The sequence below is a fragment of the Burkholderia sp. BCC1993 genome (assembly GCF_905339865.1).
GTDB lineage: Bacteria > Pseudomonadota > Gammaproteobacteria > Burkholderiales > Burkholderiaceae > Burkholderia.
In genome coordinates this window covers 170,632-223,686 of the sequence record NZ_CAJPGZ010000017.1, presented here as the reverse complement: position 1 = coordinate 223,686, position 53,055 = coordinate 170,632, and the positions used below count along the sequence as shown (strand labels likewise).

The window sequence follows — 53,055 nt, the reverse complement described above, 5'->3', positions numbered from 1 at the left end:
TGAAGGGATGCAGACCCAGGCGAACGGTGCCGAGCAGATCACGCAGGCGCTGTCGCAGCTGTCGGAAGCCGCGCAGCAGACGGCCGAATCGCTGCGCCAGTCGTCGCAGGCGATCGACGACCTGACGCTCGTCGCGAATCAGTTGCGCACCAGCGTGTCGCGCTTCAAGGTCGACGCGTGACGCGCGTCGAGCCGCACGGCGCCGCGCACGCGCTGTTCCTGATGTTCGAGCTCGACGGCGAGCGCTACGCGCTCGACGCGGCCGACATCGACGAGGTGTTGCCGCTCGCGACCGCCAAGGCCGTGCCCGGCGCGCCCGAATGGATCGCCGGGCTGCTGATGCGCGGCGGCCAGCCGGTGCCCGTGATCGACGTGCCGATGCTCGCGCTCGGACGGCGCGCGCATGCGTTGCGTTCGACGCGGCTGGTGATGGTTCGCTACCGCGTCGGGCAGCTCGACCGCGAGCGCGTGATCGGCCTGATCATCGAGCGCGCGACGCAGACGCTGCGGATCGATCGCACGGCGTTTCGCGCCAGCGGCGTATCGACCGCGCGCACGCGCTGGCTCGGGCGCGTCGCGAACACGCCCGGCGGGATCGTGCAGCAGGTCTCGGTGTCCGACCTGATCGACGACGTTGCGCGCCTGTATCTGTTCGACGGCCTGCCGGGCCACGAAGGGGAGTCCGCATGAAAGAGTCCGATTCGCGATTTCGCGGCTGGCTGCTGCGCGAGACCGGCATCGACCCCGATTCGCTCGGTAACGATTTTCTGAGCCGCGCGCTGACGGAGCGCATGCAGGCGCTGCAGGGCGACGGCGAGCGGCTGCCGTTGGCGGCGCGGCCGCCCGTCACGCCGGAAGCGCTCGACGCCTACTGGCAGCACCTCAACGCGTCGGCCGACGAACGGCGCGCGCTGATCGAGCTGTTCATCGTGCCGGAGACGTGGTTCTTCCGCGATCGCGAGGCGTTCGCGACGCTCGCGCGGCTCGCGGCCGAGCGGCTCGCCGCGACGCCCGGGCGCGTGATCCGCGTGCTGAGCGCTCCGTGCTCGACCGGCGAGGAGCCGTATTCGGCGGCGATGGCGCTGCTCGACGCCGGGCTCGAGCCGGCCAGCTTCACGATTGACGCGCTCGACCTGAGCGCGCGCGCGATCGAACAGGCGCGGCTCGGCTGCTACGGGCGCAATGCATTTCGCGGCACGGCGACCGAGTTCCGCGGCCGCTACTTCACGCCGGTCGCCGACGGCTGGCTGCTCGACGAGCGCGTTCGCGCGTGCGTGCAGTTTCGCCAGGCGAACCTGGTCGAACCGGGCACCGATACGGGCATCCGCTACGATTTCGTGTTCTGCCGCAACGTGCTGATCTATTTCGACCGCGACGCGCAGGACCGTGTGATCGGTTCGCTCGAAAGCGCGCTCGCCGACGACGGCATGTTGTTCGTCGGGCCGGCCGAAACGGGCGTCGCGATGCGGCGCGGGATGCGTTCGGCACGCGTGCCGCTCGCGTTCGCGTTTCATTGCGGGCGCGATGGCGCTGCGGCGGACGCGTACGCAGCCCGCCATGCGGCACCGATGCCCGCGCTTGCGCCGTACCGGCGCGCCGAGCGCTTCGCCGTGGCGCCGCCGGCTGCGACGCGCCCGCTGCTGGCCGTCGTTCCGCCGACGTGGAGCGATGCCGCGCCAGCGCGCGCTGCCTTTGAACCGGCCGGGCGCCCGACGGCGTTCGGGCCGCGGGCCGATGCGCGCGTCGACCCGCTGACCCATGCGGCGAACGTGGCCGACACGCCCGCGCCGGCGACGGCGGCCGACGGCGCCGCGCCGACGCTCGAGGAAGCGCAGGCGCTGGCCAACGCGGGCGCATTCGACGAGGCCGAGCGCGTGCTCGCGCAGTTTTCCGCGCACGCGGGGCCGCACGCCGACGCGTTCTACCTGAACGGGCTGATCGCGGATGCGCGCGGGCGCGTCGCGGAAGCGGGCGATTTCTACCGGAAGGCGCTGTATCTGCGGCCGACGCACCACGAAGCGCTGACGCATCTCGCGACCTTGCTGGACGTCGGCGGCGACGGCGCCGGCGCGCAATGGCTGCTCGAGCGTGCGCGGCGCTCGGCCGGATAATGAGAATACGGGTTGGGAGCCGACATCGGGATGACCGAGGAAAGAATGAACCGCGACGCCGTTGCCACTGACGACACGACGATCGGCGTCGACGATTGCTGGAACCGGATCGGCACGCACGGCGACCGCTCGTGCGAGCGGCTGGCCGAGTGCCTGCGCTGCCTGAACTGCCCGGTCTATGCGTATCACGCGGCGAAACTGCTCGAACGCCCGCTCGGCGCCGCCGAACTGGCCGACGCCACGCAGCGGATCAGCGCGTTCGACGCGACCCGCGCGCACGGCGACGACGATACGCATCAGGCGGCACTGGCGTTTCGCGTCGCTGACGAATGGCTCGCGCTGCCGATCGGCGTGCTGCGCGAGATCGCCGGCACGCGTCCGATCCATTCGCTGCCGCATCGCCGCCATTCGGCCGTGCGCGGCGTGGTCAACATTCGCGGCACGCTGCGCATCGCGATCTCGATCGGCGCGCTGCTCGGCCTCGACGCGGGCAAGGGCCGCGAGGGTGGCGCGGACGGCCGTTTCACGCGGCTGCTGGTCGCCGCGCACCAGGGCGAGCCGGTGGTGTTCCCGGTCGACGAAGTCGAGGGCGTGCTGCGCTTCGGCGCATCCGAATGGGTGCCCGTGCCGGCGACGGTCGGGCGCGCGAGCGCCGGCCTGTCGCGCGGCGTGCTGTCGTGGCGCGGCAAGTCGATCGGCTTGCTCGACGACGATCGGCTGTTCGACGCCGTGACACGGAGCATGCGATGAGCGGCGATGACGATCTGAGCCAACTGTCGCTGCTCGAGCTGTATCGCGAGGAGACGCGCACGCAGACCCAGGCGCTGTCCGAGCGCCTGCTCGCGCTCGAATCGGGCGAGCCCGACTCCGTCGCGCTCGAGGCGTGCATGCGCGCCGCACATTCGTTGAAGGGCGCCGCGCGCATCGTCGGCGTGCCGCTCGGCGTCGACATCGCGGGGCGCATGGAAGAGTGCTTCGTCGCGGCGCAGGCCGGCACGATCGCGCTGACGGCCACGCATGTCGACGTGCTGCTGGCCGGCGTCGACCTGCTGGTGCGCGTCGCCGATCCGCAGGCCCAGCCCGTGTCGCCGGCGGAGATCGAGGCGTTCGCGCTGGCGCTGACGGGCGCCGACGGCGCGCACGCGATGCCGGCACCGACGTTCGCGCCGCCGCCGGCGCCGCCGTCCGTCGCGCCGTTTCGCGAGCACGACGGCGCCGCGAACGAGCCCGTGGGGGCCGGTGCCGCGGTGCCGCCGCTCGCCCTGTCGGCGGCCGTGCCCGATCCGGTCCAGGCCGGCCGCGCGGCCGGCGCGGGCGCGATGCGCCGCGTGCGGGCCGATACGCTGAACCGGCTGCTGAGCCTGTCCGGCGAATCGCTCGTCGAATCGCGCTGGCTCAAGCCGTTCGCGGAGTCGATGCTGCGCGTGAAGCGCGCGCAGCGCGACGCGGCCCGGTCGCTCGATCTGTTGTACGAACAGTTTGCCGACGATCTCGACGCGGGCGTGCTCGCGTCGGTGAACGAAGTGCGGCACATGCTCAACGACCTGCAGCGTTCGCTCGCCGAGCGCATGGACGAATTCGACCGCTTCGAGCGGCGCAGCACGCATATCGCCGAACAGCTGTACGACGAGGCGCTGCAGTGCCGGATGCGGCCGTTCGGCGACGCGACGCGCGCGTATCCGCGGATCGTCCGCGATCTCGCGCGCTCGCTCGGCAAGCAGGTGCGCTTCTCGATCGTCGGCGAAGGCACGCAGGTCGACCGCGACATCCTCGACCTGCTCGACGCGCCGCTCGGCCACCTGCTGCGCAACGCGATCGACCACGGCGTCGAATCGCCCGACGCTCGCCTCGCGCGCGGCAAGCCGGCCGAGGCGAGCGTGACGCTCGAAGCGCGGCATAGCGCCGGCTCGCTGCTCGTCAGCGTGATCGACGACGGGCCGGGCGTCGACATGGATGCGTTGCGCGCGGCGGTCGTGCGCCAGCGCCTGACCGACGACGAGACGGCCGCGCGGCTGTCCGATCCCGAACTGCTCGAATTCCTGCTGCTGCCGGGCTTCTCGATGCGCGATGCGGTGACCGACGTGTCGGGGCGCGGCGTCGGCCTCGACGCGGTGCAGGAGATGGTGCGCGGCGTGCGCGGCGCGGTGCGCATCTTCAACGAGCCCGGCGCGGGCATGCGCTTCGTGCTGCAGCTGCCGCTCACGCTATCGGTGATCCGCAGCCTGCTGGTCGAGGTCGGCGGCGAGCCGTACGCGTTCCCGCTCGCGCACGTGCGCCGCACGCTCGAACTGTCGCACGACGACATCGACGTGCTCGAAGGCCAGCCGCATTTTCCGTTCGACGGCCGGCGCGCGGGCCTCGTCGCCGCGCACCAGCTGCTCGATGCCGGCGAGCCCGGCGTCGCGCGCGCGAGCACGGCGGTCGTGGTCGTCGGCGGCGAGCCCGAACTCTACGGTGTCGCCGTCGATCGCTTCCTCGGCGAACGGATGCTCGTCGTGCAGCCGCTCGACAGCCGCCTGCACAAGATCCAGAACATCGCGGCCGGCGCGTTGCTCGAGAACGGCGACCCGGTGCTGATCGTCGATGTCGAGGACCTGATCCGCTCCGTCGACAAGCTCGTGCGCGGCGGACAGCTCGCGAAACTCACGCGCGACCGGCAGCTCGCGCTCGCCGACCGGCGCCGCCGCGTGCTCGTCGTCGACGATTCGCTGACGGTGCGCGAGCTCGAACGCAAGCTGCTGGAAAAGCGCGGCTACGACGTGACCATCGCGGTCGACGGAATGGACGGCTGGAACGCGGTGCGCAGCGACGCGTTCGACCTGGTCGTCACCGACGTCGACATGCCGCGCATGGACGGGATCGAACTCGTCACGCTGATCAAGGGCGATCCGACGCTCAAGCGCGTGCCGGTGATGATCGTGTCGTACAAGGATCGCGACGAGGATCGCCGGCGCGGGCTCGATGCCGGTGCCGACTACTACCTCGCGAAGAGCAGTTTCCACGACGAGGCGCTGCTCGACGCGGTGCACGACCTGATCGGGGACGCACGCGGATGAACATCGGCATCGTCAACGATCTGCCGCTTGCCGTCGAGGCGCTGCGCCGCGTGATCGCGCTGCGCACGGATCACCGCGTGCTGTGGGTGGCGACCGATGGCGACGAGGCAGTGGATTTCTGCGTCGCGCATCCGCCCGACCTCGTGCTGATGGATCTCGTGATGCCGAAGCTCGACGGCGTGGCCGCGACCCGGCAGATCATGGCGCGCGCGCCGTGCGCGATCCTGATCGTGACCGCGAGCGTCAGCGCGAACACGTCGTCGGTCTACGAGGCGATGGGTGCCGGCGCGCTCGACGCGGTCGACACGCCGACGCTCGCGCTCGGCCTGCCGTCGGATGCGGCGCCGCAGCCGCTGCTCGCGAAGATCGACCAGATCGGCCGGCTGCTCGAAAGCCGGACCGCGACGCCCGTGCCGCCCGGGCCCGCACCCGCGCGCGGCCAGCCGACGCTGATCGCGATCGGCGCGTCGGCGGGCGGGCCGACCGCGCTCACCGCGCTGTTGCGCGCGCTGCCGGCCGATTTTCCGGCTGCGCTCGTGATCGTCCAGCACGTCGACCAGGCGTTCGCGGTCGGCATGGCGGAGTGGCTCGACGGCTATACGCGGCTGCCCGTGCGCGTCGCGCGGCAGGGCAGCGTGCCGCAGGCGGGCGAGGTGCTGCTCGCGGCGACCAACGATCACCTGTACATGTCGCCGCGCGGCGTGCTCGGCTATACGCGGCATCCGGCCGAGACGCCGTACCGGCCGTCGATCGACGTGTTCTTCAACAGCGTCGCCGACGGCTGGGAGGGCGACGCGCTCGGCGTGCTGCTGACCGGGATGGGGCGCGATGGCGCGCTCGGGCTGAAGGCGATGCGTGCAAAGGGGTGCTACACGATCGCGCAGGACGCGGCGACGAGCGCCGTCTACGGGATGCCGAAGGCGGCCGCGGCGATCGGCGCGGCGTCGGCGATCCTGCCGCTCGACCGGATCGCGCCGCAACTGATTTCACGCGTGACGCGCATGCCGCTCGACTGACGGCGCGCCGCTGCCCCGGCGGGGCCGCATTGCGCGCGCCGCGCGGCGTCGCGTACAATTGTCGCCTGCGGAGATGGCATGCCTCCCTGCGGTCGATCCCGGCGCGTCGCGCGCGGTTCGGCCCTCAACCGCCGGCTTGCCCGGCTGATGATGCCTGCGTGTTCCTGGGTTGTCAGGAGGTCGCAGGCCGTCCATGCGGTATTCTGCCGCCCAGGTTTTGATGTCCCGTCGAATCTGGAAATCATGTTTTTCTCGACTTCTGCCGATTTTTTCGCGACCGTGCGCTACGTGTGCCGCTGGCTCGCGCTCTCTGCGTTGCTCGGCGCGCTGGCCGGCACGGCTTCCGCGTTGTTCCTGATCGCGCTCGATTGGGCGACCGGCACGCGCGTCGCGCATCCCTGGCTACTGTGGGGGCTGCCGGCCGCCGGTTTGGCGACCGGCTGGGTCTACCACCGGTTCGGCCAGTCGGTCGCGCGCGGCAACAACCTGCTGATCGACGAGATTCACGACCCGAAGGCGCTGGTGCCGAAGCGGATGGCGCCGCTCGTGCTCGTCGCGACCGTCGTCACGCACCTGTTCGGCGGGTCGGCCGGCCGCGAGGGCACGGCCGTGCAGATGGGCGGCGCGCTCGCCGATCGCATCACGCACCTGTTCCGGCTCGATCGCGAGCATCGGCGTGTGCTGTTGATGGGCGGCATCGCGGCCGGGTTCGCGTCGGTGTTCGGTACGCCGCTCGCGGGCGCCGTGTTCGGGCTCGAGGTGCTCGCGATCGGGCGCGTACGGTACGACGCGCTGCTGACCTGCGTCGCGTCGGCGATCGTCGCGGACGTCGTGTGCCGCGCGTGGGGCGTGCATCACACCGCTTATGCGATTCCGTTCGTGCCGGCCGTGTCGGCGACGGGGCTGGCCGCGACGGTCGTCGCGGGTGTCGCGTTCGGCGTCGTCGGCCGGCTGTTCGCGTTCGCGACGCATGCGCTGACCGCGTGGTTTCGCCGCGTGATCCGCTATGCGCCGCTGCAGCCGGTGCTCGGCGGCCTGCTGGTCGCGGTGGCCGCCACCGTGCTGAACGTGCCGCAGTATCTCGGGCTCGGCATTCCGACGATCGAAGCCGCGTTTCACGGGCCGCTGCCGGCTTACGATTTCGCGGGCAAGTTCGCGTTCACCGTCGTCACGCTCGCGTCGGGGTTCAAGGGCGGCGAAGTGACGCCGCTGTTCTACATCGGCGCGACGCTGGGCAACGCGCTCGGGCAGGTGCTGGCGCTGCCGGTGCCCGTGCTGGCGGGGCTCGGCTTCGTCGCGGTGTTCGCGGGCGCGGCCAACACGCCGATCGCGTCGACGATCATGGCGATCGAGCTGTTCGGCGCGGATGTCGGCGTGTATGCGATCGTCGCCTGCGTGGTCGCCTATCTGTTTTCCGGACACGCGGGGATTTATCGCGCGCAACGGGTGGCGGTGGGGAAGAGGGCGCAGGTGGAGGTGGAGTAAGGCCGCGTGCGGGGCGGCCGGCCGGGCGCATCGCGACGGAAACCGACGCCCGGTGATCCCGAGCGTCACCGGGAACGGCGGTGTTCTTTGCCGTTAGGCCTTCGGCAGCTTCGCGACGTTCCGCGCGAGCAGTTCCTCGATATCGATGCCCTTCTCCGCGAGCAACGTCGTGACGACGCCGGTCAATTCCCCGAGGGTTTCCTTGACCGACTCGCGGATCGTATCCACGACGACCTGCGTGCTGCGCTCGATCTCGATATTGACCCGGTCGTCGACGCCCTTCGCATCGAAGGTGGTCGCGCGTCGCGTTTCGGGAATCAGCCAGACGTCGAACCAGCCTTCGTCGCGATTGACGTCCGACACGGTGAGGCTGCAGCCGTTGATCGCGATATAGCCTTTCGCAAACACGTAGCGCCTGAAATCGGCCGGCACGCCGATGCGGATCATCCGGTTGTGTTCGGACGACGCGATGTTCGCGATCGTTCCCATGAAATCGACATGTCCGGACAGCGGATGTCCGCCGATTTCAGCGCCGTCCTTCGCGGCCCGCTCGACGTTGATCCGGGCGCCGGTCGTGAGGTCGGCGAGCGTGGTGATGCGCAGGCTCGGCAACATCACGTCGAAGTCGATCAGCTCGGGTGAGTGGATGGTCGTCACGGTCAGGCAGACGCCATCGACCGAGACGCTCGCGCCGATCTCGATGTCGGTGGTGAACCGCTCGGGGAATTCGATGCTGAACGTTCTCAGTTCGCCGTGATCCTTGATGGCCTTGATGACGCCAACACCCTGAACAATGCCTGTAAACATGATCTGCCTTTCGTCGCAAATTGCCTGGCCGGTATGATAAGTGATCCCGGCTCGCCTCGTTCGCCAGGGGTTTGCCGGGCAGCGCACGGCGGGTCGCGTGGCACCGTCGAATGGAATCGACGACGCGCGCAACGGCCTCGCGAATTCGTGGCGATCGCATCGACGTCCCGCGTGGCGCAACCGGGCGCGGCGGCGGTGTGCCGCGCGCCCGGTTGCGGTCGGGTTGCCATCAGGCTTCCGCCGGCTCTCCCCGCGACCCGGCATGACCGTCCGCCGTGCGCCGCGGCGGATCGATCAAGCCCTTCGCGAGTTCCAGCGCCTGCCGCTCGAACAGCCGGCGATACGTCCCGCCGTCGATGCGGATCAGCGCGTCGTGGCTGCCTTCCTCGATCACCTTGCCGCGCTCGAGCACGAGCAGACGGTCGAGCGCGCGCACCGTCGACAGCCGGTGCGCGACGACGAGCGTCGTGCGCCCGACCATCAGCCGCTCCATCGCCTGCTGGATCAGCACCTCGCTTTCGCTGTCGAGGCTCGACGTCGCTTCGTCGAGGATCAGGATCGGCGCATCCGCGAGGAACGCACGCGCGATCGCGACGCGCTGGCGTTCGCCGCCCGACAGCTTGATCCCGCGTTCGCCGACGAGCGTGTCATAGCCGTCTGGCAGCGCGACGATGAAGTCGTGCGCGCTGGCGAGACGCGCGGCGCGCTCGATCTCCGCACGGCTCGCGTCGGGGCGCGCATACGCGATGTTCTCGGCGAGCGTGCGGTGGAACAGCACGGGTTCCTGCTGGACGATCGCGATCTGGCTGCGCAGCGAATCCTGCCGCACCTGCGCGATGTCCTGGCCGTCGATCGTGATGCGGCCGCCCGACACGTCGTACAGGCGCTGGATCAGCTTGATGAACGTCGTCTTGCCCGACCCGGAATGGCCGACGAGGCCCACGCGTTCGCCGGGCGCGATGCGCATCGAGAAGTCGTCGTACAGCGGCACCGGATGGTTGCCGTAGCGGAACGTCACGTGCTCGAAGCGGATCTCGCCTTGCCCGATCCGGATCGCGGGCGCGCCGGGCCGATCGTCGATGCCGAGCGGCTGGCGCTCGAGCGCGACGAGTTCTTCCATGTCGTTGACCGAGCGTTGCAGGTTGCGAATGTGCATGCCGACGTCGCGCAGGTAGCCCTGCAGCATGAAGAACATCGTCAGCGAGAACGCGATGTCGCCGACGCTCGCTTCGTCGTTCGCCCACAGCCGCAGCGCGACGCCGATCATCGCCGCCTGCATCGCGACGAGCATCGCGCCCTGCAGCCCGCCGTTGAACGTGCCGCGCACCCACGTGCGGCGCGTGCGCTGGCGCCACTTGCCGATCACGCGATCGAGCCGCGCTTCCTCGCGCGTTTCCGCGCCGAACGCCTTGACGACCGCGTTGCAGCTCACGGCGTCGGCGAGCGCGCCGCCCATGCGCGTGTCCCACAGGTTGCCGAGCCGCGCGGCCGGCGCGACGATGCCGAGCGACACGGCGACCGTCACCGAGATGTACAGCAGCGAACCCGCACCGACGACGAGCCCCATCACCGGCCAGTGCGTGCCGAGCAGCACGGTCGCGCCGACGAGCATCGTGACCGACGGCAGCAGCGCGATCAGCACCGTGTCGTTCAGCAGGTCGAGCGCCCAGATCCCGCGCGTGATCTTGCGCACGGTCGACCCCGCGAAGCTGTTCGCGTGCCAGTCGGTCGAGAAACGCTGCACGCGGTGGAACGATGCCGCGGCGATCTCGCTCATCATCTTCAGCGTGAGCGTGATGATGCTCAGGTAGACGCCCTGCCGCAGCAGCGTCGCGCCGATGCCGAGCGCGGCCAGCGTGCCGAACGCGGTGACGGCCGCATGCCACGCGGCGGCGCGGTTGGCCAGGCCGGTCGACAGCGCATCGACGAGGCGCCCGGCGAACAGCGGCGTGAGCACGTCGGCAAGCGCGCCGAGCAGCGCCAGCGTCGTGATCGTCGCGATGCGCACCGGCTGCTTGCGCCAGTAGCGGAACGTGAAGCCGAAGACGGCCTGGAATGCCTGGCCGCCCAGATGGGTGGTTTTTCTGGTCATGTATCGTTGCCCGGCGCATCGCGCGACGGGACTTTCCGGTTCGGAGAACGTCGAAAACGCGACAGCCGGACCGCGCGCACGACGCGGGCGAAACGAAACGGGCTGTCGGGAAAATGCGCGGGCTGGCGGGCTAGCGGAGCACTCGGAAGCCGGCGCGGACGACGGGCTGGATCAGCCGCGCCGTGGGACCACGTTCGGGAAGGTTGCTGGCATTCGGAACATCTGCACCTCCCTGAAGTGAACGGTTGAAAGGACGCCGAAAAAGACGTGAAGGGATTTTATCAGCAGAGCCGGACGCGCCGCAACGTCTGACGAATGCGGCGTTGCAGCAGCGATGAGGTTAGTATTCGGGGTTTTGGCCCTCTTTCGTGCGTGTTCCGCGGTGCGGTGCCGCACGGGGCGGCGGGCGGCATCGATTACACTCTGCCGTTGCGCGCCGGCCGCTGCGGCCCCGCGGATTCACCCGATACACTCCTGAGGAAACGATGAGCGACGTTCAGCAAGGCATCCTGGCTCCGATCGACACGGCGGCCCGATACCTCACTTTCACGATTTCGAACAACGTCAATGTGGCCACGGCGCTCGCGGCATTGCGCGAACTCGTCGACGGGCGCGACACGGTCGCGGGCTTCGGGCAGGCGCTGGCCGCGCATCTCGGCCGCCCGGTTCCGGGGCTCACCGAATACCCGGCGTTCGCGGTGAACGACCGTACGCTGCCGATCACGCCGGCCGACGTCTGGGTCTGGCTGCGCGGCGACGATCGCGGCGCACTCGTGCTGCGCGCGCGGGCGATCGAGCGGGCGCTCGCGCCGGCGTTCGTGCTGCAGGACGCGGTCGACGGGTTCCGCTATTCGACCGATCGCGACCTGTCGGGTTACGAGGACGGCACCGAGAACCCGACCGGCGACGACGCGCTGGCCGCGGCGGTCGTCACGGGGCAGGGCGCGGGGCTCGACGGTTCGAGCTTCGTCGCGGTTCAGCAATGGCTGCACGACTTCGACCAGATGGAGCGCATTGCGTCGGGCGACATGGATCACATCATCGGCCGCCGCCGCTCGGACAACGAGGAGCTCGACGACGCGCCCGCGTTCGCGCACGTGAAGCGCACCGCGCAGGAGAGCTTCGAGCCGGAGGCATTCATGCTGCGCCGTTCGTCGCCGTGGTCCGATGCGCGCCGCGCGGGGCTCTACTTCGTCGCGTTCGGCTGTTCGTTCCGCGCGTTCGACGTGCAGATGCGCCGGATGAGCGGCGCGGACGACGGCATCGTCGACGGCCTGTTCCGCTTCACGCGACCGCTGACGGGCGCGTATTTCTGGTGCCCGCCGGTGAAGGACGGCAAGCTGGACCTGTCCGCGCTCGGACTCTAAGCGCCGGACGACAACCGCAAACGGGCGGGCCGCGCATCGCGCGCGGCCCGCCCGTTTTGCTTGTGACGCGGCGATCGCGTGCGGCGCGGTACGCCGCCCCGTCAGTTCAGCGTCGTTTCGATGCGCGTGCCGCGCTTGATGAACAGCGTCACCGGCGTCTTCTCGCAGATTTCCGCGAGCCGCTGGCGCTGCGCGTCGTCGAGCGGGCCGTCGAGCGTCACGACGCGGCGCACGTATTGCTGCCCGTCACGATCGGCATGCAGTTCGGTGCGCACGTCGATGCGCGCGGCCGGCCACGTCTTGCGCTGCATGTACATGCGCAGCGTCGCGGCCGTGCATTGCGCGAGGCCGGCCAGCACGAACTCGAACGGCGCCGGCCCGAGGCCCTGTCCGCCTTCGCGCGGCGCTTCGTCGCCGGTCAGCGCGTGCGTGCCGGCCTGCAGCTGGACGACGTAGTCGGGCGCGTCGGCGGCGAGGGTGGCGGCAGCGTGGATGAGCGGCATGGCAAGTCTCCGGTAAGCGGGAAAGAGGCGGCCGCGACGACGCGCGGCGTGTGAGCCGTCAGCATACCGTCTCGAGGAAAAACGCGGGCGCCACGCGCGTCGACGGGGCTCGCCGGGATCAGCCGGCGACGCCGGCACTCCGGCGCACGAGCGTGGCGACGCGTTCGCGCACCCACTGGTGCGCGCGGTCGGTCTCGCGCGATTCGTGCCAGTACGCGAGCAGCGGAAACGGCTTGAGTCGCAGCGGCAGCGGCTGCACGGCGATCGGCAGCATCGCCGCCATGCGCAGCGCATACGTGCGCGGCAGCGTCAGCAGCAGGTCGCCCGCCGCGGCGATCTGGCAGGCGGCGAAGTAATGCTGGCAGACGAGCTGGATGTGACGGAAGCGCCCGTCGTTGCCGAGCAGCACGTCGAGCGATTGCGGTTCGCCGAGCGACGACACCGCGACATGCCGCGCGGCGAAATAGTCGCCGCGCCGCAGCGGACCGCCGGTCAACGGATGATCGTGCCGCATCGCGACGACGAGCGAATCGTCGAGCAGGTGCTCGGTCACGATGCGCGGGCCGGTCTGCACGCGTCGATCGACGGCCAGATCGAGATTGCCCGACGCGAGTTCGCGTTCGATGTCGTGCACCGCGACGCGGCGGCTCACGAATCGCAGGCCCGGCGCTGCGCCGGCGAACGCGGCGACGATCTGCGGCAGCGCGATCGATTCGAGCACGTCGCGAATGCCGACCGCGATGCTCAGGTCGAGCGTCGCCGGGTCGAATGCCGCCGGGTCGCGCGCGGCGCGCTGCAGGCCGGCGAGGTGAAGCTGCACGTCCGCGATGATCGCGCGCGTGCGCTCGGTCGGCACGACGCGGTTGCCCTGGCGCACGAACAGCGGGTCGTCGAAATGCGCGCGCAGCCGGTTGAGCGCATGCGTGACGGCCGGCTGCGTCAGGTGCAGCGCACGGACGGCCGCACCGATACCGCCGTGCACGTAGACGGCATCGAGCACGCGGAACAGGTTCAGGTCGAGACGATGATCGGCGGGCACGGACGAAGGCGGCGTGGTGGGCGGTGGGGCGATTCTAATGGATGCGCGAACAACGGAACGCGGGTGCGCGTTGTGCAGGCGACCGATGCCGTTCGATGCATGTCGATGACGATCGTCACGCCACGCGAGCGTGCGTGGAGCCGATGCGCGATGCGAGGCAGCCGTCACGATGCGAGTCCGCCCATCGGCATGCGCATTTCCGCGCGGCCAAACCATCGGTCGGCGAAAGCCTGTAGAAATCCGCCATCATGCTGTCCCGGTCGGCCATTTCGTCACAAAGATACGACCCGTTCGGCTAGTTCGGCTAAGATGCCGTCGCTTCATATTTCGAGATAGCCGTCCCTGTCGCACGTGTTCAAACCAAATATAAGCCTGACAGTTCGACGGTATTAAAAAAAGAAGTCGAAACAGTCCGGGGGCTTGGCCAGTGGAAGCAGCAGATCAGAGGTGGGTCGTAATCTATTTGAGTACGGGGTTTTCCTTGGCCGAGGCCGCGCGTCTCGGCGAGGCCTTCAACCTGGCGAATCGCCTGAACGCGTTCAATGCGGATTACCAGCTGAAGTACGTATCCGAAAGCGGGGGATTGCTGCAGTCGTCGTCCGGTGTGCAGATCGCCGCCGATCCACTCGGCGACGAGCATGGCCATCGTGCACTCGCGTTCTTTCATCTTCATGGTGAGCGCGCGTCGATCAACTGGGACGATGCGTTGCGGCGCCGCCTGAGCGACATCCGCCGCCATGCGCGCTGGATCGTCGATGCGATGGACCTGTCGACGCTCGCCGCGTCGCAGCGGCAGACGGACGCCGGTCACGCGCGGACCGATCGCACCCGCGGTGCGATGGCCACGATCGAACTGCAGGCCGGCGAGGCCGACGTGTTCGCGGGCGTGCTCGACATGTTCCGCGCCGATCTCGGCGACAGCGCCGCACAGGAGATCGCCAGCAACCTGATGCAGCCGGTCGAGCAGCGCTATGCGCAGTCGATGTGGGCGTTTCGCGAACTGAGCGCGAGCCCGTCGATCCGGATGTCGGTGCAGCGGCTGCGCGCGCAGAGCGCGAACCGCATTTCGGTTGCGGAAGTCGCGCAGACGGTCGCGATGAGCGAGCGCAATTTCCTGCGGCGCTTCAAGAAGGAAATCGGCGTGACGCCGACCGAGTTCGTGCAGCACGTGCGGCTCGAGCGCGCATGCCACATGCTGGTCCACACGACGCTGCCGGCCGACAAGGTCGCGCGGCGCACGGGCTTCGGCAGCGGCGAGCGTCTGGCCAAGCTGTTTCGCCAGCGCCTCCTGGTGTCGCCGACCGAATTTCGCGTCGCCGAGCGCGAGCGGATCCTGACGAACGGTGCCGGGACGCCGGACCCGCAGGCCGATCCGCAGCCCGCGCCGCGGCTCGCGACAGCCGACGGCGAGCGGGCGAGCCGGGGTGTGCGGCGACGCGCGTGAGCAAGCGGGGCGGATGACCGTAAAATCACCGTGTCGCGATCACGATCCCCGGTTTCCATGCCCTTGCTCCCCACTACCGCCACAGCCCCCTTCTGCCCGTCGGAAGTAAAGGGCAGCATCACGATCGACGCCGGCGCGTCGCGCTGGATGAAGCTCAAGCGCTTCTTCGGCCCGGGCCTGCTGGTCGCGATCGGATATATGGATCCCGGCAACTGGGCCACCGACATCCAGGCCGGCTCGCAATTCGGCTATGCGCTGCTGTGGGTCGTCGCGTTCTCGAGCCTCGCCGCGATCTTCCTGCAGATGCTCGCCGCGCGGCTCGGCCTCGTCGCGGGCAAGGATCTCGCGCAGGCCAGCTACGACCGCTATGGCACCTTCGGCCGCATCGTGCAGTGGGTGACCGCCGAGGTGTCGATCATCGCGTGCGACATCGCCGAAGTGCTCGGCTGCGCGCTCGCGTTCAAGCTGCTGCTCGGCGTGCCGCTCGCGTGGGGGATCGTGCTGACCGCGCTCGACACGGTGATCGTGCTCGGGCTGCAGGGCAAGGGCGTCCGGCAGATCGAGGCGATCGTGCTCGGGTTGATCGCGACGATGGCGTTCTGCTTCGTCGCGCAGGTCGCGATCACGCCGCCCGACTGGCATGCGGTCGCGAAGGGGCTCGTGCCGGGCAATCCGGGCCATGACCGCAAGGACGCGATCGTGCTCGCGCTCGGCATCGTCGGCGCGACGATCATGCCGCACAACCTGTATCTGCATTCGTCGGTCGTGCAGACGCGCCATGTCGTCGGCGGCGCGCGCGGCCTGATCCGCGACACGCTCGCGCTGGTGCGCATCGACACCTGCGTGTCGCTGTTCGTCGCGATGCTCGTCAATGCGGCGATCCTGGTCGTCGCGGGCGCGGCGTTCCATGCGACCGGCCAGCACGACGTGACCGACATCGAACAGGCATACCGGCTGATCACGCCGATCGCGGGCGGCGCGGCCGCGCTGCTGTTCGGCATCGCGCTGCTCGCGTCGGGGCAAAGCTCGACGCTGACCGGCACGATCGCCGGCCAGGTGATCATGGACGGCTTCCTGCATACGAAAATCCCGTGCTACCAGCGCCGGCTGATCACGCGCGGGCTCGCACTGGTGCCCGCACTGATCGGCGTGCTGTGGCTCGGCGAAAACTCGGTCGGGCAACTGCTCGTCTGGAGCCAGGTGCTGCTGAGCCTGCAGCTGCCGTTCGCGATGTGGCCGCTGATCCGGTCGGTCAGCGATCGCGGCACGATGGGCGAGCATGCGATCGGCCGCGGGATGCAGGCAGCCGCCTGGGTGCTGTTCGCCGTCATCACCGGCACGAACCTGCTGCTGATCACGGGTGTCGCGGGCTGATACAGCTTGTCACAGGCTGAAACAGGCGCGTGGCGCGCCTGCGTTAAACTGCGCCTTTTGCCAGCCGTTCGACGTCCGTCATGTGGAGTGAAATCAGCAACATCGGCGATGCCGCGCTGACCTTGCCGGTCGCGCTGACCTGCGCCGTCTGGCTCGCGCTGTCCGACTGGCGGCTCGCGGTGCGCTGGATCGCGCTGCTCGCGGCCGGCATGAGCCTGGTCGGGGCGACCAAGATTCTCTATGCGGGCTGCGGTGTCGAGATCCCGCAGTTCGATTTTCGCGTGATCAGCGGCCATACGATGCTGTCGACGTCCGTGTGGACCGTCGCGCTGTCGATGCTGTGGCAGGCATTCCGTCCGGGCAAGGCGCCGGGCGTGGCGGCCGGTCTTGCCGTCGGCGCGCTGACGGCCGTCGCGCGCGTGTTCGATCATTCGCACACGGTCCCGGAAGTCGTCGTCGGCTGGCTGCTCGGCGCGCTGGTCGCGCTGGTGTTCCTGCGCGCCTACCAGCGGGCGCACAAGCGCGCGTTCTCGCCGCGCATCGCGGCCGTCTGCCTGCTCCTCGTGTCCGGCATCGCGTACGGGCATCGCGCACCGTTCCAGCAGATGATCGACACGCATTCCCCGCAGTTCTGCGCGTTCATGCGCACGTCCGGCGACGGGTTCTGACGGCTGTTCATTGCCGCGCATCGGTGCGCCGGTGCCGGATGCGGTCGTCGCCATGGCGGCGGCGCCCCGAGTCCCGTCCCATTCGTTCTCCGTCATTGTCGAAAGCCGGTTCCCGGTCGTTGTCGAGCCGATATCGGCGATGATCGGCCGTGCTGCGCCCGCCCGTTCCGCCGCCCGCGGAGCCGAAGGTCATGAGCCATGTCTATGACCGGGCATTACGAAGATTCATTTCATCGATTGGCGGCAATCGCGTACGCTGGCGTTCGTTCGAGCGGGGCCGGCAGCGGCCGGCCGCCGGATTCGTCCGGCGCGGTGCGGCCGGCTCGCTATACTCGCGCATACCGCGCGGCCGTCGGCCGGCGCACGGCAACCGCCGTCGCGGCACCGGTCCGCCGCGACGATTCACGATAGGAGCAGGTCCCATGACAGTCGTTTCCTCGCGCCTCGCAGGCAAGTGCGCGTACATCACGGGCGCCGCCGGCGGCCTCGGCCGCGCGATCGCGCGCCGGATGGTCGAGCAGGGCGCGCGCGTGTTCCTGACCGACGTTGCCGACGCGGCGGTGCTCGACGACTTCGCGCACGAACTCAATGCGGGGCACGCGGCGCCGGTCGCGTTCGCGGCCACGCAGGACGTGCGCGACGAGGCGCGCTGGCAGGCGCTGCTCGCGCAGGCGGTCGATGCGATGGGCGGGCTGTCGGTGCTCGTCAACAACGCGGGTGTCGGCTCGATCGGCTCGCCCGCGCAGATCGAACTGGACGAATGGCGGCGCGTGATGGCGGTCAACGTCGAGAGCATCGTGCTCGGCTGCAAGCATGCGCTGTCGTATCTGGCCGAGAGCCATCCCGCCTCGATCATCAACATCTCGTCGGTGGCCGCGTTCAAGGTCGAGCCGGATTTCACCGCGTACAACGCGTCGAAGGCCGCGGTCGCGTCGCTGACGAAGTCGGTCGCGATCGATTGCGCGCGCCGCGAGATCGACGTGCGCTGCAATTCTATTCACCCGGCGTTCATTCGCACGGGGATCGTCGAGCCGCTGTTCCAGTCGCTCGGCGAACGCGATGCGACGCGCAAGCTCGCGCGCGGCATTCCGCTGCGCCGGCTCGGCGAACCGGACGACGTCGCGCATGCGGCCGTCTATCTGGCATCCGACGAAAGCCGCTTCGTGACGGCCGCCGAACTCGTGATCGACGGCGGCATGTGCGCGGTCTGACGCGCATCGATAACCCCAACCGGAGGAGAACATCGTGTCGACACCCGTGAACCGCCAACTGCTGCTGAAGACACGCCCGGAAGGGCGGGTCGGCCGCGAACACTTTTCGTTCGTCGAGACGCCGGTGCCGGCGCTCGCCGACGGTGAAGTGCTCGTGCGCGTGCTGTATCTGTCGATGGATCCGACCAACCGCGTGTGGATGAGCGACGTGCCGCAATACCTGCCGCCCGTCGCGATCGGCGAAGTGATGCGTGCGCTCGGCATCGGGCGCGTGGTCGCGTCGCGCCACGCGGGGTTCGCGCAAGGCGATCTCGTGCAGGGGCTGGTCGGCTGGCAGGACTATGCGGTCGTGCCGGCCGACCAGGCCGCGCAACTCGTGAAGCTGCCCGCGCAGTCGGGCCTGCCGCTGCCGACGCTGCTCGGCGCGTGCGGGATGAGTGGCCTGACCGCGTACTACGGGCTGACCGACATCGCGCCGGTGCAGCCCGGCGAGACGCTCGTCGTGTCGGCGGCGGCCGGGTCGGTCGGCTCGATCGCCGGCCAGATCGGCAAGATCCACGGTGCGCGCGTGGTGGGTATCGCGGGTGGCGCGGACAAGTGCCGCTACCTGACCGAGACGCTCGGCTTCGACGCGGCCGTCGACTACAAGGCCGACGATTTCCGTGAGCAGCTGAAGGCGGCGACGCCCGACGGCGTGCACGTGAACTTCGAGAACGTCGGCGGCGAGGTGATGCGCGCGGTGCTGTCGCGAATGGTGATCGGCGGACGCGTCGCGCTGTGCGGCGTGATCTCGAACTACAACAGCGGCCGCGCGGCGGACGACGTCGGCGTGCTGATCTCGAAGCGGATCACGATGCGCGGCTTCCTGATCCTCGACTACCGCAAGAGCCGCGAAGCGGTGCAGACGCTCGCAGGATGGCTGCGCGACGGCCGGCTCAAGGCCGAGGAAACCGTCGCCGACGGGCTCGAAAACGCCCCCGACGTGCTGAACCGACTGTTCGACGGCGACCATCGCGGCAAGCTCGTGCTGCGCGTCGATCCGGACGCATGAACGGCAGCGTTCGCGCGCCTTGAGTTCGAACAGGCGGACATCGATTTAGGACTTGTCCCATATATTGTTCCGGCCGCTCTCCTTAAAGTAATCGCCAGCAACCGGCGGCGTGACATGTGCGTCACGCCGCCGTTTTTATTTGCGCGGCGAGAAGGGAGGCGAAACATGCGAATGAATTCTGGGCAGGATGCATCGGCGGTGGTGTGCGATCGAACGATGCGACGCGTTGGCAACCGGCTGAGGATCGTCGCAATGGGGATCGGCATCGCGTGCGCGATGTCGGGTGCCGGCGCGGCTGGGCAGGCGAATGCAGGTGGCGTCATGCGATTCACCGGCGGACTCGTCGATCTGTACGACGTGACATTCGATGCGCCGTCGATCGACGCGTCAGCCAGCGCGATGGCGGCGACGCTCCGCTTCGATGCGCATGGCCGCCGCTTGCCCGGTGCGCATCTGGCGCTCGTGGGGCTGGACGGCCAGCCGGTTTCGCAGCCTGCGGGCGCGGCGGTTCGCGCAACCTGGCGCGATGCGCGCGACGATCGAGTCGTGCCGCTGGAAGCGGGTCGCGCGCATCGTGTCGGGCCGTATGGCGGCGTGCTGACGATCGCGGGGCCGGACATGGAAACGGGCGCCGTGGCGCCCGTCGTGATCAGGATTCGTCATCCGTGACGCGCGGCGTCATTCCCCCTGTTCGGCGCGCGCGTAGATGTCCCAGCTCGCCATGAACAGCGCGGCGACGAGCGGCCCGATCACGAAGCCGTTGATGCCGAACAGCGCCATCCCGCCGAGCGTCGAGATCAGCACGACCCAGTCGGGCATCTTCGTGTCCTTGCCGACGAGGATCGGGCGCAGCAGGTTGTCGACGAGGCCGATCACGCCGACGCAGAACGCGACGAGGATCACGCATTTCCAGATCGCGCCGATCGCGAGGAAGTAGAGCGCGGCGGGCACCCACACGAGGCTCGCGCCGATCGCCGGCAAGAGCGACAGGAACGCCATCAGCGCGCCCCACAGCACGACGCCTTCGATCCCGAGGATCCAGAAGATCAGGCCGCCGAGCGCGCCCTGCACGAGCGCGACCGCGATGTTGCCCTTCACGGTTGCGCGCACCACCGTCGTGAACTTCGCGAGCAGCAGGTTCTTGTGCTCTTCGTCGAGCGGTATCGCGCGGCGCACGCGGCGGCCGATCTCGCCGCCGTCGCGCAGCAGGAAGAACACCATGTACAGCATCACGCCGAAGCTGACGACGAACTGGAACGTGTTCTGGCCGATGCTGAGCGCCTGGGCCGCCGCGAACTGGCTGATCTGCGCGGCGCCATCGGTCAGCTTCTTCTGGATGCCGGGGATGTTGGTCAGCCCGTATTTCTGCAGCAGGTTCTGGATCGACGTCGGCAGCGCATGAATGATGTCATGGAAGTACTGCGAATAATTCGGCTGCGCGCTCTTCAGTTCCTGGTACACGTACGCGATTTCCTGCACGAGCGTCGCCATGACGAACACGAGCGGCAGGATCACGATCAGGATGATCAGCGACATCGTCACGAGCGCGGCCAGGTTGCGCCGCTTGCCGAAGCGTGCGGCGAGCCAGCGCTGCACCGGCTGGAACAGGATCGCGAGAATGGTGCCCCAGAAGACGGCGCCGGAGAACGGCGCGAGTATCCAGCACAGTCCGACGGTGACCGCGAACAGCAGGAAATAGAAGAATTTTTGGTGATCGTGTCCGCTATCCATGGATGGTTCGCGCAGATTGATGCCTGGTTTGATCGAATTTCATTGCCTCGGGCGCGATCGGCTCGCGAACGTCACGGATGTCGCGGCGAAGCGCGCGGCAGGGCGGCCCGATCGGCAGTATGCCCGCAAAGGTGCCGCCATCATACCCGCCGCGGGCGGCGCACGAGAAAACGCCGCGGCCGGGGCCGCGGCGTTGCCGGGAAGCGAACCGGCCCGGGGGCCGTGCCGCATCGTCAGATGTGGAGCCGGGTGACCTTGGTGCCGCTGACCGACAGATCACCCATCAGGCCCGCGTTGGTCAGCACCAGCACCTCGACCGGTGCGGTGGCCGTGTTGGAGTCGATCGCGCCGTTCGCGCCCATCTTCACGACCGCGACGGAGGCGTCGGCGCCGGCCGACCAGCCTTCGGACTTGCGGAACGAGTCGAGCGCATCCTGCGTCATGAACAGGAACACGATCGCCTTCGATTGCGCACCGGCCTGCAGGCCGACCGACAGCGACGACGTGTTGTAGTAGCCGACGGTGCTGCCGCCGACGCGCAGCGCGCCGTTGCCGGACTGGCCGCCGACGATGAGGCCGGCCTGCAGCACGTTCGGGAACACGAGCACGCCGCGCGATTTCGCAACGAGTTCACGCGAGCCCGGCACCGTCGAATAGAGGCGCGAGATCGTCGCGTTCACGCTCGCGTCGATCGACTCGCGTTTCGACGCGCTGGCCGATGCGTTGTCGGGTTTGTTGGGGGTGGTGGTGCAGCCGGCAAGTGCAAGACTGCCGAGCATGACGGCGGCGGCGGCTTTCAGGGCGAGGGATTTCTGCATGGCGTTTCTCCTTCGTTGTCGGGTGAGGAAGGACGGGACGGTCGCCCCGTTCAACGGCGGGAAAGGAGCAGGCCGGCGACGAACGCGAGGCCCGCGACGACGCCTGCGGTCTGCCATGGATTGTCGTGCACGGCTTGCGATACGCGTTCGGCCGAATCGCGCAGCCGCGCGACCGCGTTGCCCGACGCGTAGTCGAGCGTGCTGCGCGCTTCGTCGAGCCGCGACTGCACGCGCTTGCGCAGCGCGGCGATATCGCCGTCGCCGTCGTTCTTCAGCAGGTCTTCCAGTTCATCGACCAGCCCGCGCAGATCGTCGGACACGTCCGCATGCAGGTCGCGAGCCGCCGAGCGCGTCGTGCGTCCCACGCGCCGGCCGGTGCGACGGATGTCGGACAGGCCGCGGTCCAGCTTGTGTTCGATCGAGTCGGTGAGCGCCATGGTGTTTATCCTCCTTCGATTTGATTTGCAGGCTAATTTGAAGATAAGACGAATCCCAGCAACCAATGTGATTCACATCAGCCAATTGAGTTTCGAGACAAATTTTCAATTCGCCGGCAAATTTCCCGGGAAGCCCCGCGCAATGGGGCGGGGCGGCGGTTGAAAAAAATTCGCGCTTCGGGGCGAAGCGACCAGCAAGCCGTGGCGCGACGTGAAAGTCCGGTAAATATGGCGTCGCCCGATGCGCCAGGTAAATAGTGCCGTTGCACGCGTCATGCTGATGCAATTGCACTAATCTCCCGTTTCCTGGTGGAGCAGGGTTTGTGCCCGCGATGGCTCAGGTGGCGCCTTCGTCCGGCGCGAGGTCGATGACGACGGGATCGTGATCCGACGAGCGGTATGCATCGGGTGCGTAATAGGCCGCCCGTTGCGCCGCGGTTTTGTAATCGGGCACGGATTGCAGCGCGACCGGTTCGTCGGCATTGATGTGCCACGCATGCACGGCCTTCACGCGCGCGGCAAGCGGCGACGTGGCGAGTGCGTGGTCGAGGTTGCCCGCTTCGCCGCGGAATACATAGCTGTAGCCGGCGTTGCCGGCGAAGCGGGCGACGAGGTTCGTGTAGCCGCGCGATTCGAGCGCGCGCAGCGGGTCTTCCTTCGCATAGCTGTTCAGGTCGCCGATCAGCAGCACGCCGTCGGCCGCGGCGCCGGTCGGCGACGTGGCGAGCCACGCGGCGATGCGTTCGGCCGCACGCGTGCGCGTCGCGTTCCAGCAGCCCTGACCGTCCGACTGGTCGAGATCCGGGCCGGTCGCCCGTGGGCAGTTCTTCGATTTCAGGTGATTGACCGCGACCGTGAACGCGCGGGTGCCGCCAATGCGCCGGAACGTCTGCGCGAGCGGCGGGCGATTCCCGCCGTCGAGCGCGACGGTCGCGGCGCGCCCGACGGGTTCGATCGTCCGGCTGTCGTACAGCAGCGCGACCGCGATCGCATCGCGGCCGAGTCGCGCGGTCCCGGGGTCGACCGCGCGCCAGCCGTCGCCGAGCCGGGCCGCGAGACGCTGCACGGCGCTCGCGGGGCCGTGGCCGTTGTTCGCGATTTCCATCAGGCCGATCACGTCGGCGCGCAATGCGCGCAGCGCGGCGACGATCTTCGCTTCCTGGCGGGCGAAGACGGCGGGCGTCTTCGCGCCGCGATTGGCCGGATCGTCGAAGCCGCCGCCGGTTCCGTCGCCGTTGAAATAGTTGAAGACGTTGAACGACGCGACCCGCACGTCGGCCTGCGGATGCCGCGGCGGTGCATCGGTCCGCGGATTCGATGCGGCGTCGAAGACCGGCGCCGACGCCGGCACAGGCTGCAGTCGCCACGTGCCGTAGCGCTGCTCGAGCACACCTTCGACGCCGCGCACCGTGTAGCCCGCGCGCAGCGTGTTGGCGGCGCCCAGCGCAGGCGGCGGATAGCGGGCGGTCGCGGGGTTCACGCGGCTCGAACCGTCGTCGAGCACGATGCGGTTGCGGGCATTGGCCGCCGCCTGCGCGGTGGCGTCGGCCGGCGGCACCACGTGCGTCGGCATGTAGAGGCGACCGTGGCTGAGCACGATGCTGCCGTAGCGGCCGAGGTCGTAGGTATCGCTGACGGTCAGCGTTTGCGGAAAGCGCACGCGCATGCCTTCATGCGCGGCGAAGACGGACTCGCTGTCGACCGGCAGCGCGAGCGCAGCCGGCGTGACGGTCTGCCCGTGCGCGCAGACGGCCACGCGGCCCGACAGTGCCAGTTGCGTGCGGCCGTACTTCTGCTCGATCCTGCCGGTGACGTGCACGCGTTCGCCCGGGCGGACACGCGCGTGCGGCGCGTAGACGAACAGGCCTTCCGGGACGCCCGGCCGGTGGCGCCGCTGCGCATCCGCCTGCTGGACGAAGAATCCGCCGAAGCCGTCGACGCCGCCGAATGCCGCGGTGACGATCGCTTCGATCGACGCGGTGCGCCCGGCCAGCGGCGACCGGCCGCCGGAATGCCGGAGGTCGGCGATCGCCGTCGTGGGGCCGCCGCAGCCCGCGCTGACCGGCAGCGCGGTGGTGGCGGCGGTGGCGGCCGGCGCTGAAAGGCCAAACGCGGCAAACGGGGCGAGCGATGCGGCGAGCGCGAGCGGCGGCAGCAGGCGTGACATGGAGTGCTCCACAGGAAGAAAATTCGAAGGTTCGGGCAAGCATCTTGACGGCAAAATCGCGTGCTGCGATCGAATTGGCCATCAGGCCAGTGTCGAACGGCCAACGATGACGGCAGGGCCGCCCGGGGCTGTTACGCTGCGCATCTGACGTGTCATTCCGGCCTGCGATCCGAACGCTTTTTGCGCACGGCCCCCACTGGAGATTTCCATGTCCTACATGCTGTTGATTGTCGAACCGACCGGCCAGCGCGCCGAACGCACGCTCGAGGAGGGGCAGGCGCTGTACGCGCGGATGGTCGATTTCGCGCAGACGCTGAAGGCGCGCGGCGTGCTGCGCGGCGTCGAGTCGCTCGAGCGCTCGGAGCGCGCGACGCGTGTGCAGGTGCGCGACGGCGAGACGCGCTTCGTCGACGGCCCGTTCGCCGAGGCGAAGGAAATGGTCGGCGGGTTCTTCATCGTCGACGTCGACACGCGCGACGAAGCGATCGAGATCGCGCGCCAGTGCCCGGCCGCGCAATGGTGCACGGTCGAAGTGCGCGCGGTCGGCCCATGCTTCCTGTGACGGCTGCGGCTCGGTGTTAACCCGGATTCGTCGCGCCGTATGTCGATCCGGCAGTCTGCCGCCCGTCGTAGGGATAAGGCGCCGATGAACGGACGCCCCTTTCCACCGATGACAAGGAGTGAACGATGCGATTCATGATCATGATCCGGGCGAACGCCGTCAGCGAATCCGATGCATTGCCGGACAACCGGCTGGTCGAGGCGATGACGGTCTATCACGAGGAGCTGGCCAAGGCCGGCGTGCTGCTCGATGCGAACGGCCTGCGGCCGAGCGCGCGCGGCTGGCGCGTGCGCTACACCGGCGGCAAGGGCACGGTGGTCGACGGCCCGTTCGCGGAGACGAAGGAGCTGATTGCCGGCTATACGCTGATCCAGGTGCGCTCGCGCGACGAGGCGCTCGAATGGACGCGCCGGTTTCCCGCGCCGTTCGGTGCGGAGATGGACTGCGAGATCGAGGTGCGGCCGCTGTTCGAACTCGACGACCTGACACCCAGCGAGGCAGTCGAGCGGTTCCGCGAACTCAATGTCGGACACGGCCACGCCTGAATCCACCCGAAGCCAATCCCACCGGAGCACCCGTCATGCACAAGATGGTTTTCATCAACCTGCCCGTGGCCGACCTGCCGCGCTCGAAGACGTTCTACCAGGCACTCGGTTTCGAAGTCGTACCGGCCTATACCAACGATCAGGCTGCCTGCATCAAGATCAGCGACACGATTTTCGCGATGCTGCTCGTGCGGCCGTTTTTCCAAACCTTCACCGGCAAGACCATCGTCGATCCGGCGACGCAGGTGCAGGCGCTGTCGTGCCTGTCGTGCGACAGCCGCGCCGAGGTCGACGCGATCGTCGCGAAGGCACTCGCTGCCGGCGGGTCCGCGCCGCAAGCGCCGCGTGAGTATCCGAACATGTACGGCCACGGGTTCGACGATCCGGACGGCCACGCATGGGAGCTGATGGCCATGCCGCTGGATGCGTCCGCCCAGGGGCAAGCGTCGTGACGCGTGAGGCGACTCACCGTGCGATCGAAGCGGTCTGGCGGATCGAGGCGCCCAAGATCATCGCGCGCGCCGCGCGCGTGGTGCGCGACGTCGGCGTGGCCGAGGAACTGGCGCAGGACACGCTCGTCGCGGCGCTGGAGCACTGGCCCGTCGACGGCGTGCCCGACAATCCGGCCGCGTGGCTGATGACGGCCGTGAAGCGGCGCGCGCTCGACCGGGTCCGGCAGGAGTCGCTGCATGCGGCGAAGCGCGACCAGCTCGGCCATGAAATGGACGCGCTCGAAGCGCACGTCGTCCCCGACATCGCGGAGGCGCTCGCCGACGCGCGCGACGACGATATCGGCGACGACCTGCTGCGGCTGATCTTCACGTCGTGCCATCCGGTGCTGTCGACCGATGCGCGCGTCGCGCTGACGTTGCGGCTGCTCGGCGGGCTGACCACGAACGAGATCGCGCGTGCGTTCCTGTCGCCCGAGCCGACGATCGCGCAGCGCATCGTGCGCGCGAAGCGCACGCTCGCGGCGGCGCGCGTGCCGTTCGAGGTGCCGGCCGCCGACGCGCGGCCCGCGCGGCTCGCGTCGGTGCTCGAAGTGATCTATCTCGTGTTCAACGAAGGCCATGCGGCGACCGCGGGCGACGACTGGACGCGCCCGGCGCTGTGCGACGAGGCGCTGCGTCTCGGCCGCGTGCTCGCCGGGCTCGTGCCGGACGAAAGCGAAGTGCTCGGGCTCGTCGCGCTGATGGAACTGCAGGCGTCGCGCATGCATGCGCGGACCGATGCGCAGGGGCGGCCCGTGCTGCTGCTCGACCAGGACCGCAGCCGCTGGGATCCGCTGCTGATCCGGCGCGGCCTCGCGGCGCTCGAGCGGGCGACGAAGCTCGGCGGCGTGCGCGGCCCGTATGCGCTGCAGGCCGCGCTGGCGGCGTGCCATGCACGCGCGCGGCACGCGTCGGACACGGACTGGGCGCAGATCGTCGCGTTGTACGACGCGCTCGCCGAAGTCGCGCCGTCGCCGGTCGTCGAGCTGAACCGCGCGGTGGCGGTGGGGATGGAGTTCGGGCCTGCCGCGGCGCTGGAAATCGTCGACGTGCTGCGCGACGATCCGGCGCTCGCGCGCTATCACTGGTTGCCGAGCGTGCGCGGTGACCTGCTCGCGAAACTCGGCCGCGCCGACGAGGCGAAGGTCGAGTTCCGCCGCGCGGCGGAATTGACCCGCAACGAGCGCGAGAGGGAATTGCTGCTGAAGCGCGCGACGGATGCGTGATGCAGACGGGCGACGCCGGTGTGCGTACACCGCGCGTCGCATCGAACGCCGAACGCCAAACGCCGAACGCCGAACGCCGAACGCCGAACGCCGAACGCCGAACGCCGAACGCCAAACGCCAAACGCCAAACGCCAAACGCCAAACGCCAAACGCCAAACGCCAAACGCCAAACGCCAAACGCCAAACGCCAAACGCCAAACGCCAAACGCCAAACGCCAAACGCCAAACGAAACGCCAAACGAAACGCCAAACGAAACGCCGAACGAAACGCCGAACGAAACGCCGAACGAAACGCCACCCCCAGCCACCGCCCCGCCTCCACCCGCCACCCGTCCCTCATTCCCGCTCCCCGCTATCGCACGGATTGAAAAAGCCTATTGGGGGATGCGAACGCCAGCGCCTAGATTAAAAGGCACGAAGCGTGCGTGTCCGGCGTACGCATCGTTCCCCATATCCATCATCGGCCCGGCTTCGCACGCGGCCGCGCCGACTCGAACGGAGGCGCAAATGGCTCAACTCAAGGGCAGCAAGACCGAAGAGAATCTGAAGTTCGCATTCGCGGGCGAATCGCAAGCGAACCGGCGCTATCTGTATTTCGCTTCGAAGGCCGACGTCGAAGGTCAGAACGACGTCGCCGCGCTGTTCCGCTCGACTGCCGAAGGCGAAACGGGCCATGCGCACGGTCACCTCGAATACCTCGAAGCAGTCGGCGATCCGGCGACGGGGCTGCCGTTCGGCTCGTCGCGGCTGAACCTCGAATCGGCGATTGCCGGCGAGACGCACGAGTACACCGACATGTATCCGGGCATGGCGAAGACGGCGCGCGACGAAGGCTTCGACGAAATCGCGAACTGGTTCGAGACGCTCGCGAAGGCCGAACGCAGCCACGCGAACCGCTATACGAAAGCGCTGGACGCGCTCGTCGACTGACGCGGGCTCCGCCCCAAGGCTGCACGGCCCGGCCGGGCAGGTCCCGCGTCCGGCCGTGCGTTGATCGCTGCCCGCGCCGCGCGGGCGGCGCGTTCGCGCGCATGCGCGCCACGCTGGAGCGCCTCATGCCCCACAAGGAAGGCAGTCTCGAAGCCCCGACCCGGCATCCGCTCGACTGGCAGTCCGAAGCGTTCTACGACCAGGCCGCGATCGATACGGAAATGACGCGCGTGTTCGACATCTGCGCCGGTTGCCGGCGCTGCGTGTCGCTGTGCGGCGCGTTTCCCACGCTGTTCGATCTCGTCGACGACACGCCGACGGGCGACATCGAGGAAGTGCCGAAGGACGCGTTCGGCAAGGTCGTCGACCAGTGCTACCTGTGCGACCTCTGCTACATGACGAAATGCCCGTACGTGCCGCCGCACGCATGGAACGTCGACTTCCCGCACCTGATGCTGCGCGGCAAGGCGGCGCGCTACAAGCGCGGCGAAGCGCCGTTGCGCGACAAGGTGCTGTCGAACACCGACGCGCTCGGCCATTTCGCGGGCATTCCGATCGTCACGCAGACGGTGAACGCGGTCAATCGCACGCCGCCCGCGCGCCACGCGCTGGAAGCGGCGCTCGGCGTCGATCGCAACGCATGGCTGCCGGAATTCGCGCCGCGCAAGTTCCGGCGCGCGGCGAAGCGTTCGGACGGCCCGCCGGTTCGCGACGGCGAACGCACGCCCGGCAAGGTCGCGATCTACGCGACGTGCTACGTGAACTTCAACGAGCCGGGCATCGGCCACGACCTGCTCGCGATCCTCGCGCACAACGAGATCCCGTACGAGCTCGTCACGCGCGAAGCGTGCTGCGGGATGCCGCTCCTCGAGCAGGGCAATCTCGCGGGTGTCGCCGCGAAGAAGGCCGTGAACATGCCGGTGCTGGAGCGCTATGCGCGCGAAGGCTATGCGCTGATCGGCGCGATCCCGAGCTGCGTGCTGATGTACAAGAGCGAACTGCCGCTGATGTTCCCCGGCGACGAAGCGGTGCGCGCGGTGGCCGATGCATTCTGGGATCCGTTCGAGTACGTGATCGCGCGGCATCGCGACGGTTTGCTGAAGACCGATTTCAAGCAGGGCCTCGGCACCGTGTCGTATCACGTGCCGTGCCACGCGCGCGTGCAGAACATCGGCCGCAAGACGGCCGACACGCTGTCGCTCGTGCCCGATACGCGCGTGAACGTCGTCGAGCGCTGTTCGGGGCACGCGGGCACGTTCGGCGTGAAGAAGGCCTTCCATGCGGACGCGATGCGGATCGGCGCGCCGGTGTTCAAGGCGATGGCCGAGCCGAAGCCGGATTTCGTGTCGTCGGACTGCGCGCTCGCCGGCCATCACATCGTGCAGGGCATCGACGAGAAAGGGTTGCCGGCCGCGCCGCTCGCGCATCCGCTGACGCTGCTGCGCCGCGCGTACGGCATCTGAACCGGCCGCTCCACGACGACATCGACGCTATCCGAGGACATCCCATGACGCTGACCCGCGACTCGCTGCTGACGCTCGAAGCGTACGCGAAGATCCGCAAGACCGAACACGCGCGGCTCGTCGCGCACAAGCGCCGCCGCGCGGTGGCGCTCGGCAACCATCTGCGCCTCCTGTTCGAGGACGAGACCACGATCCGCTATCAGATCCAGGAAATGCTGCACATCGAGAAGATCTTCGACGAGGCCGGCATCGAAGGCGAACTGGAAGCCTATCTGCCGCTCGTGCCCGACGGCACCAACCTGAAGGCGACGCTGCAGATCGAATACGAGCACGAAGCCGAGCGGCGCGCGGCACTCGCGCGGCTGATCGGCGTCGAGGATCGCGTGTACCTTCGGGTCGACGGGCACCCTGACGTCTATGCGATCGCCGACGAGGATCTCGACCGCGACAACGCGGAGAAGACCTCGGCCGTGCATTTCGTGCGCTTCGAACTGAGCGGGCCGATGCGCGCGGCGCTCAAGGACGGCGCGACGCTGTCGATCGGCTGCGATCACCCGGCCTATACGGTGCCGCCGCAACGCATCGCGGCGGACGTGGCCGCGTCGCTGGCCGGCGATCTGCGCTGACGCGCGGCCGGGTGCCGCGCTCCGTATCGCGCATATCGCACATCCTCCGGCCGCGAAACGCGGCGCGCGATCGTCGCGCCCGCCGCCGTCGCCTGCCCATTACCCCGAAGATGTAACAGGCCCGTCGACGCTTGCACGCCGGGAAACGATGTGCATCCCCGGTCCGATCGCTTTCATTACTCGCCGAGAAACAATAAAAAGATTGTGCACGGAGAAATTTCGGTTCAACGGAATTTGAATGATTTACCGATCCGTGAATATCTTGTTACGAAATTTCCCCTGATTTACCGATTTTGGCCGGGCATTCGCGGGATGGTTGCGGGCAAGGGTCGGAACACGGCGGATCGCTTGCCGGGCGGGCTGCGGCCGTACCCCGCAGAGCCCCGCCAGACGGGGCTTCCCAGCGTCGCACATAACGATCGCGTAAAAAAATTCAACGGTAAATGGATTGCGCATCCATGGCAGGTTGTTTCAGTGCGTAACATTAAGTCATTGTCATATTGAGATAAACCCTGAGGATGGTATGCTTCGTGCACAAAAATTCCCACATTGGAGTGAGACCGTGATTTGTGCGCCATTGCCGGGAATGGCGGCACCGTGAAAGTGCGGTGTCGCGCGGCATGCACAACAATCGGATAACCATAATGTGCAACCGGGCCGCCCCGTGACGCGATGCGTGACGGCGGCGCCGACAATCGCAGCCCCGGCCTGGCTGTGTGGAGAAACAACTATGTTCTTCGATGAGCTTAACGATGAAGAGTGGTTTCGTCTTTCAACGCTGATCGCCGATGAGCCGATTCGGCTGAACCGTCGAGGCCGTCCGCGCGCCGAACCGCGCGTCGTCGCCAACGCGGTCCTCTGGATCCTGACGACCGGTGAAGCGTGGTCCAAACTGCCCGGGCGTTATCCGTCCGGGCCGACGTGCCGCCGCCGCTACGAGGAGTGGCTCGCGAACGGCACGTTGCTGCAGATGATCGACGTGCTGACCCAGTTCAGCGGGCGCACGTTCGCGTATGTGCCGCCGCCGCCGGCGCCGGTCGCGCCGGCATGCCGTGCGGAGCCGGTTCCCGACAACGACCGTCTGCGCGGCGTGTTCTGGCAGAACCCCGAGTCGTGGCAACTGCCGGTCGCGCACGCAAACGTTTGGGGTGGCGAGGGCGCGACGCTGTCCGCGATGCCGAACGACGCAGCGCCCGCGTCGTCCGGAGCATCGTTCGCGGTCCCGGGCGCGCAGCCCGCGGGGCTGCGCCACGGGCGTCCGTCCGCCGCGAGCTTTGCCGCGGCCGAGCCGCAAGTCGACGAATACCGCGGCTATACGATCTGCGGCAGCGCGCAGCCGGTGCAGAACCTGATGTACCGCGCGTGGGCCGAGATCATGCAGGACGACCGGCGTGTCGAGCGCTCGGGCCTGATCGGCCCGCGCTTCACCGATGCGGAAGAAGCGGAGCAGTACGCGCTCGACTGGGCGCGTCAGTGGATCGATCGCCACGGTGCGAGCGACGAACCGGTGCGTGCGCCGCAAAGCGAGGTGCTGGCCGGCCTGTCCGCGCTGGCGCGGGCCGAGTCGGACATCAAGCGCTTCATCGCCGAGCGTCGCGCGGGCGCGCTGTCCGAGAGCCGCAACGACCCGGTGCAGTCGGACCGCCGCGAATACGCGTACCGTGTAGGTTGATCGTCGTCCGAACGAAAACGCGCGGGCCGTCGTGTGTCACGGCGCCCGCGCGTTGTTTTTTGTTTCTTCCATTGCCCGTGATGCCGGGCGCACCGTCGCGACGGCGCGCCCGGCAGGCATGGCGTCACTGGCGTCCGTAGGTATCGTCGAAGCGGACGATGTCGTCCTCGCCGAGATACGCGCCCGACTGCACTTCGATCAGCTCGAGCGGCATCTTGCCCGGGTTCTCGAGACGGTGCGACACGCCGAGCGGGATGTACGTCGATTCGTTCTCGGACAGCAGGAAGGTTTCGTCGCCGCGCGTGATGCGCGCGGTGCCGCGCACGACGATCCAGTGCTCGGCTCGGTGGTGGTGCATCTGCAGCGACAGTCGCGCGCCCGGCTTCACGACGATGCGTTTGACCTGGAAGCGCTCGCCCGTGTCGACCGAGTCGTAGTGCCCCCACGGACGATGGACCTTGCGGTGATCGGTCGCTTCCGCGCCGCGTTCGGCCTTGATGCGCCCGACGATTTTCTTCACGTCCTGCACGCAGGACTTGTCGGCGACGAGCACGGCGTCGGGCGTTTCGACGACGACGAGATTCTGCGTGCCGACACATGCGACCAGCCGGCTTTCCGAATGCGCGAAGGTCGATTCGGCATTCTCGAACAGCACGTGGCCGCGGCCGACGTTCTCGGCATCGTCCTTCGGCAGGATCTGCCAGATCGCGTCCCACGAACCGACGTCCGACCAGCCTGCGTCGAGCGGCACGACGACGCTTTCGCACAGCTGCGGCAGGTTCACGAGCCGCTCCATCACCGCGTAGTCGATCGAGTTCGACGGCGAGGACGCGAACGCGTCGCGGTCGACGCGGAAGAAGTCGCCGTCGTCCTTGCCGCGTGCGACGGCCTGCTCGCAGGCCGCGAGGATCTCGGGTTCGAGCTGGCGGATCGCGTCCAGCCACACCGACGCGCGCACGATGAAGATCCCGCTGTTCCACCAGTATTCGCCGGAGGCGACGTACTGCTGCGCGAGTTCGAGATGCGGCTTTTCGACGAAGCGGTCGAGACGGCGCACGTCGAGGTTGCCGGTGGCGGCATCGCCGAGCGGTGCGCCGACGCGGATGTAGCCGTAGCCCGTTTCGGCGCGGCCCGGCACGATGCCCATCGTCGCGATCTTGCCCTGGGCCGCGCAGTGCACGCCGGCCGCGACGGCCGCATGAAAGCGCGGCTGGTCGGCCACCGCGTGGTCGGCCGGCATCACGGTCATCACGGCATCGCCGCCGCCGGCGACGATCCGCAGCGCGGCGAGCGTCAGCGCGGGCGCGGTGTCGCGGCCGAGCGGCTCGAGCATGATCGACGCACGCTTGCCGGTCAGGCGCAGTTGCTCGGCGGTCGTGAAGCGGTGATCCTCGCCGCACACGATCAGCACGTCGTCGTTCAGCGGATGACCGGTCGCGAGGCCGTCGAGCCGCAGCGCGGTGGATTGCAGCAGCGAATGATCGCCGAGCAGGCCGATCAGCTGCTTCGGATAGTGTTCGCGCGACATCGGCCACAGACGCGTGCCCGAACCGCCGGCAAGGATCACCGGCTGCACCGCGACGCGCATGCTGGCGTCGCTGGCGGCGGAAGAAGAAGGGCGCGTATCGGCTGCCACGGCCGGAGCATTCATGATGACACTCTCCTCGATTGAAGTCAGTGCCTGTTTGTAGCATGAAGTAAATCGACAATAAAACCGGACGTTTTGCAAGATATTCGTCGCGCACGTATCCGGGAAAATTTTCCGCGATAGCATCCGATGCAAATAAAAAAATAAAAAATAATTCGGGAGATCGCGCTGGAACCCATTCCCGTAAAGGGATGCCGGGAACCGTAAAGTTTCCGAAAAAATCCCGATTCATGATCGATTCGGGAAAACGTGCCGAATTAATTCGAGAATGCGGCGGCAAGAATTTCCGATTATTTTTCGAAATACTTGTGCACTTGAGGAGAGATTTTCTTACCGCTTCAATAGCGTCATGCAACGTTTGAATCGAAGGTGCGGCACGGGCTGCACGAGGAGCTGTTCGGCAAACGCCTGTTCAAAGAGGAAGCGAACATGTTGAGCGTGCTGGCGAGAGTCATCGATATCGCGATGGTCGTGTTGGGGGCGTTGATCGCCGCCGCGCTGCACGGCGGCAGCATCTGGCTCAACGACCTGCAGCGCACGACGGTGCTGTTCGACTGCCTGCTGGTGGTCGTGTTTTTTCCGGCCATCGGCATTTACCAGTCGTGGCGCGGCAAGCGTCTCGTCGGGCTGGTGGGGCGCGTGGCGTTCGCGTGGCTGGTGGTCGAGCTCGCGGGCATCCTGATGAGCTTCAGCTTTCACCAGTCGGGCGACCTGTCGCGGCTGTGGCTGGGTTACTGGGCGGTCGTGACGATGGCGCTGCTCGCCGGCTCGAAGGCCTGCGTGCACGTCGTGCTGCGCCAACTGCGCCGTGGCGGCTACAACCTGAAGGCCGTGGCGATCGTCGGCGGCACGCCGGCGGCGCGGCGGCTGATCGCGCAGATGCGGGCGCGTCCGGAAGCGGGCTTCAACCCGGTGTGCGTATACGACGAAAGCGAAGCGCCGGGTGAAGTCGCGCTCGACGACGTGCGCATCGAACGGCAGTTCGAATCGCTGGTGTGGCTGGTGCGCAGCCGCGCGATCAGCGAGCTGTGGCTCACGCTGCCGATCACGGAGGAGCGCCGGATTCACCAGATCGTGACGGTGTTCCGCCACGACTTCGTGAATATCCGTTTCATCCCGGACGTGCGCACGCTGTCGTTCTTCAACCAGGAAGTGGTCGAGGTGCTCGGCGTGCCGGCGATCAACCTCGCGGCGTCGCCGATCACCGATGTGCGGATCCTGCCGAAGTTCGTGTTCGACCGGCTGTTCGCGCTGGCGGCGCTCACGGCGCTCGCGCCGGTGATGGTGATGATCGCGTGTCTGATCAAGTTCACGTCGCGCGGGCCGGTGTTCTTCCGCCAGAAGCGCAAGGGCATCGACGGGCACGAGTTCGAGATCTACAAGTTCCGCTCGATGAAAGTGCATCACGAAGTCGCGGGACAGGTCACGCAGGCGACCAAGAACGACACGCGCGTGACGCCGGTCGGGCGGTTCCTGCGCCGCACGAGCCTCGACGAACTGCCGCAGTTCATCAACGTGCTGAAGGGCGAGATGTCGGTCGTCGGCCCGCGGCCCCACGCGCTCGCGCACGACGACATCTACAAGGATCTGGTGAAGGGCTACATGTTCCGCTACCGGATCAAGCCGGGCATCACCGGCTGGGCGCAGATCAACGGCTTTCGCGGCGAGACCGACCAGATCGAGAAGATGATGGGACGCGTGAAGCTCGATCTGTACTACATGCAGAACTGGTCGTTCTGGCTCGACATCAAGATCGTCGTGCTGACGCTCTGGAAAGGCTTCACCGGCAGCAACGCTTACTGACGCGCAACGCGCGCAGACACCCCGGTTTCACGAATTTCGAATCATTGGTCACGAGGTCCGACACATCATGAATCTGACTATCATCGGCAGCGGTTACGTAGGTCTTGTCACCGGCGCCTGTCTCGCCGACATCGGGCACGACGTGTTCTGCCTCGACGTCGATCAGGCGAAGATCGACATCCTGAACAACGGCGGCGTGCCCATCCACGAGCCGGGCCTCAAGGAAGTCATCGCGCGCAATCGCGCGGCGGGCCGCCTGCGCTTCTCGACCGACATCGAGGCCGCGGTCGCGCACGGCGACGTGCAGTTCATCGCGGTCGGCACGCCGCCCGACGAGGACGGCTCGGCCGACCTGCAGTACGTGCTCGCGGCGGCGCGCAACATCGGCCGCACCATGAAGGGCTTCAAGGTGATCGTCGACAAGTCGACGGTGCCGGTCGGCACGGCCGAGCGCGTGCGTGCGGCCGTGGCCGAGGAACTCGCGAAGCGCGGCGGCGACGCCCCGATGTTCTCGGTCGTGTCGAATCCGGAATTCCTGAAGGAAGGCGCGGCGGTCGACGATTTCACGCGGCCGGACCGCATCGTGATCGGCTGCGACGACGACGTGCCGGGCGAGCGCGCGCGCGAGCTGATGAAGAAGCTCTACGCGCCGTTCAACCGCAACCACGAGCGCACGCTGTACATGGACGTGCGCTCGGCCGAATTCACGAAATATGCGGCGAACGCGATGCTCGCGACGCGCATCTCGTTCATGAACGAGCTCGCGAACCTGGCCGACCGCTTCGGCGCGGACATCGAGGCCGTGCGCCGCGGGATCGGCTCCGATCCGCGCATCGGCTATCACTTCCTGTATGCGGGCTGCGGCTATGGCGGCTCGTGCTTCCCGAAGGACGTCGAGGCGCTGATCCGCACCGCCGACGAGCACGGGCAGGCGCTGCGGATCCTGAAGGCCGTGTCGTCGGTCAACGCGACGCAAAAGCGCGTGCTGGCCGACAAGATCGTCGCGCGCTTCGGCGAGGACCTGAGCGGCCGCGCGTTCGCGATCTGGGGTCTCGCGTTCAAGCCGAACACCGACGACATGCGCGAAGCGCCGAGCCGCGAGCTGATCGCCGAGCTGCTGTCGCGCGGCGCGCGCATCGCCGCGTACGACCCGGTCGCGCAGCAGGAAGCGCGCCGCGTGCTCGCGCTCGATCTCGCGGATCACCCGAGCTGGCTCGAGCGCCTCACCTTCGTCGACGACGAGGCGCAGGCCGCGCGCGATGCCGATGCGCTCGTGATCGTCACCGAATGGAAGGCATTCAAGAGCCCGGATTTCGTCGCGCTCGGCCGGCAATGGAAGTCGCCGGTGATCTTCGACGGCCGCAACCTGTACGAGCCGGAGACGATGAGCGAGCAGGGCATCGAATACCACCCGATCGGCCGCCCCGGCTCACGCCAGGCCGTCGCCGCCCGCGTGCCGGGCGCTGCGCGCGCGAACGCTTGATCCGCGCGTCGCCGTTACCCGTCACCCGAATCGAGACGCCATGTTCCGGAACATCCTGATCGTCTGTCACGCGAACGTCTGCCGCAGCCCGGCGGCGGAACTGCTGTTCAAGTCGCACGCGGCGTCGCGTGGCGGCCCGCGCGTGACGTTCCACTCCGCCGGCGTGCGTGCCAACGACGGCGACGGCATCGATCCGGTGATGCGGCAACTGCTCGCCGAGCGCGGCGTCGACGCAACGACGCACCGTTCGCGGCGGCTGTCGCGCCGGATCGTGCGCGACGCCGAACTGATTCTCGTCAGCGAGCGCGAACAGATCAAGGCCGTCGAAGCGGTCGATCCGTTCGCGCGCGGCAAGGTCCACCTGCTGGGCAAGTGGGAGGACGTCGAGATCGCGGATCCGCATGGCGGCCCCGAGGCCGACTATCGCGAGAGCTACTCATTGATCGAACGTCTGGTTCAAGGATGGCTGCAAAAACTATGCTGAAACGTCCCATGCGCCCGCTGGCGCTTGCCGTCGCAATGACGACATTCCTGTCGGCCTGCGCGAGCGCGCCCGGCAACTATCTCGACTCGTCGAACCTGAAGGACGAAGGCCGGCAAGGCCAGGCCGAAACCTATCCGGTTCATTACATCGACGCGAAGCTGGTGATGGATCAGCTGCAGAAGCAGCAGGTCGAGCACCCGCTGCCGCCGGGCCGATACACCGATCCGTCGCAGTACGTTTACCGCATCGGCCCGCAGGACATCCTCGGCGTCACCGTGTGGGACCACCCCGAGCTGACGACGCCGCAGGGCCAGTCGTTCTCGAGCGGCGGCAATACGACGCAGTCGGTCGCGGGCGCGCTGCAGCAGCCGTATACGACCGCGCTGCCGGGCCAGGCCGATCCGTACGGCCAGACGGTCGCCGCCGACGGCACGATCTTCTTCCCGTTCGTCGGCCGCATCCGCGTGGCGGGCAAGACGGTTGCGCAGATCCGCGAGCAGATGGCGTCGACCCTCGCGCGCTACGTGAAGAATCCGCAGCTCGACGTGCGCGTGCTGTCGTTCCGCAGCCAGAAGGTGCAGGTGACGGGCGAGGTGAAGCAGCCGGGCCCGCTCGCGGTGAGCGACGTGCCGCTGACGCTCGTCGATGCGATCTCGCGCTCGGGCGGCTCGACCAACGAGGCCGACCTGCAGCGCGTGCGCCTGACGCGCGACGGCACGCTCTACACGCTCGACGCGAACGGCGTGCTCGATCGCGGCGAAGTGAAGCAGAACGTGATGCTGCAGCCGGGCGACATCGTCAACGTGCCGGACCGCAGCGACAGCCGCGTGTTCATCATGGGCGAGGTCAAGACGCCGGTCACCGTGCCGATGCTCAAGGGCAAGCTGACCATCGCCGACGCGCTGACGGCCGGCGGCGGCATCCTCGACACCGACGCGAACCCGCGCAAGATCTACGTGATGCGCGGGATGCGTGACAACCCGACGAAGCCGGAAGTGTTCCGCCTCGACATGACGCAGCCGGATGCGCTGATGCTGTCGAGCCGCTTCCCGCTCCAGCCGCTCGACGTCGTCTACGTCAGCACGGCCAGCTCGGTGCAGTTCAACCGCGTGCTGCAGCAGGTGTTGCCGACGATCCAGACGATCTTCTACATGCGGCAAATCACGCGCTGATAGCCCGCCGGGGCGGCGCCTGCCCCCCGGCACCACTCAAGCGGGAACGAATGGTGAACACGCAAGCGAAACACTCCTACGCGGATCTGACCGCGAAAACCGAGGAAGAGGACGTCGTCCTCGGCCAGCTGCTCCAGGTGCTCATGGACGACATCTGGCTGCTGCTCGGCATCGCGGTGACCGTCATCGCGATGGCCGGCCTGTACTGCTACATCGCGAAGCCGGTCTATCAGGCCGACGTGCACGTGCGGGTCGAGGGCAACGACAACACGTCGCAGGCGCTCACCCAGACGCAGACGGGCGCGATGATCAACAGCGGTCCGCAGCAGGCGCCGACCGAAGCGGAAATCGAGATCATCAAGAGCCGCGGCGTCGTCGCGCCGGTCGTCGAGCAGTTCAAGCTGAACTTCTCGGTCGCGCCGAAGACGCTGCCGGTGCTCGGCAGCCTGGCCGCGCGCGTCGCGACGCCGGGCGAACCGTCGCGTGCGTGGTTCGGCTTGCGGTCGTACGCATGGGGCGGCGAAGTCGCCGACATCGACACGATCAACGTCGTGCCCGCGCTCGAAGGCAAGAAGCTGACGCTGACGGCCGGCCCGAACGGCACCTACACGCTGGTCGACCAGAACGGCAACCGTCTTCTGTCGGGCCGTGTCGGCGAATCGGAGCAGGCGGGCGGCGTGACGCTGCTCGTGCAGAAGCTCGTCGCGCGTCCGGGCACGCAATTCACGGTGGTCCGCTACAACGATCTCGACGCGATCACCGGCTTCCAGTCGGGCATCCAGGTGTCCGAGCAGGGCAAGCAGACGGGCGTCGTCCAGATCTCGCTCGAAGGCAAGAACCCGGATCAGACCGCCGCGATCGCGAACGCGCTCGCGCAGTCGTACCTGAACCAGCACGTGATCGCGAAGCAGGCCGAAGCGACCAAGATGCTCGACTTCCTGAAGGGCGAGGAGCCGCGTCTCAAGTCGGATCTCGAGCGCGCGGAAGCCGCACTGACGCAGTACCAGCGCACGTCCGGCTCGATCAACGCGAGCGACGAGGCGAAGGTCTACCTCCAAGGCAGCGTGCAGTACGAGCAGCAGATCGCCGCGCAGCGCCTGCAGCTCGCGTCGCTCGCGCAGCGCTTCACCGATTCGCACCCGATGGTGATCGCCGCGAAGCAGCAGCTCGCGGAACTGCAGGGCGAGAAGGACAAGTTCAGCAACCGCTTCCGCAGCCTGCCGGCCACCGAAGTGAAGGCCGTCCAGCTCCAGCGTGACGCGAAGGTGGCCGAGGACATCTACGTGCTGCTGCTGAACCGCGTGCAGGAACTGTCGGTGCAGAAGGCCGGCACCGGCGGCAACATCCACCTCGTCGATTCGGCGCTGCGCCCGGGCGATCCGGTCAAGCCGAAGAAGGTGCTGATCCTGTCGGCGGCGGTGTTCCTCGGGCTGATCCTCGGCACCGGCATCGTGTTCCTGCGCCGCAACCTGTTCCAGGGCATCGAGGATCCGGACCGCGTCGAGCGCACGTTCAACCTGCCGCTGTACGGGCTGGTGCCGCAAAGCGCCGAGCTGGTGAAGCTCGACGCCATGGCCGAGAAGGGCGGCGGCCGCGCGCGGCCGATCCTCGCGAGCCTGCGTCCGAAAGACCTGAGCGTCGAAAGCATGCGCAGCCTGCGCACCGCGATGCAGTTCGCGATGATGGACGCGAAGAACCGCGTGGTCGTGCTGACCGGCCCGACGCCGGGCATCGGCAAGAGCTTCCTGACGGTCAACCTCGCGGTGCTGCTCGCGCATTCCGGCAAGCGGGTGCTGCTGATCGACGCCGACATGCGGCGCGGCATGCTCGACCGCTACTTCGGCCTCACCGCGCAGCCGGGCCTGTCCGAGCTGCTGAGCGACCAGTCGCCGCTCGAGGAGGCGATCCGCGAGACGCCGGTGCAGGGCCTGTCGTTCATCTCGGCCGGCACGCGCCCGCCGAACCCGTCGGAACTGCTGATGTCGACCCGTCTGCCGCAATACCTCGAAGGGCTCGGCAAGCGCTACGACGTCGTGCTGATCGACTCGCCGCCGGTGCTCGCTGTGACCGATGCGACCATCATCGGCCGCATGGCCGGCGCGACCTTCCTGGTGCTGCGCTCGGGCATGCATACCGAAGGCGAGATCGCCGACGCGATCAAGCGCCTGCGCACCGCGGGCGTCGACCTGGAAGGCGGGATCTTCAACGGCGTGCCGCCGAAGGCACGCGGCTACGGCCGCGGCTATTCGGCCGTCCACGAATACCTGAGCGCCTGACCGCATTGCACGAAACCGGGCCGGCGCGAGCCGCATCGGCCCGGCCGACTGGAGAACTTTCGATGAAAATTTCCGTGCTCGTTCCGACCTACCGGCGTCCCGCCGACCTCGCGCGCTGCCTGCTGGCGCTGCAGCGCCAGGCGCGGCTGCCCGACGAGGTGATCGTCGTCGCGCGCCCGGAGGACGATGCCACGCACGAGCGCCTCGCCGATCCGTCGGTCGGCGGCACGCTGCCGCTGCGGATCGTGCCGGTCGACGTGCCGGGGCAGGTCGCCGCGCTGAACAAGGGGCTCGACTCGGCACACGGCGACGTCGTCGCGATCACCGACGACGACGCGGCGCCGCACGCCGACTGGCTCGCGCGCATCGAGGCCGTGTTTCTCGCCGATCCGCGCGTCGGTGCGGTTGGCGGCCGCGACTGGGTGCACGAGAAGGGCCGCGTGCTCGACGAATCGCGCGAGCGCGTCGGCCAGCTCACGCTGTCAGGCAAGATCGTCGGCAACCATCACCTGGGCGTCGGCGGCGCGCGCGAAGTCGACATGCTCAAGGGCGCGAACATGAGTTACCGCCGCGCCGCGATCGAGCGGCTGCGCTTCGACACGCGGCTGCGCGGCGCCGGTGCGCAGGTGCACAACGACATGGGTTTCAGCATGCACGTGCAGCGCGACGGCTGGAAGCTCGTCTACGACCCGGCGATCGCGGTCGACCATTTTCCGGCCGAGCGTTTCGACGACGACCGGCGCGACGCCGCGTCGCTGAATGCGATCAGCAACGGCGCGTACAACCTGCACCTGATCCTGCGCGAGCATCTGCCGCCGCTGCGGCGCGAGATCGCGTGGTGGTGGTGGACGCTGGTCGGCACGCGCGTCTACCCGGGCTTCGCGCACGTGCTGCTGTCGCTGCGCACCGCACGGCGCGACCGCGTGCGCGATCACTGGCGCGCGGTGCGCCGCGGCGCGCGCGAGGCGCGCCGCGCGAATCTTGCCCCCCACCGTGCGGCGATGCCGCCGGTGACGTCTTGAACGGGCCGCGCGCACGATGCACGGCCACCCCCGGAGGGCATGAAATGGTCCGACTCCCGCGCTCACTTGATTCGCTTGGAGGGGCGCAGCCCCTCCATCTCCCTGAAGCTCGTCCGTCGGCGCATCCGACGGCCCGGCGGAGGCTGACATGACTTCGACGAAGGTTCACGTTCACCTGTTTTACGGTGCCGATCCGCGTACCTATCGGCAAGGCGAGAACATCGGCTGCCTGTACGGCTATCACCACGCGGAATCCGACGAATTCCGGCTGACCTATTCGCAGGACCGCCGCGAGAACCGCGTCGCGAGCCTCGCGCGCCGTGCGCTGAAGGCGGCGCTCGGCTTCGACGTCGTGCACGCGTGGCGCAATCGCGCCGCGCTGTTGAGCACGGACGTGATCTGGACGCACACCGAGCAGGAGCACCTCGCCGCCGCGCTGGTCCTGAAGCTCGCCGGCGCGCAGGGCAAGCGCCCGCTGCTGCTCGCGCAGAGCGTGTGGCTGTTCGACAAGTGGAACACGTTCGGCGGCCCGCGCCGCTGGCTGTACCGCAAGCTGCTCGCGCGCGCCGACGCGCTGACGACGCTCGCCCGCGACAACGCCGAGCTGTGCCGCCGCTATCTCGGGCGCGAAGCCGAGTTCGTCTACTACGGGCTGAACACGCAGGACTTCCCGCCGGCCGAACCGCAGCAATGGAAGCCGAACCGGCCGCTGCGGATCGCCGCGATCGGCAACGACCGCGACCGCGACTGGCGCACGTTCCTCGCCGCGTTCGGCGGCGACGAGCGCTACGACGTGCGGCTCGCGACGCGCCGCCGCGTGCCGCGCGAGTGGCATGCGCCGAACGTGAAGATCGGCTCGGCATCGGGCCTCGCGAAGCAGCACGAGCTGTACGCGTGGGCCGACGTGATCGTCGTGCCGCTGCGACCGAACTTCCATGCGTCGGGCATCACCGTGATGCTCGAGGCGGCGGCGGTCGGCAAGCCGATGATCGTGTCCGACGTCGGCGGCCTCAGCGACTACTTCCCGCACGACACGGCCGCCTACGTGCCGGCGTTCGACGCAGCGGCGATGCGCCAGGCCGCCGATCGCTTCGTGGCCGATCCGGCCGCCGCGCTCGAATGCGCGCGTGCCGCGGCCGCGTGCCTGCGCGAGCGCGACCTGACCACGCAGGCGTTCGCCGAGCAGCACGTGCGGATCACGCGCGACATGCTGCGCCGGCGTCGCACGCCGGCGGCCGCCGGTCTCGCGATGCCGCTCGCGGATTCGCGCCCGTCGTCGCGGTGAGAGATCGATGAGTACGATTGCCGCCGAACGCGCACCATCGCGCAACCGCAGCCGCTTACCCGAACCGAAGCACTGGGTCGGGCAGGCCGGGCTGTGGACGTTTACCGCCGCGCTGATCGCCATTCACCAGGGCAAGGTGCTGACGCTCGCGTTTCCGGTGCTGGCCATCGCGGTCGGCATCTGGCTGTATTTCAAGAGCCCGGCGCGCTACGTCGGCTTCATGTGGTGGGTGTGGTTCCTGAGCCCCGAAGTGCGGCGTCTCGCCGACTGGTCGAAGGGCGCGTTCACGCCGACGAGCCTGATCCAGGTCGCGCCGCTCGCGGTGACGATGATCGCCGGGTTCGGGCTGCTCAGGCATTACCGCGTGCTCGCCCAGCGGCGCGGGATTCCCGTGCTGCTGATGCTGTTCGGGCTGACGTACGCGTACCTCGTCGGGATCGTGTCGAGCGGCGTGATGGCCGCGACCTACGACCTCGCGAACTGGGTGTACCCGGTGCTGATCGGCTTTCACATCATGGTCAACTCGCGCGACTATCCCGAGTACCGCGACGTGCTGCTGTCCACGTTCATGTGGGGCATGCTCGTGATGGGCGTGTACGGGGTCGTGCAGTACTTCGTGATGCCGCAGTGGGACGTGCTGTGGATGATCGGCTCGGACATGGGTTCGCAGGGCGAGCCGGTGCCGTACGGCGTGCGGGTATTCAGCACGATGAACTCGTCGGGGCCATTCGCGTTCGCGATCATGGGCGCGCTGGTGTTCGTGTTCGCGGCACCGCAGAAGGTCCGCTGGTTCGCGGGCGCCGCCGGCTTCGTGTCGTTCGCGCTGTGTCTCGTGCGCTCGACCTGGGGCGGCTGGGTGATCGCGCTCGCGATCCAGCTCGTGCAGTCGAGCAACCGCGTGCGGATGCGGATCCTGATCAGCGGGGTCGTGCTGGTCGGGCTGTGCGTGCCGCTCCTGACCGTCGGGCCGGTGGCCGACCGGCTCGGCGCGCGCCTGCAGTCGATCACGAACCTGAAGGACGACCGCAGCTACGACGACCGCAACAAATTCTACGCGACCTTCGCGCAAACGGCGTTCACCGACGTCGCCGGCGAGGGGATGGGCGCGACCGGCGCGTCCACCAAGCTGTCGAGCGACAGCGGCGAGCTCGGCAAGTACGGCAGCTTCGACAGCGGCGTGATGAACGTGCCGTTCGTGCTCGGCTGGCCCGGCACGCTGCTGTACCTGTCGGGTGTCGTGATGCTGCTCGCCCGCACGCTGCGCGCGGCGTTCAAGCTGCGCAAGGACAAGTTTGTCGGCGCATGCCTGAGCCTGTGCCTGTCGGTGTTCGCGATGCTCGTGTTCACGAACTCGCTGATCGGCACGGGCGGCCTGCTGCTGTTCACGGCCATTTTTTCCATACTATCCGCGGCGCACTGGCAAAAGGCACAGCGCCTGCTGGCCGCCGCGCGTTCACGGGGAGGCGACCATTGAGAATCGCGATCGTCACGCACGTCGTGCGACATAACGACGGGCAGGGCCGCGTCAATTACGAAATCGCGCGCGCGGCGCTGGCAGAACACTACGAGGTCACGCTGGTCGCGTCGCACGTCGCGCCCGAGCTGCTGGCCGACCCGCGCGTGCGCTGGGTGCCGGTCAAGGTCGGCGGCTTCTGGCCGTCGAATCTCGTCAAGCAGCAGGTATTCGCGCTCAAGAGCGCGGCCTGGCTGCGCGCGCATCGCAGCGAATACGACGTGCTGCACGTGAACGGCTTCATCTCGTGGATCAAGGCCGACGTGAATACCGCGCACTTCGTGCACGGCGGCTGGTTCAAGAGCCCGTACTACCCGTTCGGCCCGACGAAGGGGCTGTGGTCGGCCTACCAGTACGTCTATACGCGCGTGAATACGGCGCTCGAGCGCTGGGCGTACCGGCGTTCGCGCGCGATCACGGCCGTGTCGCAGAAGGTGGCCGACGAGATCGCCGGGCTCGGCATCGACAGCCGCAAGATCAGCGTGATCTACAACGGCGTCGACGGCAGCGCGTTCGCGGGCGCGCAGGCCGATCGCGCGGCGTTCAAGCTGCCGGACGACGCGTTCCTGCTGCTGTTCGTCGGCGACCTGCGCACGCCGCGCAAGAACCTCGGCACCGTGCTGAAGGCGCTGACGAAGCTGCCGGCGAACGTCCATCTCGCGGTGGCCGGCTATCTGCCCGGCAGCCCGTATCCGGACGCGGCGCGCACGCTCGGCATCGCATCGCGCGTGCATTTCCTCGGGCTCGTGAAGAACATGCCGACGCTGATGCGCTCGGTCGACGCGTACGTGTTTCCGTCGCGCTACGAAGCGATGAGCCTGTCGCTGCTGGAAGCGATGGCGGCCGGGCTGCCGGTCGTCACCGCGCGCACCGCCGGCGGCGCGGAGATCATCACGCGCGATTGCGGAATCGTGCTGGAAGACCCGGACGATCCGGCCGCGCTCGCGCAGGCGATCGGCTCGCTCGCGGCGTCGCGCGGCACCTGTCGCGCGATGGGCGACGCGGCCCGCGAACTGATGACCCGTTTCGGCTGGGCCCACATGGGCGCCCAGTACGTCGCGCTTTACCGGCGCATCGGCCAACCCACGCAGCCGTCCGCCTTCGAGCGGGTCGAGCATGCAATCACGCAGGAGCAACCGTGACGTCTCAATCTTCCCGGCCGATCAAATCGTTGCAAATCGGCATGCACTGGTTCCCCGAACGCGCGGGCGGCCTCGACCGGATGTACTACTCGCTCGTCGGCGCGCTGCCGGGCGCGGGCGTCGCGGTGCGCGGGCTCGTCGCCGGCTCGCCGAAGGTCGCCGACGACACGGGCGGTGCGATCCAGGGCTTCGGACCGGCGTCGCAGCCGCTCGCGCGCCGCATGCTCGCCGCGCGCCGCGCGCTGCGCGACGAGATCCGCAGCGAGCGGCCGGACGTGATTTCGTCGCACTTCGCGCTGTATACGTTCCCGGGGCTCGACGTCACGCGCGGGATTCCGCAGGTGTCGCACTTCCAGGGGCCGTGGGCCGACGAAAGCCAGGTCGAGGGCGCCGCATCGCTCGGGCAGCGCGCGAAGCGCTATCTCGAACAGGCCGTCTATACGCGCTCGTCGCGCCTGATCGTGCTGTCGCAGGCGTTCGGCCAGATCCTGACGAACCGCTACGGGATCGATCCGTCGCGCGTGCGCGTGATTCCCGGCTGCGTCGATACCGCGCAGTTCGACACGCCGCTCACGCCCGCCGAGGCGCGGCACAAGCTGCAACTGCCGCAGGACCGGCCGATCGTGCTGGCCGTGCGCCGGCTCGTGCGGCGCATGGGGCTGGAGGACCTGATCGACGCGATCGGCCTCGTCAAGCATCGTCACCCGGACGTGCTGCTGCTGATCGCCGGCAAGGGCAAGATCGGCGAGGAACTGCAGCAGCGCATCGACGAAGCCGGGCTGCAGGATAACGTGAAGCTGCTCGGTTTCGTGCCCGACAACCATCTCGCGGCGCTGTACCGCGCGGCGACGGTCAGCGTCGTGCCGACCGTCGCGCTCGAAGGCTTCGGGCTGATCACCGTCGAATCGCTCGCGTCCGGCACGCCGGTGCTGGTCACGCCGGTCGGCGGGCTGCCGGAGGCGGTCGCCGGGCTGTCCAACGATCTCGTGCTGCCGTCGACGGGCGCGGATGCGATCGCGGAAGGGCTCGGCGGCGCGCTGTCTGGCGCGATCGCCTTACCGGACGAAGCGGCATGCAAGCGCTACGCGCGCGACCATTTCGACAACGCGGTGATCGCGCGACGCGTCGCCGGCGTGTACGAAGAGGCGATCCAGGCGGCGGGGTAAGCGAACGCGGCGCGTCGCCGCGACAGTCGAGCCGGCATACACGTCCGGTTCGCAGGCCGGCCGCCCGATCTGGGCGAGCCGGCCTTTTGTCGTTCGAAGCCGGGCATGCGGCGGCTCGCGCGCCGGGCTCGACACGTTTCGTTCAGGCACGCCTGAGCGTCACGGCCCATACGCCGACCGCGGCCGCGCTGACCGCCGCGCCGAGCCCGCAGACACCGATCCATCCGGCGTGCGCATACATCATCGTCGACGCGATCGCGCCGAGCCCGCTACCGATCGAATAGAACAGCATGTAGCAGCCGACGAGGCGCGCATGCGCATCGGGCCGCGCGCCGAGGATCATGCTCTGGTTCACGACATGGACGGCCTGCCCGCCGACGTCGAGCAGCACGATACCGACGACCAGCAGCGCGATCGACGTACCGGTGAACGCGAGCGGCAGCCACGAGAATGCGAGCAGTGCGAGCGCGGCGCCGGTCGTCGCTTCGCCGAGCCCGCGATCCGCGAGCCGGCCCGCGCGTGCGGCGGCCGCCGCACCCAGTGCCCCGACGAGCCCGAATGCACCGATCTGCGTATGCGACATCGCGTGCGGCGGCGCGCTCAGCGGCAGCACGAGCGCGCTCCAGAAGATGCTGAACGCCGCGAACATCAGCAGCGCGATCGCCCCGCGCACACGCAGCATGCGCTCGTTGCGCAGCAGCGTGAGCATCGAACCGAGCAGTGCTGCGTAGCCGATGCGCTCGCGCGGTGCGTCCGCATCGGGCAACAGCCGCGCCAGTGCGATCAGCATCGCAATCGCAAGTGCGCCCGACACCAGATAGACCGCACGCCACCCGGCGATATCCGTGACGACACCCGCAAGCGAACGTGCGGCCAACAGGCCGATCACGACGCCGCCCTGTGCCGCGCCGACCACGCGGCCGCGCTCGCCGGCCCCCGCAAGCGCGGCCGAGCAGGCGATCAGCCCTTGCGTCATCGCGGTGCCGAGCAGCCCGACCGCGACCATGCCCGCCAGCAACGCGACGCGCGTCGACGCGGCGGCCACGCCGATGCAGGCCGCCGTCAGCAGCAGAAGCTGGACGGTGAGCAGGCGTTTGCGGTTCAGCAGGTCGCCGAGCGGCACGACGAACAGCAACGCGAGCGCGCAGCCGAGTTGCGTCGCGGTGATGACGCCGCCGACTGCCGCCTGCGATACGCCGAAATCGCGGGCGATCGAATCGAGCAGCGGCTGCGCGTAGTACACGTTCGCGACGCTCGCCGCGCAGCAGACGGCCAGCAGCGCGACGAGCGCCGTGGATACGCGCGCGCCATCGGCCGGGCGCGCGGCACGCGATGTCGCGTTGGACGCGACGGTTCCGGAACGACAAGACGATTCCATGGGTTGCCTCGCACTCACTTAAGTAGTTGCAATTTGAAACTAGTGTGAGTGTAGGAAAAGTAGTTTTAAAATGCAACTTGTGGGGCGGCGGGCAACGGGTCCGCGCGCCGACGTGCCGGGCGCGTGCGAAGGCGGCCGGCGCGACAGCGGAGAACAACATGGCCAGGCAGAAAAGTCTTGCGGATTCGCCGTGCCCGGTGGCGCGCGCGACCGATATCGTCGGCGATCGCTGGGCGTTGCTGATCGTGCGCGACGCGTTCGACGGCGTGCGCCGGTTCGGCGATTTCCGCGCGAGCCTCGGCGTCGCGAGCAACATCCTGTCGGACCGGCTCAGGATGCTGGTGGACGCCGGCATATTCGACGTCGTGCCCGCGTCGGACGGCAGCGCGTATCAGGAGTACGCGTTGACGAAGAAGGGCGAGGGGTTGTTTCCGGTGATCGTGATGCTGCGGCAGTGGGGCGAGGCGAACCTGTTCGGGCGCGGCGAGCCGCATTCGGTCCTGGTCGAGCGCAAGACGGGCCGCGCGATCCGCAAGCTCGCGCTGCGGCACGACGATGGTCGGCCGCTGAAGGCGGCGGATACGGTCGTGCGGAAGGTGGGCGACGAGGGGGCGTGATACGGGCGTGATGCCCCGGGCGTGATGCTCCGGACGCTGTGCGACGCAAGGGCCGTGTCGCCGGCCTGCCGGGCGGTGTTCAGCACGGCGGACGCGATACCCGCACGCTCATGCTCGACCGACGCGAGCACGGCCGTCGTCATCGCCGGCACCGCGAAGCCCATGCCGGCCGGAATCAGCAGGAACGGCACGAGCAGCAGCGGCAGCGGCGTCGACGCATCGATGAAATGCAGCGATCTGTAGCCGAGCGGTCGCCATTCGATCCCTGCGGCGCAACGCTGGTTCGAGCAGGCGCGGCGCATGAAGCTGGATTTGACGAGTGGCGATCATCGGCCCGATGCGCACCGCTTTCATGCGTGCCACGGTTTCGCGCGCGATGGACAACGACTGTCGAAGACCATCCGGCGCTTGCGCATGGGCGCGATCGGCGCAATCGGCGCAAGCGCGTTCGCTATTGCAGGAAAACGGGTGGCGTCTGCCCGCTCAGTGCCGTTCGCCGCGCCAGCGCCCCGGCGCGACGCCGAAGCGCTTCGTGAACGCGTGCGTGAAGGTGCTCTGGTCGGCGAAGCCGACCATGCCGGCGATGTCGACGAGCGGATGGCGGCCGTCGGCGAGCAGCACGACGGCGGCGTCGAGCCGCAGCCGCTGCAGGTAGCGATGCGGGGTTTCGCCGAACGCGTCGACGAACAGTTGGTGAAACCGGCGCATCCCGTAGCCGCAGTGCGCGGCGAGATCGGCGATGCGCAGCGGCTCCGCAAGCCGCGCGCGCAGCCAGCGGTCGATGCGCGCGAAATCCAGGCCCGTCGCCGGCGCGGCGAAGCTGGCGTCGCCGAGCAGTGCGTCGCACAGACGCGCGGCGGCCTGCCAATGGAAGCGATGCGCGTGCCGCGTGTCGCCGGCCGGTCCGTCGAGTTGCGCGGCCGCTGTCGCAACCTGCGCGACGAGCGAGGCCAGTGCCGGGTCGATCGGCACGGCACGCGCGCTGTCGAACAGCCGCTGCGGCACCGCGAGCGACGCGGCGGGCAGGTCGAGCACGAGTTGGCGATTGTCGCCGAGGCCCGCGTAATCGTGGCGCGAGCCGGCCGGAATCAGCCAGGCCGCGTGCCGGTCGATGCGCTGGCCGACGCCGTCCACCGCCATCACCATCGCGCCGTCGACGCCGAGCACGACCTGATGAAAGTCGTGCACGTCGGACGCTTCGCACGTGTCGTAACGGCGCAGCGCGATGGCGGGAGACGGGATGCGTTCCATCGGAAGGACGTCGGCCGGCGGCAGCGTCAGACGGCGAGCAGTTCGACTTCGAACACGAGCGTCGCGTTCGGCGGGATCACGCCGCCTGCACCGCGCGGGCCGTAGCCGAGTTGAGGCGGGATCGTCAGGCGACGCACGCCGCCGACCTTCATGCCCTGCACGCCTTCGTCCCAGCCCTTGATGACCATGCCGCCGCCGAGCACGAACGCGAACGGGTCGTTGCGGTCCTTGCTCGAGTCGAATTTCTGACCGTCGGTCAGCCAGCCCGTGTAGTGGACGCTGACGGTCTGGCCGGCTTGCGCTTGCGCGCCGGTGCCTTCGGTCAGCTCTTCGATTTTGAGGCCCGATGCGGTCGTGGTGACAGACATGACTTCTCCTGAAAGGGGTTGGGTAAAACCGTTATTGTAGGCGAGCGCGCAGGGGGCCGCCGCAGGCGGCGAGGGCGCGGCCGCGCGCCGATCGCGTGTCGGTCGCGGCGGCGCTCACGCATCTCGCGCGACACACGAATGGAACGCATGTTTGAATCGTTCGCGGACCGGCCCGACGGGGTTGCACCGCGCCAACGCCGCGCGCGTATGAATCGGCGCCATCCGGCCGCTCGGCGTCGCATCGAAAAACCGTCGCGCGACGCCGCAAAACGGCCGTCGCGCGGGGCTTGCGCGCCGATTGCGATTCGCGCGCGCGTCGCCCGCCTGCCGGTTGTGCGCGGGTGCGCGCGTTCGAATCGCGATTCGCCCGAACGCCGCCCGAACGTCGATTTTGTCGCGTTGCCGACCGTGCCCTGTTTGGAAGCGCGCATCTACCGCGCGGCTTGCGCGCGGCGTCGGCCGGCGCCTATCTTTACAGCTATCGATGTCAAGATCTGGGCGTTGCGCGATGCGCTGCCCGGGCCCGCGCAGGCACGGCCGCAACGGCCGGCCGGGCCGCCCGGAAACAAGGAGAACGACGAACATGAAGTCAGCCGCTTCCGCCACCGCAGCCGAAGTGATGCCGGTGCGCCGCGACCTGCGCTTCGACCTGCCGGTCGAACGCGCGAAGGACTGGCACGGGCTCGGCCCGCACGTGACGCACTTCTTCAATGCGCTGTCGTTGCTGTTTCCGGCCGGCGAACGATTTTTCATGGATTCCGTGCGCCACTATCGCGACCGGATCGACGATCCGGTGCTGAAGCGGCAGGTGCTCGGCTTCATCGGGCAGGAGGCGATGCATACGCGCGAGCACGGCGAATACAACGCGCTGATGCAGGCGAACCGCCTGCCCGCGCGCAAGCTCGACAAGCGCATCTGGACCGTGCTCGGTTACATGAAGCGCAAGCTGCCGCATTCGGTGCAGCTCGCGCATACGGTCGCCGCCGAGCACTACACGGCCATGCTTGCCGACTGGCTGCTGCGCGATCCGACGCGCCTCGAAGGCTCGGTCGACGGCTACCGCCAGATGTGGGTGTGGCACGCGCTCGAGGAAACCGAGCACAAGGCCGTGTCGTTCGACGTCTGGAACGTCGCGATGAAGCCGGGCCTGCGCCGCTATCTGATCCGCATCGGCGTCTACCTGCTGACGACGCTGACGTTCTGGCCGACCGTGTTCCTGCTGCACGCGACGCTGTTGTCGCGTGATCGCGACATCGAGCATCGCGTGCGCGGCATGCTGCGCATGCTCGCGTTCCTGTACGGGCCGCGTCGTGGGCTGTTTCCGCGGATCGCGGGCGAGTGGCTGAGCTTTTTCCGGCCCGGCTTCCACCCGTGGGACCGCGACAACCGCCATCACCTCGCGCGGGTCGACGCGCTCGTCGCCACGTACGGCGAACACGACGGCGCGTCGGCCGGCCGTGGCCGCGCCAACGCGCTCGCGCCGCTCGCATCGGGACGCTGACCCGGTCGCCGCGCTGCCCGGCGCGTGTTGCATTCCTGCATCATCCCCGTTTTATCCGACGATTGACCGGCATCAAGCGGAAACGGTTGCGGGTACCGGGCCGGTGCGGCCGACCGGGCGTGCCGGCCCGTGCCGCCGGTCCGATCCCGTGCGCCCGTCCCCGCGCGCCAGCACCGGCGCGGCGTCGTGTGTTCGCGATTGGTCCGGCCTCGCTTCGCGCCCGCCGCGCCACCGGGATAACACCCATCTAGCCGCGCGTCGACGGTGTCGATATACCGTTCATGAATGGGTTCGCCCGGCACGCGATTATTCCCCGGGGGGATTTTATTCGGACGAAAATGCGGCCAATATGTCGGTTCGATCGAGGTCCGTCGGACGCGGCGGCGAGCCAGCGCACGATACCAACGCCAAGCGGGGAACAACGATGGTTGCAAGGTCACCCGACGCAAGCGGGACGGCAGCGTCCGAGACGCCGCTCGTATCCGTTACCGCTCCCGAGGCCGGACGCAAGCTGTTCGTGATCATGCGTTCGCCGGACGAGCCGTTGCTGGCGCAACTGCGCGGGCTCGGCTGGGATATCTCGGTCGCGAAGACGGCCGGCGCCGCGCAGAACATGACGTCCGGCGTGAACGTCGCCGCCGGGCTCATCGATTTCTCGGGCTTCACGTCGCGCGACTATCCCGCGCTGAAGGCGTGCCTGAGCCAGCCGGCGATCGGCTGGATTTCCATCGCGCAGGCCGGCATCACGATCGGCGCTGCCGTGCGCGAACTGATCCGCAGCTATTGTTTCGATTACGTGACGCTGCCGCTGCCGTACGAATGGATTTCGCACGTGCTCGGCCACGCACGCGGGATGGCCGCGCTCGATCGCGTCGACGGCGCGGCATACGCGGCATCGATCGGCGAGCACGGGATGATCGGCAACTGCGAAGCGATGCAGCAGCTGTTCAGCACGATTCGCAAGGTCGCGAAAACCGACGCGAGCGTGTTCATCTCCGGGGAGTCGGGCACCGGCAAGGAGCTGACGGCGCTCGCGATCCACGAGCGCTCGGC

Annotated in this window: 46 protein-coding genes, 3 pseudogenes and 1 riboswitch (1 of these 50 only partly in view); of the genes and pseudogenes, 35 read left to right on the top strand and 14 right to left on the bottom strand. The window is 68.4% G+C overall.

Annotated features, from left to right (window positions below; all coding sequences use genetic code 11):
- The 7 genes and pseudogenes from U4Y91_RS27580 to U4Y91_RS27550 all read left to right on the top strand — a co-directional run.
- A pseudogene (locus U4Y91_RS27580) lies at positions 1-181 on the top strand (methyl-accepting chemotaxis protein); the annotation flags it as partial.
- 41 nt (positions 182-222) lie between these two features.
- Positions 223-690, top strand: coding sequence for a chemotaxis protein CheW (locus U4Y91_RS27575; RefSeq protein WP_415750505.1), 468 nt, complete (start codon positions 223-225; stop codon positions 688-690).
- A complete protein-coding gene (locus U4Y91_RS27570) occupies positions 687-2,111 on the top strand; it encodes a CheR family methyltransferase (protein WP_321807739.1) in 1,425 nt (474 codons plus the stop codon). Before U4Y91_RS27575 ends, U4Y91_RS27570 begins: the two co-directional genes overlap by 4 nt.
- A 45-nt stretch (positions 2,112-2,156) precedes the next feature.
- Positions 2,157-2,861: a chemotaxis protein CheW gene (locus U4Y91_RS27565; RefSeq protein ID WP_321807738.1), complete on the top strand. Its 705-nt coding sequence runs from the start codon at positions 2,157-2,159 to the stop codon at positions 2,859-2,861.
- Complete coding sequence (locus tag U4Y91_RS27560) at positions 2,858-5,167, top strand: hybrid sensor histidine kinase/response regulator (RefSeq protein WP_321807737.1); 2,310 nt, start codon at positions 2,858-2,860, stop codon at positions 5,165-5,167. Before U4Y91_RS27565 ends, U4Y91_RS27560 begins: the two co-directional genes overlap by 4 nt.
- Positions 5,164-6,183 (top strand): chemotaxis response regulator protein-glutamate methylesterase, encoded by a 1,020-nt coding sequence (locus tag U4Y91_RS27555; protein ID WP_321807736.1) that lies wholly within the window; start codon positions 5,164-5,166, stop codon positions 6,181-6,183. Before U4Y91_RS27560 ends, U4Y91_RS27555 begins: the two co-directional genes overlap by 4 nt.
- Before the next feature lie 60 nt (positions 6,184-6,243).
- Positions 6,244-6,347, top strand: a riboswitch (Fluoride riboswitch).
- 79 nt (positions 6,348-6,426) lie between these two features.
- Positions 6,427-7,668 (top strand): voltage-gated chloride channel family protein, encoded by a 1,242-nt coding sequence (locus U4Y91_RS27550; RefSeq protein WP_321807735.1) that lies wholly within the window; start codon positions 6,427-6,429, stop codon positions 7,666-7,668.
- A 93-nt stretch (positions 7,669-7,761) separates the two neighbouring features.
- Here U4Y91_RS27550 and U4Y91_RS27545 read toward each other — a convergent pair whose 3' ends face one another.
- Positions 7,762-8,475 carry a riboflavin synthase subunit alpha gene (locus U4Y91_RS27545; protein WP_257770651.1) on the bottom strand — a complete coding sequence of 238 codons (714 nt, stop codon included), beginning with the start codon at positions 8,473-8,475 and terminating at the stop codon, positions 7,762-7,764.
- A 229-nt stretch (positions 8,476-8,704) separates the two neighbouring features.
- The gene (locus U4Y91_RS27540; RefSeq protein WP_321807734.1) at positions 8,705-10,567 is read right to left on the bottom strand and encodes an ABC transporter ATP-binding protein; all 1,863 of its coding nucleotides are present in this window, start codon (positions 10,565-10,567) and stop codon (positions 8,705-8,707) included.
- A 485-nt stretch (positions 10,568-11,052) separates the two neighbouring features.
- On the opposite strand from U4Y91_RS27540, the gene U4Y91_RS27535 reads away from it, so the two are divergent.
- Entirely contained in the window at positions 11,053-11,934 is an 882-nt protein-coding gene (locus U4Y91_RS27535) for a Dyp-type peroxidase (protein ID WP_321807733.1), read from the top strand.
- Positions 11,935-12,035: 101 nt separating this feature from the next.
- On the opposite strand, the gene U4Y91_RS27530 is transcribed toward U4Y91_RS27535, so the two are convergent.
- Both U4Y91_RS27530 and U4Y91_RS27525 read right to left on the bottom strand, forming a co-directional pair.
- Positions 12,036-12,437, bottom strand: coding sequence for an OsmC family protein (locus tag U4Y91_RS27530; RefSeq protein ID WP_321807732.1), 402 nt, complete (start codon positions 12,435-12,437; stop codon positions 12,036-12,038).
- Positions 12,438-12,555: 118 nt separating this feature from the next.
- Positions 12,556-13,476: a LysR family transcriptional regulator gene (locus U4Y91_RS27525; protein WP_321807750.1), complete on the bottom strand. Its 921-nt coding sequence runs from the start codon at positions 13,474-13,476 to the stop codon at positions 12,556-12,558.
- Between the two features lie 481 nt (positions 13,477-13,957).
- On the opposite strand from U4Y91_RS27525, the pseudogene U4Y91_RS27520 reads away from it, so the two are divergent.
- The 3 genes and pseudogenes from U4Y91_RS27520 to U4Y91_RS27510 all read left to right on the top strand — a co-directional run bounded on the left by U4Y91_RS27520 (position 13,958) and on the right by U4Y91_RS27510 (position 16,962).
- A pseudogene (locus U4Y91_RS27520) lies at positions 13,958-15,029 on the top strand (helix-turn-helix domain-containing protein).
- On the top strand, positions 14,978-16,294 hold the full coding sequence (locus U4Y91_RS27515) for an Nramp family divalent metal transporter (RefSeq protein WP_321807731.1): 1,317 nt from the start codon (positions 14,978-14,980) through the stop codon (positions 16,292-16,294). Before U4Y91_RS27520 ends, U4Y91_RS27515 begins: the two are co-directional and overlap by 52 nt.
- An 80-nt stretch (positions 16,295-16,374) precedes the next feature.
- On the top strand, positions 16,375-16,962 hold the full coding sequence (locus U4Y91_RS27510) for a phosphatase PAP2 family protein (RefSeq protein ID WP_321807730.1): 588 nt from the start codon (positions 16,375-16,377) through the stop codon (positions 16,960-16,962).
- Between the two features lie 7 nt (positions 16,963-16,969).
- Here U4Y91_RS27510 and U4Y91_RS27505 read toward each other — a convergent pair whose 3' ends face one another.
- Entirely contained in the window at positions 16,970-17,155 is a 186-nt protein-coding gene (locus tag U4Y91_RS27505; protein ID WP_321807729.1) for a hypothetical protein, read from the bottom strand.
- Positions 17,156-17,384: 229 nt separating this feature from the next.
- Here U4Y91_RS27505 and U4Y91_RS27500 point away from each other — a divergent pair, with 229 nt between their 5' ends.
- The 3 genes from U4Y91_RS27500 to U4Y91_RS27490 all read left to right on the top strand — a co-directional run bounded on the left by U4Y91_RS27500 (position 17,385) and on the right by U4Y91_RS27490 (position 19,893).
- Complete coding sequence (locus U4Y91_RS27500; protein ID WP_321807728.1) at positions 17,385-18,173, top strand: SDR family oxidoreductase; 789 nt, start codon at positions 17,385-17,387, stop codon at positions 18,171-18,173.
- 34 nt (positions 18,174-18,207) lie between these two features.
- Positions 18,208-19,224, top strand: coding sequence for an NADP-dependent oxidoreductase (locus tag U4Y91_RS27495; protein ID WP_321807727.1), 1,017 nt, complete (start codon positions 18,208-18,210; stop codon positions 19,222-19,224).
- Between the two features lie 165 nt (positions 19,225-19,389).
- Positions 19,390-19,893 (top strand): thioesterase, encoded by a 504-nt coding sequence (locus U4Y91_RS27490; RefSeq protein WP_415750504.1) that lies wholly within the window; start codon positions 19,390-19,392, stop codon positions 19,891-19,893.
- A 9-nt stretch (positions 19,894-19,902) separates the two neighbouring features.
- Here the strand turns inward: U4Y91_RS27490 and U4Y91_RS27485 are convergent, their stop codons facing one another.
- The 4 genes from U4Y91_RS27485 to U4Y91_RS27470 all read right to left on the bottom strand — a co-directional run bounded on the left by U4Y91_RS27485 (position 19,903) and on the right by U4Y91_RS27470 (position 24,377).
- Positions 19,903-20,955 carry an AI-2E family transporter gene (locus tag U4Y91_RS27485; RefSeq protein ID WP_321807725.1) on the bottom strand — a complete coding sequence of 351 codons (1,053 nt, stop codon included), beginning with the start codon at positions 20,953-20,955 and terminating at the stop codon, positions 19,903-19,905.
- Between the two features lie 233 nt (positions 20,956-21,188).
- Positions 21,189-21,773 carry a YSC84-related protein gene (locus U4Y91_RS27480; RefSeq protein ID WP_321807724.1) on the bottom strand — a complete coding sequence of 195 codons (585 nt, stop codon included), beginning with the start codon at positions 21,771-21,773 and terminating at the stop codon, positions 21,189-21,191.
- Positions 21,774-21,823: 50 nt separating this feature from the next.
- A complete protein-coding gene (locus U4Y91_RS27475) occupies positions 21,824-22,210 on the bottom strand; it encodes a DUF883 family protein (protein WP_321807723.1) in 387 nt (128 codons plus the stop codon).
- Between the two features lie 337 nt (positions 22,211-22,547).
- Complete coding sequence (locus U4Y91_RS27470) at positions 22,548-24,377, bottom strand: ExeM/NucH family extracellular endonuclease (RefSeq protein ID WP_321807722.1); 1,830 nt, start codon at positions 24,375-24,377, stop codon at positions 22,548-22,550.
- Between the two features lie 208 nt (positions 24,378-24,585).
- On the opposite strand from U4Y91_RS27470, the gene U4Y91_RS27465 reads away from it, so the two are divergent.
- The 8 genes from U4Y91_RS27465 (at position 24,586) to U4Y91_RS27430 (ending at position 31,893) form a co-directional block, all read left to right on the top strand.
- Complete coding sequence (locus tag U4Y91_RS27465) at positions 24,586-24,939, top strand: YciI family protein (protein WP_321807721.1); 354 nt, start codon at positions 24,586-24,588, stop codon at positions 24,937-24,939.
- 125 nt (positions 24,940-25,064) lie between these two features.
- Positions 25,065-25,484 carry a YciI family protein gene (locus U4Y91_RS27460; RefSeq protein WP_257770623.1) on the top strand — a complete coding sequence of 140 codons (420 nt, stop codon included), beginning with the start codon at positions 25,065-25,067 and terminating at the stop codon, positions 25,482-25,484.
- A gap of 35 nt (positions 25,485-25,519) precedes the next feature.
- Positions 25,520-25,936, top strand: coding sequence for a VOC family protein (locus tag U4Y91_RS27455; protein WP_044846608.1), 417 nt, complete (start codon positions 25,520-25,522; stop codon positions 25,934-25,936).
- The gene (locus tag U4Y91_RS27450) at positions 25,933-27,201 is read left to right on the top strand and encodes an RNA polymerase sigma factor (protein ID WP_321807720.1); all 1,269 of its coding nucleotides are present in this window, start codon (positions 25,933-25,935) and stop codon (positions 27,199-27,201) included. Before U4Y91_RS27455 ends, U4Y91_RS27450 begins: the two co-directional genes overlap by 4 nt.
- A 508-nt stretch (positions 27,202-27,709) precedes the next feature.
- Positions 27,710-28,132: a rubrerythrin family protein gene (locus U4Y91_RS27445; protein ID WP_014900079.1), complete on the top strand. Its 423-nt coding sequence runs from the start codon at positions 27,710-27,712 to the stop codon at positions 28,130-28,132.
- Between the two features lie 125 nt (positions 28,133-28,257).
- On the top strand, positions 28,258-29,595 hold the full coding sequence (locus U4Y91_RS27440) for a heterodisulfide reductase-related iron-sulfur binding cluster (RefSeq protein ID WP_321807719.1): 1,338 nt from the start codon (positions 28,258-28,260) through the stop codon (positions 29,593-29,595).
- 44 nt (positions 29,596-29,639) lie between these two features.
- Positions 29,640-30,221: a DUF3501 family protein gene (locus tag U4Y91_RS27435; RefSeq protein WP_044846606.1), complete on the top strand. Its 582-nt coding sequence runs from the start codon at positions 29,640-29,642 to the stop codon at positions 30,219-30,221.
- Positions 30,222-30,951: 730 nt separating this feature from the next.
- Complete coding sequence (locus U4Y91_RS27430; RefSeq protein WP_321807718.1) at positions 30,952-31,893, top strand: transposase; 942 nt, start codon at positions 30,952-30,954, stop codon at positions 31,891-31,893.
- A gap of 124 nt (positions 31,894-32,017) precedes the next feature.
- Here U4Y91_RS27430 and U4Y91_RS27425 read toward each other — a convergent pair whose 3' ends face one another.
- Positions 32,018-33,544 (bottom strand): mannose-1-phosphate guanylyltransferase/mannose-6-phosphate isomerase, encoded by a 1,527-nt coding sequence (locus U4Y91_RS27425; protein ID WP_321807717.1) that lies wholly within the window; start codon positions 33,542-33,544, stop codon positions 32,018-32,020.
- 426 nt (positions 33,545-33,970) lie between these two features.
- On the opposite strand from U4Y91_RS27425, the gene U4Y91_RS27420 reads away from it, so the two are divergent.
- The 10 genes from U4Y91_RS27420 (at position 33,971) to U4Y91_RS27375 (ending at position 46,887) form a co-directional block, all read left to right on the top strand.
- Positions 33,971-35,344: an undecaprenyl-phosphate glucose phosphotransferase gene (locus tag U4Y91_RS27420; RefSeq protein WP_321807716.1), complete on the top strand. Its 1,374-nt coding sequence runs from the start codon at positions 33,971-33,973 to the stop codon at positions 35,342-35,344.
- A gap of 67 nt (positions 35,345-35,411) precedes the next feature.
- Positions 35,412-36,827 (top strand): UDP-glucose/GDP-mannose dehydrogenase family protein, encoded by a 1,416-nt coding sequence (locus U4Y91_RS27415; protein WP_321807715.1) that lies wholly within the window; start codon positions 35,412-35,414, stop codon positions 36,825-36,827.
- 40 nt (positions 36,828-36,867) lie between these two features.
- Positions 36,868-37,311 carry a low molecular weight protein-tyrosine-phosphatase gene (locus U4Y91_RS27410; protein ID WP_321807714.1) on the top strand — a complete coding sequence of 148 codons (444 nt, stop codon included), beginning with the start codon at positions 36,868-36,870 and terminating at the stop codon, positions 37,309-37,311.
- Positions 37,305-38,483: a polysaccharide biosynthesis/export family protein gene (locus U4Y91_RS27405; protein ID WP_321807713.1), complete on the top strand. Its 1,179-nt coding sequence runs from the start codon at positions 37,305-37,307 to the stop codon at positions 38,481-38,483. The genes U4Y91_RS27410 and U4Y91_RS27405 overlap by 7 nt, the downstream gene beginning before the upstream one ends.
- A gap of 50 nt (positions 38,484-38,533) precedes the next feature.
- Positions 38,534-40,759 (top strand): polysaccharide biosynthesis tyrosine autokinase, encoded by a 2,226-nt coding sequence (locus U4Y91_RS27400; RefSeq protein WP_321807712.1) that lies wholly within the window; start codon positions 38,534-38,536, stop codon positions 40,757-40,759.
- A 62-nt stretch (positions 40,760-40,821) separates the two neighbouring features.
- Positions 40,822-41,781 carry a glycosyltransferase family 2 protein gene (locus U4Y91_RS27395; protein ID WP_321807711.1) on the top strand — a complete coding sequence of 320 codons (960 nt, stop codon included), beginning with the start codon at positions 40,822-40,824 and terminating at the stop codon, positions 41,779-41,781.
- Between the two features lie 148 nt (positions 41,782-41,929).
- On the top strand, positions 41,930-43,066 hold the full coding sequence (locus tag U4Y91_RS27390) for a glycosyltransferase family 4 protein (RefSeq protein WP_321807710.1): 1,137 nt from the start codon (positions 41,930-41,932) through the stop codon (positions 43,064-43,066).
- 7 nt (positions 43,067-43,073) lie between these two features.
- Positions 43,074-44,540: a glucose-6-phosphate isomerase gene (locus U4Y91_RS27385; RefSeq protein WP_321807709.1), complete on the top strand. Its 1,467-nt coding sequence runs from the start codon at positions 43,074-43,076 to the stop codon at positions 44,538-44,540.
- On the top strand, positions 44,537-45,721 hold the full coding sequence (locus tag U4Y91_RS27380; RefSeq protein WP_321807708.1) for a glycosyltransferase family 4 protein: 1,185 nt from the start codon (positions 44,537-44,539) through the stop codon (positions 45,719-45,721). Before U4Y91_RS27385 ends, U4Y91_RS27380 begins: the two co-directional genes overlap by 4 nt.
- Before the next feature lie 41 nt (positions 45,722-45,762).
- Positions 45,763-46,887, top strand: coding sequence for a glycosyltransferase family 4 protein (locus tag U4Y91_RS27375; protein ID WP_124486456.1), 1,125 nt, complete (start codon positions 45,763-45,765; stop codon positions 46,885-46,887).
- Between the two features lie 142 nt (positions 46,888-47,029).
- Here U4Y91_RS27375 and U4Y91_RS27370 read toward each other — a convergent pair whose 3' ends face one another.
- Positions 47,030-48,265: an MFS transporter gene (locus U4Y91_RS27370; protein ID WP_321807707.1), complete on the bottom strand. Its 1,236-nt coding sequence runs from the start codon at positions 48,263-48,265 to the stop codon at positions 47,030-47,032.
- A 158-nt stretch (positions 48,266-48,423) separates the two neighbouring features.
- Between U4Y91_RS27370 and U4Y91_RS27365 the strand changes: the two genes are divergently transcribed.
- On the top strand, positions 48,424-48,882 hold the full coding sequence (locus U4Y91_RS27365) for a helix-turn-helix domain-containing protein (protein WP_321807706.1): 459 nt from the start codon (positions 48,424-48,426) through the stop codon (positions 48,880-48,882).
- Between the two features lie 59 nt (positions 48,883-48,941).
- On the opposite strand, the pseudogene U4Y91_RS27360 reads toward U4Y91_RS27365, so the two are convergent.
- The 3 genes and pseudogenes from U4Y91_RS27360 to U4Y91_RS27350 all read right to left on the bottom strand — a co-directional run.
- A pseudogene (locus U4Y91_RS27360) lies at positions 48,942-49,133 on the bottom strand (MFS transporter); the annotation flags it as partial.
- Between the two features lie 232 nt (positions 49,134-49,365).
- Positions 49,366-50,133, bottom strand: a complete 768-nt coding sequence (locus U4Y91_RS27355) for an AraC family transcriptional regulator (protein WP_321807705.1) — start codon at positions 50,131-50,133, stop codon at positions 49,366-49,368.
- A gap of 26 nt (positions 50,134-50,159) precedes the next feature.
- On the bottom strand, positions 50,160-50,501 hold the full coding sequence (locus U4Y91_RS27350) for an FKBP-type peptidyl-prolyl cis-trans isomerase (RefSeq protein ID WP_321807704.1): 342 nt from the start codon (positions 50,499-50,501) through the stop codon (positions 50,160-50,162).
- Positions 50,502-51,084: 583 nt separating this feature from the next.
- On the opposite strand from U4Y91_RS27350, the gene U4Y91_RS27345 reads away from it, so the two are divergent.
- The gene (locus U4Y91_RS27345) at positions 51,085-52,002 is read left to right on the top strand and encodes a metal-dependent hydrolase (RefSeq protein WP_321807703.1); all 918 of its coding nucleotides are present in this window, start codon (positions 51,085-51,087) and stop codon (positions 52,000-52,002) included.
- 424 nt (positions 52,003-52,426) lie between these two features.
- Positions 52,427-53,055, top strand: partial view of a sigma 54-interacting transcriptional regulator gene (locus U4Y91_RS36800; protein WP_415750503.1) — the start only. It continues 844 nt past the right edge of the window; only the first 629 of its 1,473 coding nucleotides appear in the window; the start codon lies at positions 52,427-52,429; the stop codon falls past the right edge of the window.

Excerpts from the sequence above, each read along its gene's own strand:
- U4Y91_RS27570 (WP_321807739.1), top strand. The coding sequence starts at position 687 with ATGAAAGAGTCCGATTCGCGATTTCGCGGCTGGCTGCTGCGCGAGACC.
- U4Y91_RS27390 (WP_321807710.1), top strand. The coding sequence starts at position 41,930 with ATGACTTCGACGAAGGTTCACGTTCACCTGTTTTACGGTGCCGATCCG.
- U4Y91_RS27560 (WP_321807737.1), top strand. The coding sequence starts at position 2,858 with ATGAGCGGCGATGACGATCTGAGCCAACTGTCGCTGCTCGAGCTGTAT.
- U4Y91_RS27515 (WP_321807731.1), top strand. The coding sequence starts at position 14,978 with ATGCCCTTGCTCCCCACTACCGCCACAGCCCCCTTCTGCCCGTCGGAA.
- U4Y91_RS27405 (WP_321807713.1), top strand. The coding sequence starts at position 37,305 with ATGCTGAAACGTCCCATGCGCCCGCTGGCGCTTGCCGTCGCAATGACG.
- U4Y91_RS27355 (WP_321807705.1), bottom strand. The coding sequence starts at position 50,133 with ATGGAACGCATCCCGTCTCCCGCCATCGCGCTGCGCCGTTACGACACG.
- U4Y91_RS27440 (WP_321807719.1), top strand. The coding sequence starts at position 28,258 with ATGCCCCACAAGGAAGGCAGTCTCGAAGCCCCGACCCGGCATCCGCTC.
- U4Y91_RS27385 (WP_321807709.1), top strand. The coding sequence starts at position 43,074 with ATGAGTACGATTGCCGCCGAACGCGCACCATCGCGCAACCGCAGCCGC.
- U4Y91_RS27510 (WP_321807730.1), top strand. The coding sequence starts at position 16,375 with ATGTGGAGTGAAATCAGCAACATCGGCGATGCCGCGCTGACCTTGCCG.
- U4Y91_RS27445 (WP_014900079.1), top strand. The coding sequence starts at position 27,710 with ATGGCTCAACTCAAGGGCAGCAAGACCGAAGAGAATCTGAAGTTCGCA.
- U4Y91_RS27550 (WP_321807735.1), top strand. The coding sequence starts at position 6,427 with ATGTTTTTCTCGACTTCTGCCGATTTTTTCGCGACCGTGCGCTACGTG.
- U4Y91_RS27435 (WP_044846606.1), top strand. The coding sequence starts at position 29,640 with ATGACGCTGACCCGCGACTCGCTGCTGACGCTCGAAGCGTACGCGAAG.
- U4Y91_RS27530 (WP_321807732.1), bottom strand. The coding sequence starts at position 12,437 with ATGCCGCTCATCCACGCTGCCGCCACCCTCGCCGCCGACGCGCCCGAC.
- U4Y91_RS27545 (WP_257770651.1), bottom strand. The coding sequence starts at position 8,475 with ATGTTTACAGGCATTGTTCAGGGTGTTGGCGTCATCAAGGCCATCAAG.
- U4Y91_RS27350 (WP_321807704.1), bottom strand. The coding sequence starts at position 50,501 with ATGTCTGTCACCACGACCGCATCGGGCCTCAAAATCGAAGAGCTGACC.
- U4Y91_RS27565 (WP_321807738.1), top strand. The coding sequence starts at position 2,157 with ATGAACCGCGACGCCGTTGCCACTGACGACACGACGATCGGCGTCGAC.
- U4Y91_RS27415 (WP_321807715.1), top strand. The coding sequence starts at position 35,412 with ATGAATCTGACTATCATCGGCAGCGGTTACGTAGGTCTTGTCACCGGC.
- U4Y91_RS27555 (WP_321807736.1), top strand. The coding sequence starts at position 5,164 with ATGAACATCGGCATCGTCAACGATCTGCCGCTTGCCGTCGAGGCGCTG.
- U4Y91_RS27535 (WP_321807733.1), top strand. The coding sequence starts at position 11,053 with ATGAGCGACGTTCAGCAAGGCATCCTGGCTCCGATCGACACGGCGGCC.
- U4Y91_RS27430 (WP_321807718.1), top strand. The coding sequence starts at position 30,952 with ATGTTCTTCGATGAGCTTAACGATGAAGAGTGGTTTCGTCTTTCAACG.
- U4Y91_RS27480 (WP_321807724.1), bottom strand. The coding sequence starts at position 21,773 with ATGCAGAAATCCCTCGCCCTGAAAGCCGCCGCCGCCGTCATGCTCGGC.
- U4Y91_RS27460 (WP_257770623.1), top strand. The coding sequence starts at position 25,065 with ATGCGATTCATGATCATGATCCGGGCGAACGCCGTCAGCGAATCCGAT.
- U4Y91_RS27365 (WP_321807706.1), top strand. The coding sequence starts at position 48,424 with ATGGCCAGGCAGAAAAGTCTTGCGGATTCGCCGTGCCCGGTGGCGCGC.
- U4Y91_RS27410 (WP_321807714.1), top strand. The coding sequence starts at position 36,868 with ATGTTCCGGAACATCCTGATCGTCTGTCACGCGAACGTCTGCCGCAGC.
- U4Y91_RS27490 (WP_415750504.1), top strand. The coding sequence starts at position 19,390 with ATGCGAATGAATTCTGGGCAGGATGCATCGGCGGTGGTGTGCGATCGA.
- U4Y91_RS27500 (WP_321807728.1), top strand. The coding sequence starts at position 17,385 with ATGACAGTCGTTTCCTCGCGCCTCGCAGGCAAGTGCGCGTACATCACG.
- U4Y91_RS27370 (WP_321807707.1), bottom strand. The coding sequence starts at position 48,265 with ATGGAATCGTCTTGTCGTTCCGGAACCGTCGCGTCCAACGCGACATCG.
- U4Y91_RS27505 (WP_321807729.1), bottom strand. The coding sequence starts at position 17,155 with ATGACCTTCGGCTCCGCGGGCGGCGGAACGGGCGGGCGCAGCACGGCC.
- U4Y91_RS27485 (WP_321807725.1), bottom strand. The coding sequence starts at position 20,955 with ATGGATAGCGGACACGATCACCAAAAATTCTTCTATTTCCTGCTGTTC.
- U4Y91_RS27375 (WP_124486456.1), top strand. The coding sequence starts at position 45,763 with ATGCACTGGTTCCCCGAACGCGCGGGCGGCCTCGACCGGATGTACTAC.
- U4Y91_RS27345 (WP_321807703.1), top strand. The coding sequence starts at position 51,085 with ATGAAGTCAGCCGCTTCCGCCACCGCAGCCGAAGTGATGCCGGTGCGC.
- U4Y91_RS27575 (WP_415750505.1), top strand. The coding sequence starts at position 223 with ATGTTCGAGCTCGACGGCGAGCGCTACGCGCTCGACGCGGCCGACATC.
- U4Y91_RS27475 (WP_321807723.1), bottom strand. The coding sequence starts at position 22,210 with ATGGCGCTCACCGACTCGATCGAACACAAGCTGGACCGCGGCCTGTCC.
- U4Y91_RS27470 (WP_321807722.1), bottom strand. The coding sequence starts at position 24,377 with ATGTCACGCCTGCTGCCGCCGCTCGCGCTCGCCGCATCGCTCGCCCCG.
- U4Y91_RS27425 (WP_321807717.1), bottom strand. The coding sequence starts at position 33,544 with ATGAATGCTCCGGCCGTGGCAGCCGATACGCGCCCTTCTTCTTCCGCC.
- U4Y91_RS27395 (WP_321807711.1), top strand. The coding sequence starts at position 40,822 with ATGAAAATTTCCGTGCTCGTTCCGACCTACCGGCGTCCCGCCGACCTC.
- U4Y91_RS27400 (WP_321807712.1), top strand. The coding sequence starts at position 38,534 with ATGGTGAACACGCAAGCGAAACACTCCTACGCGGATCTGACCGCGAAA.
- U4Y91_RS27420 (WP_321807716.1), top strand. The coding sequence starts at position 33,971 with ATGTTGAGCGTGCTGGCGAGAGTCATCGATATCGCGATGGTCGTGTTG.
- U4Y91_RS27540 (WP_321807734.1), bottom strand. The coding sequence starts at position 10,567 with ATGACCAGAAAAACCACCCATCTGGGCGGCCAGGCATTCCAGGCCGTC.
- U4Y91_RS27455 (WP_044846608.1), top strand. The coding sequence starts at position 25,520 with ATGCACAAGATGGTTTTCATCAACCTGCCCGTGGCCGACCTGCCGCGC.
- U4Y91_RS27465 (WP_321807721.1), top strand. The coding sequence starts at position 24,586 with ATGTCCTACATGCTGTTGATTGTCGAACCGACCGGCCAGCGCGCCGAA.